Source organism: Natronobiforma cellulositropha, from assembly GCF_025629245.1.
Classification (GTDB): domain Archaea; phylum Halobacteriota; class Halobacteria; order Halobacteriales; family Natrialbaceae; genus Natronobiforma; species Natronobiforma cellulositropha.
In genome coordinates this window covers 1-57,671 of record NZ_JANZXN010000027.1, presented here as the reverse complement: position 1 = coordinate 57,671, position 57,671 = coordinate 1, and the positions used below count along the sequence as shown (strand labels likewise).

Sequence of the window (57,671 nt, the reverse complement as noted above, 5' to 3'; positions counted from 1 at the left end):
TCTACCGGTGGAGTCTCATGACCACGTTCTTCGGTGACTTCGCAGCGTACACCGTTCGGACCGGGTTCAACACCGACCAGTACTGGAAGCTCAACGTCGCGTGTAAGCGTCAGCTCCTCGCTGCACTCGACCGCCACCTCGAGGACGCGACGATGCTCGACATCCACACGGTCATGTACGTGTACGACAGGAAGTATGCCGACGAGTAGACGCAGAAGGTCTGGTTGATTCGTTCTCTTGCCCGTCTGCCCCCTAATGGCCAAAGCTAGTCGACGATAACGAGCGATATTACTCTGTCGACGTCGCTGGCGTGCTTACAGTAACCACCATGGCTGATCGACCGCCGACGAGCGTCCTCTTGCCGACGAGCTCCGATCGGTCGTAATTTGCAGCCCGCAGAATGCGCTCGTCGGCCACACGCTCCGTACGGAGCGTCGCGGGGCTCAACCCCACTCCGTTTTCAATGCCACCAAGAGTGACGTGTGATCTCTATTTTACCGGTCACTCACGCTCCAGCGTCAGTTGGATGAAGACGCTTTGTGGGGCGCTGGTTCCGCCCTTCCAGTGGCCCACCCCGCAGACACTTGCATATATTTGAGTGGTCCGAAGATATATTGATACTGACCGCCTAGAGCCAGGTATGACCGAGTTCGATCCGACCCCCACGTCCGACGAGACTCAGCGACGGTGGCAGACGGGAACGGACACGTTTGGTCGTGTCTACGACGTCATCCTCGGAGTTACGTCTCCGACGGCGTACGCCGAGATCGCGGAGCTTGCAGACTGCTCTCCAAACGCTGCGAAGAAGCATCTCGACCGCTTGACGGAGATGGGCATCGTCCGAGCCGAGAGAGACAGCCGCCCGGCAACGTACGAACGAAACGAGGGGTATCTCGAGTGGCAGGACGCCAGCCGAATCGCAACCGACCTCGCCGTCGAAGAGATCATCAACCGTGTGGAAGCGCTCGAATCGCAACGGACGGAATACGAAGCACAGTTCGGGACGACAGATCCGACGGCTGTCAACGTGTTCGACCACGGTGACCACGAAACGATCCACGAGCGGATGACCGCAGTCGGCGAGTGGCAGGGTGTGATTCGGGACATCCGTCTGTACGAACTTGCGCGCCAGCTCTCTCAGAACGACGGCCATCTGCTTCCGGCGTAAATGAGCCAGCCACCGGAGGATTCAGCACCTCACTCGACAGGCCCACCGGATCGACAGACGCTGCGCCTGCTGGAGCGACATCTCACGTCGGATTCACTCGTCGCGGAGACTGTGTTTGACCCAGATGCTTACGAACCCCGGCTGCTTCGTGTGCTGCTCGATGCTGGACAGTACCCGGATTCGGTGACAGCGGCCCGACTCGAGATCCGATGGTTCACGACTGGTGATTTCTCGGTCCACTACGTCGAAGAACATGATGGAGCGCACTGGGAGTGTCGCTGGGACCGACATCCGAACATGCACAATACCCGATTGCACTTCCACGAGCCACCATCTGCCACCGAAACCACTGACCTCGAGCTTCCGTCACTCCATCCACTCGACGTATACGCCACCGTCCTCACGGCGATCGAACAACGCATAGAGACGCTGTGGTCGTCACTGTAAGACGACGAGCGGTTCACGAGCACGTCCTCGAGTCGCAGCTCGAGGTGCAACCATCGAACTACCGGTCGCGCTGTCCGTCGACTGAGTCGCGTGCGAGGACCCACACTGCCAGGAACAGCAGCGCGAGCATCGAGATGGACATTCCCCCCATCCAGACCGTCGACGAGTCTGTGAGTGTCGTGAGGAGGACGTGCGCGAGCATCGTGCCGCCGAACAGAATCGCGACGAAGAGGAAGTTCTCCCTGGGCGAACTGTTCTCGAGCAGTTCCTCGAGCCTGACTTCGGTCGTCGGTCGGTCCTCGTAGACGAGGCGGTCGAACGCCTCCTGTGCGTCACTCACGGCGGTGGCGTCACGCAGTACGCTCGAGACACCTCGTTCGTAGGCCGTGCGAACGTCGGCTCCGCCGCGTTCTAGCTCGGTGTCGGCCGTCTCGATGAACGCTCGGAACGACTGGACCAGCGTGAGGTGGGTCTCGATGACCTGCTGGTGTGCGGCGTTCACCGCCGTGCGCCCCTCGAACACGTCACCACGGAGGTCGTGAGACTGCGCCTCGACGTCGTCGAGCGCGGCCTGCAACTCGGCTTTCAGGTGCTGGTACTCGGCACTCGGCTGGTCCCGGTTGAGTGCCCCGAGAAACTGCGGGAACGTATCGACCAGTTCGACTTTCGCGTCTTCGAGATCGTCGAGTCTCGAGAAGAGGTCCTCGTTGTTGTGAATGAGTGGATTCGAGGACCTGCGGGCCGACCCGGTCACGTAGTGGAAGGGAGGCTGGCCAGACTGGCCCGGCTGGCGTCGGTCCGTTCTCGGTGCGACGGCGTTCGTGTGGATCGCCGCGTGGCACTCGGCACACATGGTCGAGAGGTTCGTGAGCGCGTGTGACCCGCCGCTCGAGATCGGGACGATGTGGTGGGCGTGGAGCTCTGCACTACCGTACTGACCACCCCGGATGCCGCAGTTTCGACAGGTGTAGTCGTCCCGGTCGTAGACCTGTCTGCGTATCGTATCCCAGTTCGGCGGGTACCGTCCCATTGGCGTATCTCCCAGCGAACGCGTATAAAGGTAGACGAGGAAACGGTCATCGGAGAGACGGACTCCGGTACAGTCGCCGGAACCGTGGCCAGCAGCCAGGAACCCGAGAGTGGTGAACGAGGCTCGCCCCGAACTGGACGACGGGTTGTCCGGTGGCCGAGCCGTCGTCACTCGGTGACGGCAGTGTCACCGCTGGTATCGGCTGGCTCGCTCCCCCTCTCCCTCGGCGACCAGATCTGGGGCGGCTCAGTTCTCTTCGAACGGGGCGACATCAACGAGGCCGCGTTTCTCGACGAGCTTCGGCGGCCCGTCAGCGACGATGGACTCCTCATGGAGTACCTTCAGGTGAAGAACGTCGGCCGGACGCACATCGTTCCCATCGGAGGGTCCATCCACGAGGCGGTCGAACGCCCGGTCCGGTGGGCGCAAATTCTCCGGTGGCATTTTCCCGGGACCATCGCCGGGACGTGGCTCGTCTCGCTGCTCGTCCTTGCAGGGGCGATCCTGGCTCCGCTCCCCGCGGCGGTAGCCTTGACCGTGCTGCATCTCGCCGTCAACGAGGTTCTGGGCGTCCGCCGGTGGACGGCCATATTGGCGTATCCGGCGCTGTTCGTGTTCGTTCCTCTACTGTTGTATGCGCTCGCCCGTCGGACGTTCGTCTGGGGCGGCCGGCGCTACCGCTGGCGCGGGAAGTTCGACGTAGCGGTCGTCGAATAGCGTCCCCTGGGGAAAGTGAACGAGACTGATCGGGGATACTTGACCCACTCACGTCGAGGAAGCACATTCTTCGTTCGACAGCCTACGTGGTCGACGTTCCACCACTCGTTCTCCGGGGGGGACTACCCGATGTTGGCTACGATACTGGCAACCTGTGGATCTCAGCCCCACCGGATCAGGAAACTATTCCCCGAAGTAAGAACTATATCCTCTGTCCTGTAATTCCTGGTATGTCCGAGACAGATGCCGCCGATGGGCCACCCCCCTTCGAGGAGGCGTTCGCTAGCGACGACGTCGAACAACGAATTTACGGTACCATTCTGCAGACCCGCGAGCCGACGACGGCGAGCGCGATCGCCGACAGCGTCGACTGTGACCCCAAGACCGCCCGGAAGTACCTCGGCTGGTTCGACGATTTGGGGATCGTCACTCGACACGACGGCCATCCGACCACCTACGAACGGAATGACGCGTATTTTGAGTGGCGACGCATCAACCAGCTCGCAGCCGATCATCCCGTGGAGGACCTGCAGGATCGCGTTCGTGAGCTGACGACGCGCATCACCGAATACGTGGCGACGTACGACGCCGCGTCACCGGCCGCAGTCGACGCCGTCGCCGCTGGGGAGGGTAGCGACGAGCGGACCATCGACGACGTGTACAGCGACCTCGCCGACTGGGCGACCGCCCGCAAGGAGCGTGATCGCTACGAGCGCGCGCGCCAGCAACGCACGAGTGGCGAGCGCGAACAGGCGTCCGGGTAACCCGCTCGATGGTACCACCGACAGGCGATGGCGGGAGCCCTGCCCCCATCGATCGTCCAATCCTCGAGTTCATCCAGACGCGGCTCCAAGCGACGAGGCAGGTCTCCCGAGCGACCGTCACAGACGCCAGCGGCCATCTGGAACTCCACGTCGTCTTTGCCCCGTCGTACTACCCAGCAGCCGTCGACGAGGCGCAGTTGACGGTCCGTTGGTACACAAACGACGACTTCAGACTTCACTATCGAGAAAAGCACTCGGGCCACGCCTGGGAGTGCCGGTGGGACCGGCACCCGAATCCGCACAATACACGAGACCACTTTCATCTTCCACCCACTGCCCCGACGCCCGGCCAAGACGCATCGTGGCCAGACGACCATCGTGACGTCGTTGCGCTCGTCCTCGGCGAGATCGAAGACAGGATCACGGCCCTCTGGAGCGAGTAGGGGCTACGATCTCGCATCGAGGTGTTTATCGGCGTCCCCAGAACGCTTTGCGTTCTGGTGTGCGAACGAGACGCGAGCGTCTCGTTAACGTCAGAGGGGGTGCAGCGCGATAACGCGCGCGGCGTAACTCATAAATCCACCGGCTCGATGAACGGTCGTGTTTAGTTAAAGCTGAAGGATGAGGCGGTGTGATTTTCAGCAGACTTATACACGCGATGACGAGCAACCGATGCCACCCGATGGCACCGGTTCGATCGGTACGCGACGGTAGATGCATGCACCGTCTTCCCCCGGTCTCTGTGATTGATACATCTATTACCTAAATTTTGGATTTGGCTCACAGCGTACGTAACATTCGAGTGAATCCGTCGCGTTTTTCTCCTTGCCCCGAACGGGACGACGAGTTGTTCGGTGGTCGTGCCGTCGTCACCCGGTGACAGCGGTGTTACCGCTGGTATATTCGGTCCCGAATCCAAGTGAGGGGTGACGAGCCGACGACGGCCAGGAACGTATCCACGGCAACCGTCGTCACCTTGCAACAATGACTCGGTATCCACCGCCAGACGGCCTTCCACAGGGAACACGCATCGGACGGACTGCACTCCGTGTCGACGATCTCGAGGAGGTGAGGGGCTTCTACCAGGACGTCGTCGGACTCGACGTCCTCCACCACGCGGACGACAGTTGTACCCTCGGCGTCGAAGAGACGCCGCTGCTCGTGCTCGAGCGAAATGAAACCGGACGCAAGCGCCAGCGCTCGAGTGCGGGACTCTTTCACAACGCGTTCAGAGTGCCCTCACGCGAGGCGCTGGGTGATGCGTTGGTCCGGATACGCGAGCGCTGGCGGCTGAGCGGTGCGTCCGACCACTGGGTGAGTGAGGCGCTCTACCTCCGCGATCCCGAGGAAAACGGCGTCGAACTCTACCGCGACTTCCCGCGCAGTGAGTGGCCCCTCGACGACGACGGCACGGTTCGGATCGGGACCGAACCGCTCGGCCTCGAACACCTCGAAGCCGCTGCGAGCGACCGCGAGCGGCTACCGCCGGGGACGGACGTCGGGCACGTCCACCTCGAGGTCAGGTCGCTGGACGCGTTCAGCGAGTGCTACGTGGAGGCGTCCGGCTTCGAGGTACAGGAGACGGTGGCGGGAGCGCAGTTCGTCTCCGCGGGCGGGTATCACCACCACCTCGGGGCGAACACGTGGGGGCGTCGGACGGAGCCCGCCGGTGGCCGTGGGCTGGCCTGGTTCGAAGTCGTCCTCCCCGAGACGGCGGGACTCGAGGGCCTGCGTGAGCGACTCGCCGCAACGTCGTATACCGTCGTCGAGACGGCCGACGGCCTGTCGGTTACGGATCCCGATGGGATGGAGGTTCGATTCCGGGTCGAAGCCTGACGGAGACCGTCTTCTCGGTGATCGAGCGCACGCTCAGCGACGCCGTGTGTGCGCGATCCTGGTATCGAGAGTTCCGCAAACTCGTCCTGATGTGTGTCGTCTACAGCATTAAACGTGGCATCAACCAGTGAAATCAACCGCAGTATGGCGATTTACCACAGCCGTAAATTTCGAGGTCCTTGGGTTCGTCGCGATTGGGTTCGTCGTGATCGTTCTCGTACGTCGTGTTGGTCGAGCTTTCCGGTCACCCGGATCGATAGTAACAACTGAAACGGGTTACACACTGACCGCCGATACATCTGGCGACCGGGTGTACACTGGCTCACAGTGGCTCCGATCGGTCGGCGAGGGATCTCGGCCGGTGTCCAGACCGACGGCACCACCGACTGCTGGAAAGGCGAAGCCGGTCCACGGGGCCACCATTCCGTGTATCGCCCCTCGAGCGGTCTCACTCTCCCGCTCGTCTCCGGTAGTGTCTGCTCACGCGAATGTGTTTTTCTAAAATAACAAAAGTTTAAACTATGTCCGTTTCTCTGTTTACGAGAGTCACCCCCCTATGAGTAGTGGAAGTCACCACACTGGATGGCGTCGGTGGAGCGACGTCGGTCGAATGTTGAGTACACGCCGTCGACGAAGCCCCATCGACGAGTTCGAGAGGGAGCGTCGAACGACGTCGAGCGAGACAGAGGCCCGTCGATGACGGGAACCGAGCGCCCGTCTCGGCCCGTCGAGTCGTATCGGACGATCACACAGTCTCTCCCTCGAGTGCGGACGCGGATCGGAGGGCGTCGATGAGGAGACGCGAAGGCGACGATGGTCTCGACCTCGAGGACGAGGTCGCGATGCGGATCACCTCACCGGTGAAATCCCTCCTCGTGCGGGCAGAGCGGGGCGACCTCGACGGGAGCGACGAGATCAGCGTGAAGGTCGATATCGAGCGAGACCGCCTCGAAGAGGGTATCGAGCACCTCTCGAGTGTGGGCGGCTCGGTCGAGTCCACGCTGGGGCAGTTCGTCTTCGCGACCGTGCGGATCGAGGACGTCCTGGCGGTGGCCGACTCGAGTGCGGTCGTGTTGATCCACCTCGATGACGGGATGGATCTCGACGATTCACCGCTCGAGACGCGAGAGGTCATCGAACTCTTCGAGGACGAGGAGGAGCCCGAGCCGTCCGACGGGACGGCCGAGACGGGGGCAGTAGATGCCCATCTCGTCGGTGTGACGGGCGAGGGAGTCACGGTCGCCGTGATCGACTCCGAGTTCGACCTCGAAAACGAGGTGTACGCCGACCAGGTCGTCGAGACGATCGGTGAAGAGGGGATGCACGGGCCCGACGCCGAGGAGGGGTTACACGGGACGAACTCCGCAGAGGTCGTCGCGAGGATGGCCCCAGGTGCGGATCTGGTACTCGCCTCGACAGTCGGCGATCTGCGGACACAGGACATCCTCGAGCAACTGGAACACCCCGACGATCATGGACTCGCGTTCGACCACGTCGACGTCGTTACCCACTCTCAGCGAGTGTTTCCCACGGCTGGCTTGCCGATCGATGGGGAGGACTCACTCAGCGAAGCGATCGGTGAGTTCACCGAAGACGGCCGACTGTTCGTCACCTCCGCGTCGAACAAGGCCAACGGTCACCACTGGGACGGACAGTTTCCAGCGCGTGAAGAAGAGGAGATACCGGTGGACGAGACCGATCCCGACCGCCTCGAGTTCGACGACGAGGGGACGGAGCGCCTCGAGATTTTGCGCCCGCTTCGTGGGCAAGACTTCTGTGCGATCGTCGGGGCCCTCGCCGAGGAGTTCGACCTCCTGGAGGACGCCGATGACGACCGGGACGACTGGGAGGGCTTCGACTGCTTCGAGAGCGACGACGAGGGAATCGAGGAGGTCATCGAGGTCTTCAGGATCGCCGTCCACGACGACGACCGCTCGCGCCCCCTGCTCGAGGACGTCGAGCCGGCCGTCGACCTGCTGGCACTCCGTCACGACACCGACGCCGACGTCGATGCCATCGTCACGGAGGTGACCCAGGGCGTTCGAGGGTCCGATGGCCGTGTCTGGGTCTACTGGGACGAAGGCTGGGAAGACGGTGGAGGCAACTACATCGTCCGCCTCTTCGACGCACCCGAAGGGGGGACGCTCCTGGACGACTCCTGGACGGGCCGACCGTACGAGACGGTCAACGTCGAGGAGTACTACGCCGAGCGCGTCTACCTCGAGATCGAACGCACCGGTGGCCCGGGCGGCCACCACTTCGACGTATTCGTCAACCGACGGCTGGCTCTCTCGACCTGGACGTCGGAACGGAGCCTCACGATCCCTGCCACCAGCAGGGACCCGAACACGCTGGCGGTCGCTGCCGTCGACGTACACGAGGATCTGCTCGCGCACTACTCCTCGCGAGGACCGACGCAGTACGGGGCGGACGGGGTCGACCTCGCGGGCCCGACCCACGTCGAACTCTCCCAGGACGAGTACGGTGGGACCTCGGCTGCAACGCCGTTCGTCGCCGGAGCGGCGGCGCTGCTCCTGAGTACGGACGCAAACCCGACCGTCGAAGAGGTCCGCGACGCGCTGTTCGAGAACGCCCGCGGGATCTCGAACCTGTTCCTCCCGGAGCGACCGAATCCGTACGTTGGCCACGGCTTCATCAGCGTCACCGACGCAGTCGAGACGTTCGAGACGGTCGAACTGGCGATCGGTGGGACCGTTCGCGCGATCAACACCCACAGCACGCGAGTGAACCAGGGGCTTCGCTATCCGAAAGGGTCGGAGGGGTTACTGGACACCGTTCCGGTCCCGGCCCGGGCGTTCTACCACGGTGAGCGCACCGCCGACCTCGGCCGACTCGGAACCGACACGGTCGTCGACGGCGGTGACGACCTCGAGCCAGACGACGGCCGCACGCTCCGCGTCGACCTCGACCTCACCCTGCTCGCAGACGACGCCTACGCCCACGTCGACGTCGATCCCGTCGACATCGAGACCTTCCGCTGGCGGCTCGTCCACGGCTGGTACGGGAGCGCCGCTGGCGCCGGCGAAGCCGACCTGCCCGGAGCCGACGACGACGAGGGCGAGAACGGAGACGACGCGAGCGGAACCGACTCGAGCGCCACAGACCGCGACAGCGGATCGTTCGAAGTGGGATTCGTCGCCGCCGAACTCGAGCAGTCCCGGACGGACCACGAATCGGACGGGCTCGTCGTCCGCGACGTCGTCCCCGGCCCGTGGCGACTCGAGGTGGACGTCCTCGACGACGGCGACGACCTCCTAGACACATGGAAGATTCCGCTCTCGGTCCCGCGACACGTGCCAGTTCACTGCGACACCGACCTCGTCGCCGACGTTCTGGACGCGGTCGGCGATGGCGGAGCACCCGCGGACCTGTGGCGAAGCAACGACGGGACCGGTATTCTCGACGTCACGAGACGTGTCGCGTCCCACGTCCTCCGGCCGCTGAACGTCCGCCTCGAGTTCGATCCCGAGACGGACGACGGCGACGCCGACGAGAACGTCCTGAGTACGGCGACGGACGACGCCGTCCGGGTCGCTCTCGAGTGGGTCTACCCGTCGACGGCGGTGGCGATCGGCCCGCCGGGAGACCCGGTCGAGACGCTGTTCGACGACGTCGACGACGGCGAGAGCCACGAGCGAAGCGTCGAGGGCGAGGAGGCGTGGTACGGCCGCCGGTACTGGACCTACCCCGATGGCGTACCGCGTGACACGTGGGCCGTCAGTGCCGGCCTCGGCGCGTTCGACGCGAGCGGCGACGCAGTCGGTGATCCGACCGCCGTCGACGAGCCAACAGTCGACGAGGTGCTGGCGTACGCGGGCGACGCGGCGGACGAGGCGGACTTCGATCCGGACGCCGACGAGACGAGCCTGTGGATCGAACTGTGCGGACGCGCACTCGGCGTCTCGCTGGCGCGTGCGGTGGCACTGTCCGTCGTCGACCCCGCCCCCGAAGCCGAACGCGACGGGCGGCCGGGTGTCGACGTTACGGACCCGGCTCCCGAGGAGCCACTCCGGCAGTTGCTGGGGCTCCACCGTCCCGACGGCACGGACGTCACGGCCATCGTCGACGACATCTCCGACGGCCAGCTAGAAGCGCCGGCGGACCACGGCCTGCGCGAGTCCTGGACCGACCTCGTGGCGTACTACGAGCGTATCTGGTGTCTCGACGAACCCACCACCGCGGCGTACCTCGAGCACCCGGTCGGACGACGCTACGCCGGGTACGATGTCCTCGCCGGAGTCGTCCTCGAGTCGACGCTCGAGGACGCTCGTGACCGGCTTCCCCTCGGCCCACCCTACGGCGGTGGGCTCACCTACGGCGACCGCGACGGGGACTGGCAGCTCGACGGCCAGCCCCGCTACGGCGGCGAGACACGGGCAGTCACGGCCGTCGACGACGGCCGCCGGGTCGGGAACTTACAGTACGACCTGGACCGGACCGGGTTCTCCCTCGGATTCGAACCCGCAAACGCCGAAGGGGAGCCGGGAATCGGCCGGTTCGGCTACCGACGCGTCACGACGGACGACGGCATGTGGGACGGTGAAACCGCCACCGACGGCCCGGCGACGCTCACTGACGACGAGGAGCGCCACCGGCTCGTGGCGGGCCACACCGCGATGTCGGTCAGGGAGTTTCGCATCGCCGACGCCTACCCCAACCGCGTCTACGAACCGCTCGACGGCCAGCCCGACGGCGACCGGGTCGCAGACGGCGTCGTCCACCGGAACCCCGGTGAGACCGACCCCGGCGACGGGACCGGAGTCGTCGACGAACACCGCCACCGGTACGGCGACGGGTTCACCGTTCTGGAGGGGGCGGGACCACCCGAGCCGGCCGTCTCCGCGACCTCGAGTACGCCGACGTTCGACGGATCGATGGTCGGCGAGCTGGACCTCGAGACAGCCCTCGAACTCCGCCGGTGGCGCTTCGCCGGACGACGGAACCCCGTCGTCGTCCAGGTCTGTGACGACCACGACGAGCCGGAGACCGTCCACGCAGAACGGGTGCAGGCGAGCCGTGGGTGGACCTCGGAGGCGGAGTCGGCCGTCGTCCGCGACCACTCCGGCTACTTCGACCCCGACGCCGAACAGGCGGAGTGGGAGCCGCTCGGACGCTACTACCACTACGGCACGCTCGAGAGCGGCGAGTGGGGCGGCCCGGGCCGGCCACAGGCACGGACGACGGAGCGAATCGACCGCGAGGTGGACCGAGACCACCTCCTGGGCGACGTACTCGAGGGTGACGGGAGCGACGCACACGAGCGCGTCTACCGCGTCGTCGCCGACGCCGTCACACCAGAGCGCACCCGGTTCGACGCGGCCACGAGCTACGACGAGTTCGTCTCGTCGGTCTCGCTGAGCGGTCTCGAGGTCGCGAGGGCGGACGACGACGCCCCGGCGGCGGCCGAGGGACAGCTCGCCGCGTTCGTCCGCTTCCTGGCGGCCGTCGACGCCGGTGTCGACGACGTGCTCCTGGAAGGCATCGACGACGAGAGCGTCGAAGCCCTCCGCGAGATCCACGAGTTCGCCTTCGGCTTCTTCGGCACGACCGCGAGCGACCTCGAACTCGCAGACGGCGAGCGAACCGGTTTCCTCCGGGTGGCTGGCGTCGACGGGCTCGAGTCGCTGGCAGCGGGCGACGGCGAGCGGGCCGAACAGCGCGCCAGGTACCAGGCGTACGCACAGTGGTTCCGAACCTGGCCCTGGCTGCACCGGTTCGTCGCGAGTGTCCGCCACAGCCCACGGCTGCAGGTGGCGCTGTACCTCTTCGAGGTCCACCGGCTCAACACGCTGCTGACCGAACGCCCGCTCGAGGTCGACGGCACCGACGCGTGGTTCTACTTCGACAGCGAGCGTGACCTGGCCTTCGCACTGAGTGCACAGATCGAGGGTCCCGACCGCCTCGAGGCGTTCGTCGCAGGGTTCGACGCCCTCGAGTCGGCCCGCTCGGCCTGGCGTGCGTTGCTGGCGGACACCCTCGACGAGACCACCGGAGACGAGGTCGATGCGCTCGTCGACGGACTCGAGGGCGTCGGGACGAGCGACGAGCTCGAGGCGTTCCTCGACGACTTCGGCCTGGTGAGCGCCGACCGCCGGGCCATCCTCACCGGCGACGTTGGCGGTCTCCCGCTCGTCGACCTCCCGGAGGTCGACCTCGGAGCCGACGCCTCGGCCGATCTCGTGGACGCAGCCGACGACCTGAACGATCACCGAAGCGACGTCGCCGACGCCGCCGCCGGACTCCACGCCGACTTCGGCGACCGCGTCGGGGTGATCGAGGCCGACCCACAGACCGGTCACGGGGACGCACCCACTACCTTCGACCTCGAAATCGTCTACGAGGAGCTGATGGCGGCACTGCCGGATCGCGAGCTTCGGGCGGCGAACGGAGGGGGTGCGTGACCATGCGAACGGCAGCCATCCGCGCCCTTCGAAACCACGGTACCGACGACGGACTGCTCGACGAACTGTTCGCTGGCGACCGCTTTCGCGTCTCGACGGTCTACGAGCTGTGGGACTTCGACGCCAACACCGTCTCCATCGCGGGGACGGTCGTCGCCGACACCGACTCGCCGTTCGAACTGGCGGGCCTGTCGGTGGCGCTCGGAGACGACCCGCGGGTGCCACTCGAGGTCCCGTTCGCGATCGAGAACCTGCCAGCGATGCCGGTCTCGCTGGCGCTCGCCGCGCTGTTCGTCAAAGACGACCTGGGAACGCCAGCCGAGTTCGGTCTCGACCTAAGCGCCGTCGAGGACGTCGACCAGGTCGCCGACCTCGGCCGCTTCCTGGTCGGAGACGACCCGGCCCGCGCGACGGTCGGTCCGGTACCCGTCAGACTCGAGTTCGACGAGCGGTGGTTCGAGCGCGCCGAGGTCGAGACGAACGACGACGGGACGGTCGCGGACGTCTCTCCCATCGAGGGAGCGCCGCCGGTCTCGGTGACCCTCGGTGAGTTCTCACTCGCCGTCGGCCGAGACGGCGTCGAGTTCGCCGCCGAGCCCGCAGAGTCGTTCTCGATGCCGCCCGTACTCGTCGCCGAGACGAACATCGCCCTCGAGTTCGAACACCTCAGATACGCCGACGCAACGGACGCGGCCGTCGCCGACCTCGACGTCGGGGACGACTGGCGCGGGCTAGTCGTCGACCACGGCACGGTCTGGGGACTCGACGAGGAACTCCCGTTCTTAGACGACGGGCAGGTCGAGACCCTCTCGATCGAGCACTGGATCGTCGACTCGAGCGGCATCACCGGGAGTCTCGAGGCAACGTTCGGCGAGGACGATGACGAGGATGCGGACGAGTCCCGGGTCACGACCGAGAGCGTCACACTCCAGTTCGACCGAACGTGGTGGCCCGTCGGACTCGAGGTCGTCGCGCGGACCGATCCGCGTGCGTTCTTCGCCGACGACGAGGACGCGGACGACCTCGGCTCCGACCACGAGATCCGTATCACCTCGAGTCTCCACATCGCGTCGAATCCAGCCGGCGACGACGACCTGTGGCGCTTCGACGTCGATCTCGAGCGGACCGGCGACGACGACGCGCTCGTCTCACTTCAGGACGAGGCGCTCACCGGATTCGGCGCGACCGCCGGCGCGTACGCGGGCTACACCGCTTTCGACGACGGTGAGCCGGAAGCCGGACCCATGATGCTCGCCGCGCTGGCGGCTCTCGATCAGTCGGAGCTCGCATCCTGGAACGAACTCGTGGTGACCGGGGCGAGCGCCTCGGTCTATCGCGAGCCGGTCGGTGACGGCCGCAGAGTCGCCTTTCTCGAACTCGGCGCCGACATCCGGATCGACGCGGCGCTCTCGATGGATGGTGACGACGATGACGACGAAGACGTACCGATCGAACTCGGTGCCGAAGGCATCACGGCGACGGTCGCCCTCGGCGACGTGAGCGACCTCGACGTTCCGCATCTCGCGATCGACTGGGACGTCGACGACGGGCTGGCCGTCACGAAGCCGGCCGACGTCGACCTCGGTGGGCTGGTGACGATCACCGACGTGACCGTCGGCCTCACGACCGAGGCGCTCACGATCGAACTCGGCATCGACACCTCCGGCAGCGGCGAAACGACTGTTGCAGGCCTCCCGGACCTCGCGGTCATCACCTACGAACCCGACACGATCGGGGAGATCGAGGCGGAAGATGTCTCTCTCCGGTTCGACCGGGGCAACCAGCCGCTCGAGCTGCTCATCCCGGGCGTCCTCTACGCGACGGGCTCGCTCGAGCACGTCGACGGCGCGGCGGTTGGCCTGCCGGAAGGCGACGGCGAGGACGACTGGGGCGACATTTTGCGCGGGGAACTCCGGGCGTTCCTCGTCGCCCAGGAGCCGGATCTCTCGCCGACGAAGCTCCTCGAGAAGGACTCGTACCTCTTCGACCTCGAGCTCGGGATTCTCAGCGCGACGAATCAGGACGGCGTCCAGGCGTTCGTGCTCACCGTCGACGCGGGCTTCGAGCCGGGACTTCCGATCGGCAACTCCGGCACCGCCCTGTACGGGCTGGGGCTGACCTACGCACAGAACGGCCAGCCAGCCGCGCCGCTCGATCCGGCCACCGACAGCCCCGACTACGGCGAGTGGTACCTCGAGGAGTCGCCGGCGTACTCGACGATCGCCACGAAGTGGCGGCCACAGGTCGACCACTGGGGCTTCGGCGCGTCGGCCAGGATCGGCTCCCAGCCCGACGGCGGCGACGCCTGGAACGTCCAGGCCGGGCTGTTCCTCCTGTTGCCGGGCCCGACCATCCTCATCACCGGGGAAGGGGACGTCTTCTCCGACATGGCCGACCTCCCCGGCGAGGACAGCGAGGCCGAGGGTGCGTTCGCGGCGATCATCGCCCTCGACTTCCTCGAGAACCAGTTCAGTCTGGACCTCGACGTCACGCTCGACATCGGCCCGGACGACGACGACGCACCCAACTTGCTCGAGATGGACATCCCGGCCAGGGTCCGCGCGGACCTCGAGAACCCGCGGGACTTCACCGTCGCGCTCGGCTTCCCCGAGCCGGAGACGGAGCGAGTCCAGGCGAACGTCCTCGATCTCTACTCGATCTCGGCGTACCTCGTCGTCGACGGGACGGAGTTTACCCTCCCGGAACCCTCGGGCGTTTCCCTCCCCGGCGTGGCGCTCGCACTCGGCGGGGCCGGCGGCTGGGACGCGGAGTTCGAAGCCGGTCCCGCCCGGGTCGCACTCTGGGCGCAGGCTGGCTTCGACGTCGGCGTCTCGCTCACCGTCCCGCTGTTCGCCGGCCAGCTGTGGGTCGACGGCGGGATCGAGGTGAGTGCGTTCGGTCTCGGCGTCTCGCTGTCGGTGTTTCTCGCGCTCCAGGGGCTCGCACCGGAGCCGTTCTACCTCGCCGGCACCGTCGTCGTCACGCTGTCGGTCCCCTGGCCGATCGGCGACGTGGAGGTCGACGCGGAGTTCGTCCTCGGGGACGACGACGACACTTGGCTCGCCAACGGTCCCGCCCCGGAGGTCCCACTCGAGTCGCTCACGCTCTGGGGACGTGGCTCCGGCGAGCCGGTGCTCGTTGAGCCCGACGCGGACGGGACGCCGGAGGAGACCGTCCCGCTCGACGTGATTCCCCAGCTGGTCTTCACCGCACCCGTCGGCAACGAAGACGACGGGTCCGACGACGAGATCGAACTGGGCGACCTCACCGTCAACGGCCACGACGAGGCGGCCGCGGTGTGGGAGGTGGCGACGACCGGCGAGGACGAGGACGGTGCCGTGGTGAAACAGGGCTACCGCCACGTCCTCGAGTCGTGTTCGTTGCGTCGGATCGTCGGGAACAGCCACGAGGTCGTCCCCGACCTCCACGCGGTCTGGCCCGAGCACACCGAAATCGGCAACGAACCCGACCTCACCGGCACTGAAGACGCGACGGTTCCGCGAACGACCGACGGCCAGGTCACCCGGACGAACCTGACGTTCGATCCGTTCGCCGACCCTGTCGAGGCTCGCATCGGTGGCGGTGGCGAGCGGATGCGCGAGCGCCTCTCGACGTGGGACCCGTGCCGACAACTCGACGAACGCGAGTTACTGGACCGCCGCGAGTACACGTTCCGGTCGCTCGGTGACCGACTCGAGCGCGACCGTTTCTGCCCGCCAGTGATCGACTTCCAGTTCCCAGAACGCGGAGACGGGACGGACGACGACCGCGAGCGAGAGGAGGAGAAAAGACGAGAGGAAGAAGAAGAGGAGCGGCGGAAACAGGAGGAAGAAGAACAGCGAGAACGGGAAGAAGAGGAGCGACGAGAAGAAGAGGAACGGCTCGAGCGGGAACGAGAGGAAGAGAAACGGCGAGCGGAGAAAGAACGGCTCGAGCGGGAACGAGAGGAAGAGAAACGGCGGGCGGAGAAAGAACGGCTCGAGCGAGAGCGGAAGGAAGAGAAACGGCGAGAAGAAGAGGAACGACGGGAGCGAGAACGGTCCCGGCTCCAGCGGCGCGAGCACGAATCGGTCTCGACGACCGAAGCGACGGTCGAATCCTCGAGCGCACGCGAGGAGTCCTCGTTATCGGCGCGGATCCGTACACTGTGGACGAGCCTCCTGCGCACCCTGTCAGCGGCCGTCCAGCGCTGGCGCGAGACCGAGACGGACCGAGAGACCGAGGAGGGCGACGAAGCCCAGTCTCGTGAGACTGAGGCCGACCGAGACGGATCACCTCGCGCGGCGCAGGCCGACGAGACCGAAGCCGACCGTGAGCGCAGCGTCGTGGACTCTCGAGTCCAGGAACGGTCGATGACGCCGCGCGATCCGGTCATCGAGCCGGTCATCGATCCGGGTATCGACCCAGTCATCGACCCGGACCGGATTCGCTTCCCGCTTTCCGACCCCTGCTCGCAGTCCTCTCTCGAGCGGATCGAGGTCCCGGGGTCGCTCCCCCGTCTCTGGAGCGACGACGTGGGCGCAGTCCGCATCCACGCGGGCGAGACCCTGACACTCCCCGACGAGTTCCAGGAGCCCGGGACGCCGGCGCGCGTCTCGCTCGAGGAGCCACCGGTCGACTACGACCTCCTCCAGCGGCTGACCTCCATTCGCGTCGAACCCGCGCGGCTGGGTACCAACCCGATGGATCGGACCGGTGGCATGCTCGGCATCGATCCAGACGACCCGGTTCTCGGGCTGCCCCGGCTCGTCGTCCCCCAGGCACCCGATGTTAGCACCGAAGCGGCCGCCGATCTCGTCTCTGGCGTCGTCGGCCGCGTGGCGGTCGATCTCCCCTCGAGCGACAACGTAGAGGTGCGGCTGCTGGTCGCACCGGGAGTCACCCCCGTCGTCTGGGCCGTCCGGCCGGACGGAACCGAGGAGGTGCTCGAGCCCGCCGGCGAGTCCGCCGTGGAACTCGAGGAGGGACCCGGAAGCCCGAGGTGGCGACGCGTGGTCGTCCGGTCGTTCCGGCCGACGATCGGTCTCCGACTCGCCGCCGTCCACGGCGACCTCGAGCCGGAACCCCGCCCGAGCAGGCGGCCGGTCGTCGCTGGTCTCGCGTGGATCCGCTCACAGGAGGAGAACACCGCGTTCTTCGACGCCGACCAGCGCCGACAGACGGCGACCGCCTCGATCGTCGCGTCCGAACTCGAGCAGCGTGAGGCGTGGTCCGACGGCGAGGCAGCGGGCGTCCTCGAGCCCGACTCGACCTACGAACTGGTCGTCGAGGGGCGCTCGTACCGGGCGGAGCAGCCGGAGGGACGCGACCTCGAGTTCGGCAACCCCACCGACTGGTCGGAGACGTTCCGCTTCGAGACGGACGCCTCGCCGCCCGAGTCGGTGCGTGCCCATCCCGAGAACGCCGCCAGGGTGGTGGGCGAACGGCTCTCCGACGCCGGGGGCATCGACGACCAGTGGGAGGTCGCGACCGCCCCGGCCGACGGCGCACGCGCGCATTATCTCGCCGACGACCTCGAGGTCCACCTCCGTGATGCGCGCCTCCTCGCCGTCTTCGAGGCGTTCGATCGCGATCTCGTCGTGCAGTTCGAAGACGAGTACGGGACGGTGCTCGAGGCCGACGCCGACACCGACCTGCGAGCGGCGAGCGACCTCGTCCCGACGGCGGCCGTACTCCGGGACCGACTCACGGACCTGGCGTGTCTGTTCCCCGACGGCGCGGCGGCGGCCGACCTCTGGCAGGAGACCATCGTCGACGTGGGTCTCGACCTCGAACCCGACCGGCGGTACACGGGAACGCTCTACGCGCTGGAGGACGGCGATTCGACCGACGATGGGGAGCCACTCCACGAGTGGCGGTTCCGGTCCTCGCGGTGGGAGACCTTCGAAGAGCACGTCGACGCCCACGACAGCGGTATCGTCCACGAGGTCGTCGTCGACCCGATCGATCTCCTCTCGGACGAGACGCCCGAGGCGCTCTCCGGCGAGGACGTCGCCACGGTTGCGGTCGACGACGAACTGCTCGACGAGTGGCTCACGGACACCCTCGGGCTCGTTCCGCGGGAAGCGCCAGCCGAGCCGGAACTGATCGTCGTCTGGTCGTGGGACCACGAGCACGCGACGGGCGGGGACGCCGACCCCGACCCCGACGCCGTGCAGCCGGTGGCCGTCGTCTTCGACGGGCCGGAGCCGCTCCTTCGCGGATCGGAGCCGACGGTCGCACTCGAGCGCGAGGACGGATCGGCCGTCCCGACGCGTGCCTATGCCGGAAACGCCCGGGCTCGTGCCCTGGTCGTCCCCGAAGCCGGCGAACTGCCGTCGGGTTCACCCGGCGAGGAAGAGGCGCTCACGATCACCCTCTCTTCGAGAGACGGGAGTGACGTCGCGGCGGTCACACTCGACGTGCCTGCTATGCCGGCGGTCTTCGACGGAGGTGGCGCATGAACACCATCATCTCGCCGGACCTGCTCCAGCTCGTCGCGCTGGGGACGGACGGTGCCGCCAAACGGTACCTCGAGCCGGGACGCTACCTCCGGTGGTTCCCCAACTCGACGCTCGGATTCCCCCGCCGCGGGTTCGTCCTCTCCCGCCGGCGCTCGCCGGAGTGGCCGTGGGTGAAACGCGGCGATATGTCCGGCGTCCACCTCGAAGCGGCCGAGGAAATCGACGGCGAAGGGGCACTCTGGCTCCCCGCCCAGGACTTCTCGGACGACGCGGCGACGGCCGACCGAGGGCTGCGCCTCTCGAGTCCGAACCGAGCGCTCGACGCAGCGGCCGGCGAGGTCGAGATCGGTGGGTCGGGGCTCCTGCTCGAGTTCCGTCGCGACGGACAGACGCGGCCGGACCCCGCGGCGTGGGTTGCCATCCGCCTCGCCGGAGCGGACGACGTGCGGGTGAACGCCTCCGCCGTGGCCTCGAGCGTCACCGAGGAGACGGTCGAGTTCTCCGCCGTCGACGCGCGTCTCGGCGAGCTCGATCTGTGGGATCCCACCGGACGCCTCGGCGGTGGCTCTGACCGACTCGTCCTCCTCCACGGGAGCCTCGTCGACGCCGTCGAACTCCACGCCGACGGCGACGCGGTCGTCCGCGAGGTACAGTGGCTGATCGCCGACCAGTACGCCACCGACGCGAGCGCCCCCCAGCAGGGTGACGAGGCGACGGTGTGGCAAGAGGTGAGCCGGTTCATCCTCCCGATCGACGTCACCGGGAGCGACTACCAGCCGCACCCGCCCGGTACCGATGTCGACGACCTCGCGGCCACCCGTCTGCACCGCGGGGCGACCATCTCGCTCCCGCCGTGGGACCAGCCGTGGCCGCCGTCACCGGTCGGGCCCGACACCGTCGCGGACACCACCATCCGACGGTACCTCGATGGACCCGAGACGAACCCCGGCAGCCGGGCGCGACTCCGGGAGATCCAGCGGCTACTGACCACGTTGCTCGAGGCCGAACTCGATGTGGAGCAGCCACAGGGGACGTTCTCGCTCGAGGACCTGGACTCGAGTGGGGCGGCCGACGGCGAGGGATTCGAGAACATCTCGGCGCTCGACCTGCTGTTGGCTGCGAGCCTCGATTCACCCGTCGCCCACCTCCTCGGGCTGGCGACCGTCGACGAGGAGCCGCCGGCGGACGTCCGCTACGATTACATGGTAACCGCCGTCTACCCCTCGGCCTGGATGCTCCACGTCTCGGGGCTCGTACAACCCCGGAGGGGCGGCCGGTCCGGCGGCCGGTCCGATGGCCCCCGCCACAGGCTCCTCGAGGCCGCGGAACTCGAGCGTACCCGGGAGGACGACCGGCCGGCCGGACTGATTCACAGGCTTCTGGCGGAGTCGGAACCGTACACCGACGCGTTCGAAGCCTGGGCGAGCACTCCGACCCCGATCGTTCCTCCGACGACGTACATCGGACCGCCACCCGAAGACACCTTCTTCCGGGTCGCCTCGCTCGCGACGGCGGTCACGGAGGGGTCCGCCTCTGAGCCGGCCCGCCCGAGCGATCTATCGGTCGAGACCGTCTCCGCGCCCGAATCACCGGGTGTCTCGGCCGAGGCCCACCTCGAGTGGACCGTTCCGGAGCGACGGGCGTTCGAGACGGCACCGATCGTCGGCTCGACGGTCACACGGATGACCGAGGAGGGTTCGGTATCGCTCGCCCGCACCGACCCCGAGTACGGACTCGCAGTGCCCCACCTCACCGGGAGCGGGACGAACACCTTCCGAGACGCGTCCCTCGAGCGCTACGGTGAGCACGCCTGGATGGTCCAGACCGTCGACATCTGGGGACGCTGGAGCGAACCGGCGCGGACGGGCAAACTGGTCGAGAACGAGGTCCCGCCGATGGCACCACAGGGCGTAACCGTGACCGCCAGCGGGGACGTCCGTGCCGACGACGAGATACTCTCGTTCGCCCTCGTCGAGTTCGGGTGGGACGACGCGTTCGCTCCGCCGGGAATCGGGATCGACCGCTTCGAACTCGAGATCGAACCCGGCTACCACGACCTCGAACCCGGCGAGACGCTGAGCAGTCCCTCGCTGTCGGTGTCGGTCGGTGCGTCTTCGCTCCTCGTCGACGGCGAGGCGATCGTCGATCCAGGGAGTGCGACCCTCGGTGGCGACGTCGACCACCTCGAGGTGATCGAAACCGCCGGCGATGGCGACGAGTACGAGATCGGGCTGACGGTCGCCGGTGTGCCTATCGATCGGAACGCCGCCGACGAGTACCGGTGGGAGTTCACCGCGACGGTGACGGCCGTCGACGAGAACGGCCTCTCCTCACCCGTCGGCGTCACCCAGGAGATCACCTACGAGTCGGTCCCACCGTCAGAGCCGGGTCCACAGCCCGGGGGCGTCGCGGAGACGACCTGGCCCGACGCCGACGAACAGTGCTGGTGGACCTGCCGGTGGGACGCCGACGAGGGCGAACGCGTGCAGGTACTGACCGCGACGGAGTCACGCTTACTCGACATCCTGACGGACGACGCCGTCGACGACCTCGCCGATGACGAGGACGGCGTCGACGAACGTGCGGACGTCCGCAATCTCGAGGACGAGGCACGCGCTGACATCCTCCGTAACGTCGCCAGTGGCACCTACGAGACGTCGGTCGAGCCCACGACTGCGTTCTCGCCGGACCACCCGAAGACGTACGGACACGACGAGGAACACGCGGTGGCCATCGACGCCGGGAGCCACGACTTCACGGTGGTCGTCCCGATCACGACCGGGCCGACCGGCGAGCGGGCAGCCTGGCCCACCCAGCCCGAGCAGTTCGCCGTCGTGAAGACGCGACGGCTCGAGCGGATTCCGGAACCGAGAGTCAGACTCCGAGCGCTTGCCGACGACGAGACCGACGGCGAACCCGTCGATCACTCGAGGGTCGAACTCGAGGTCGAGACGTCACCGACGGCGACTCGAGCGCTGGTCTGGCGCACCGACGACGCCGACGCGGCCGACGACCTCCGGACGATGCAGCCACGGCTTCCGGCCTCGCTCGCCGACGGTGAACTCGAAGAGGGGTACGTCGACGCCGTCGCCGAGGACACCTGGTACGCCTACCGGGTAGCGGTCGAGGCGCCGTCGGGTCGGCGATCGAGGGCGACGGAGCCGATCTGGGTCAAGAGCAAGTGAGCGCCCACCACAACCGGGCCCCACCCACCGAAACCGCCGCGGCCGTACCGACGGATCCGATCTCGAGGGTGCCCGTTACGGCGACCGGTCGTCGCCCGAGGGGGCGCTCGCGTTCGGTGCCGATCGCCCGCGAGCGAGTGCGAGAAGCGCCGCGGTGGCCAGGAGGATGAGAGCTGTCCCGGCCGCCCCGATACCTGGCGTCCCGTCCGCCGCCTGGTCGCGCTCGTCGTCACCGGCCGTCTCGGAGGCGCTGTCGTCGTCCCTGTCGGCCTCGTCGTCGCCAGCGCTCCCGTTCTCGAGGCTCGAGCCGGTTCCCTCGTCGAGGCCGATCGCGAACGCGGAGAACCCGTCGGACGTCGCCTCGAACACGTACTCGTCCGGGCGAGTGTCGACGAGATCCGTCTCGAGCGCCGTCCACCCCCCGTCGTAGTGGTAGACGGTAACGCCGGTTGGGCCCTCGTGTTCGCCGATGGCATCGGTCGGGACCGTCACTTCGAACGTCGCGGAGTCGAGCGCGTCGCCAAAGGTCGTTTCGACGGAGAGGTACGCGAGCGCGCGGCTCGACGTCGTCGCGTCGAGACCGGCCGTGTTGCTCGAGAGGCCCTCGAGAGTCGGCTGTTGTGAGATCGTTATCGAGCCGTCGAGCTCGTCGACGGGTTCCATCGTGATGCGCTCGAGGGTGGCCCCGGATCCGTCACCCCGGTCGGCGTTCGTCGTCAGTCCGCCATCGAACCGGAGTTCGATCGTCGAATTCGCCCCTGCGGTCACGTAGAGCGTGGCCGTCGAAGCGCCAGTTTCTGCGTGTCGTCTGGGGGTAACCAGGGCGCTGATGTCACTGCCGATAATCCGAACGCTCCGGACATCCCCGTCGACGCTTCCCCGGCTGGATCCATCGCTCGTGCTCGATTCCTGCTCGGGGTCTACGACCTCGACGGTCTCGCTGGCGGTGTCGCTCGCACTCGAGACGGTCACGATTCCGGTCCCGACGTCAGCGCCGGTGCTCTCCCACACGAGCGTAACGTCGGTGGAGTCGCCGCTGCCGAGTGTGACCGCTTCGGTATCCCGAACCTCGTCGTCGAAGTCGGTGTCGCGCAGCTCGATGGTCCGGTCGACTCCGGCTGCCGCCCAGTTGGTGACGGTGACGGTGACCTCGAGTGACTCGCCTGCTTCGATCGGCGAATTCGTCTCGGTGATGGCCACGCTGTAGACGGGACCGGTGTCTTCCCAGGCGAGTGCGGGGTAGGCGTCGGTGGCGTGCCAGGTGTCCGTGAACGCGAATCCAGCCACGTACTCGGTGGCGTTCACGCGGGTCATCTGGGCGGTCTCGAGACCGGTTCCGCCACTCGAGTCGGGCTGGCCGGTGGTCTGGGTGTCCCAGTAGGAGTCCGTCACCTCGCCGTTGTTGGTGCCGACGAGTCCGCCGACGCTCCCGGCGGTGTCGCCCTCGTTCACCTCGCCGGTCGCGTACGACCGTTCGATCGTCCCGTCGGGTTCGGACCCGGTCGAGGCGATGTTGTCTCCAACCAGCCCGCCGACAGACCCGTCACCACGGACGTCGGCGAGCGCGTACGAGTCGGAGACGAGTGCTCCGTACCCGTTCGTCCCGACCAGCCCGCCGACCTGCTGACCCCCGCGGACGTCGCCGGTCACGTACGACCGTACGACGGTACCGTAGTTCGAGCCGACGATCCCGCCGGTGCCCGCTCCGCCCACGATAGCCGCGTTTACCAGACCGACGTCGCGCACCTCGCCCTCCTGGTCGGGACCGCCGATGCCGGAGAACAGGCCGACGAAGCTCTCTCCCGGTCGGTCGATCGTCAGGGTCTCGATGACGTGGCCGTCGCCGTCGAACACGCCCGCGAACTCGGTCGATGCGGCGTTGCCCGCACCGATCGGATCGAAGCCCTTCTCGCCGTTCGCGTTCTCGCCAGCGACCGCGTCGTAGCCCGGCGTGTCCTCGTCCAGGTCGGTCGCGAGCACGAAGTTCGCATCCAGATTCTCGCGCACGTTCTCGAGGTGGTACCAGGTCTCGATCCGGTAGGGCGCTCCCTCACCGTCGCCGTCGGCGTACAGGCTCGCACTCGGGCCAGGCATCTGCTGGTTGGCCTGCAACACCGGGTAGAAGATGGTGTATCCGTCGTCGGGATCGTCAGCGGCGACCGTCCACGTGTCGGCGAAGTCGAATCCGTCCATGGCGTCCGTGGCGCGGTCGCCGGTCATCTCGTAGGTGGTGAAACCGGTGCCACCGTCGGAATCGGACTGACCGGTCGTCTGCGTGTCCCAGTACGAATCGGAGACGGTGCCGCCGTCGTTCGATCCGACGAGACCGCCGCCATCGTTCGATCCATCGACGCTCCCCGTCGCGTAGGAGTTCTCGACCGTTCCCTCGTTGACGCCGACGACTCCACCCAGGTCAGTGCCACCGTCGAGGTCGACGTGGCTGACGGACTCAGTTATCGTCCCGGCGCTACTCCCGACGATCCCACCGTGTGTGTGGAAGCTCGCGGACGAATCACCCGAGACCGTCGTTTTCGCCACCGTCCCAGAGTGAATCTCACCGACCGCCCCTCCGACCACTGACCTCCCACTCACGCCGATTTCGAGGGTGGCGTTGGTGATCGAGACCCCCATCCCGTACCCAACTACTCCCCCAACCGCCGTGTGACCGGAGACCGATCCCTGAACCGAGACGTCCGAGACGTCCGTAAAGACGGCGTACCCGACGAGCCCACCCGTGTCGAAGATGCCACCAGAAATGTCGGCCGATTCGAGGTGAACGTTCGTGATCTCCGCGCGGTCGGTGCCGCCGAACAGGCCGACCTGATCCTCGTCGCTGTCGACGACCAGATTCGAAATCGTGTAGCCGTTCCCGTCGAACGTCCCCTCGAACGGACTGTCCTGGCACTCTCCACCCTGGTTATCTTGGCACTCACCGATCGGCTCGAAGCCACCGTCCAGGTCGGCCACGACCGCGTCGTAGCCCAGCGTGTTCTCGCCGAGGTCGTTCACGAGCACGTAGTGGGCCTCGAGATCGTCGCGCACCCCGTCGAGGTCGTACCAGTCTCGCACCGACTCGAACTCGTCGACCCCGAACGCCTCGAGTTGGGTCTGTCGCTCGAGCGCGCCCAGAATCGGGTAGCTGTCCGCGCTCGCGTCCGCGTCGTCCTCGCTGACGGTCTCCCAGGTGTCGTCACCGTTGTCGAGTCCGAAGTCCGCTGCGAAGGACTCCTCGAGATCGTCACCGGTCATCTCGGCGGTCGAGAGCGGCGTGCCAGCACCGCTCTCGTCTTCGGCTTCGTCCAGTCCGGCTTCCGAATCCCAGTAGGAGTCAGTGACGGTGCCGTCCCAATGATCTCCGACGAGGCCGCCCACCCTGTCAGAGCCGTTTACGTCGCCGGTCGCGTACGACGTCTCGATAGTGCCGCCCAAGTGATGCCCGACGAGACCACCCACCCTGTCAGGGCCGTTTACGTCGCCGGTCGCGTACGACGTCTCGATAGAGCCGAGTGAGAATTGTCCGACGAGACCACCCACACGGCCACTGGAACCGTCGACGGTACCGGTAGCATACGACTCCTCGATGACTCCCCCATGGAAGGTCCCGGCGAAGCCGCCCACATACCCGTCGGCGGTGACGTCACTAGTTGCGTACGACGCCGAAATTGTCCCGCCATTGCCGTGAGCTCCAACGAAGCCGCCCACGTACTGGTCGGCGGTGACGTTGCCGGTCGTGTACGACGCCGAGATTGTCCCGCTGTTGTGAGATCCAACGAGGCTGCCCACGTACACGTACCCAGTGACATCCACGTCGACCAGTCCAACGTTCTCGATAGTCGCGCCATCGGTCCTTCCGAATAGGCCGACGCGGTGCTCGTCATCGCGGTCGATAACGAGGTTCGAAATCACGAATCCGTCGCCGTCGAACGTCCCCGTAAACTCGTCGGGGAACTCGCCGATCGGCTCGAAGCCGTCGCCGCCGTTCCACCCCTCGGTCGCACTCGCATCGATGTCGCTCACGAGCAGGTAGTCCGCGTCGAGCCCCGGTCCGTGGTCGTCGTCGCCGATACACTGTAACTGATCCAGGTTCGCAACTTCGTAGACACCGTCGCCGTTCTGCGCGAAGCCGACCTCGGTACAGTCGGGGGCTGACGCAGCCACGGGTGTTCCAGAGACGAGCACAGCCACCATCCCGAAGACGAGGACCAACACCCCGACACCGAGCACCCGTCTCATCGACCCTCCCAACCGTCCCACCGTCGTCCACCGTCTCCCCACCAAATCATTAGGTTCGTTAGAAAACTCACTCGAGAATATACTTTGCTATTAGAATCTGATCGGTTACACGGACTACGGTGGCCAGTAGTGGGAAACCGTGTCACTCGAGTCAGTTCCCTCGGATGAGCCTCGACTGTCGAAACGGACGGTCCATTTGCTGTCGGTGGAGTTGTCGTACCGGACGGGCTGGGCAGGGAAGATTTCGAACGCTCGAGGGAATGCCGATCACTCGAGCGAGGTCGATCGGCCGGTCATCGTCTCGATCTCGAGTTCGACGATCGTAAGTTCGATATCTTCGATCGCCTCGTCGAAGACACGGGCAGGTGTGAAATCACGGTTGATGGTAGCGGTATCGAATCGGTCGTGCGCCGATTTGGGAACCTCGTTGAGCCGCCCGGTGACGAGAATGCTCCACGACTCGAGTTCGTCTGGACTCGTCGTCGGCTCGGTGTCGTACAGGACGAAGCTCGCCGTCTCGGTCGTCTCCAGAAACTCCCGTTTCTTGCTTTCTCCCGTACTTCCGAGGCGAAAGTAGAGGTTCTCCCCATCGTAGAAGTACGCCAGTGGAATCGCGTACGTGTCGCTGTCCTTCGAGAGGGAGAGTACACCGGTCTGGGACGTACGCAACCGTTCGTCGACCGTGGCATCGTCCATACCATAGGTGTACGCGTATTCGACGTGGTCCATAGTGCTTCTAAACGGATGCGAGGCATAAGGGTGTCTGACCGGGTATAACTCGAAACAAACGATGTGAAGGCGTTTCCGGACGCGAGTGGTTCGTCTCTCCAGTGACTGTCAGAAACTGCGTGCCAATAGAGAGTATGCAGCATTCGACCACTGTCGGGTTCGGCTCGCCGCTGGTGAACCACTCGTCCGGACGCCCCCCTGCTACACCTCGATTGTGTCGACGTTCGAAACTTCGAGACTGCCCGATAGTTCCGTATTGTTGTATGGCATGTCGAGTCCCTCGGCATCGAAGCGTTCCTTGACTGCCTCGATGAACTCCGCGCGAACCGCCCCGTAGCTGCTCTCGTTCGGGTCGATCCAGATGCGTCCCGAGAGGACGACCGCCGAGTCCCCCAGTTCCGTGACGGGAGCGGAGGGCTCAGGGTCGTCCAGGACGCCATCGATGTTTGCCCCCTCCGAGATGATGGCCTCACGCGCCTGTTTGATGTCATCATCGTATCCGATACCGAAGCCGATCGACATCCGCCGTGTCTCGTTTGCCACGTGGTTTACCACCGCGGCGTTTGCGAGATCGTCATTTGGGACTGTGACCAGTTCGTTGTCGAACGTTTCCAGCTTCGTTACCCGTAACTGAACCTCGCGAACGACACCACTGTTGCCGTCCCACTCGATCCAGTCACCGATCGTGAAGGGTTTGTCCTGAATAATGAACACACCGGCAACGAAGTTGGCGATCAGCCCCTGAGCAGCGAAGCCGATCGCGAGCGCGAGCGCCCCCGCCAGGATTGCAAACGCCGAGAGAATAACACCGAATCCGGCCACCGTCGCGGCGAGGGCAACGGAAACGATGGCGGTGAACACGACAGTGATACTCACGGTGAGGCTCACGAGCGCCTCGTCGAAGTTGCGCTGTCTGAGTCCTGCCTCGACCGTCCGGGTCAAGAAATATTTCCCGAGCAGATAGATCAGGATGAATGAGACGACGAACAGGACAATTGTCACAGCCGCGTCGACGATAGCCGGCACGAAGTCCTGGAGGTCTATCGAGAGACCCTGCTGAAGTAGATTCATATCAAACATTATTGTACATTCTCATGCAATATTTATAAAACCAGCGTGAATCGCCGTCGCTCGAGTTACTCGTGAATACCCATCGCGGCGATCTGCTCCTGGTAGCGGTTTCGAATCGTGACCTCTGTGACCTGCGCGACTTCAGCGACTTCACGCTGGGTCTTCTTCTTGTTACAGAGGAGGGCTGCGGCATAGATGGCAGCGGCGGCGTAGCCTGTTGGCGATTTCCCCGACAACATTCCTTTCTCGGCCGTCGTATCGATGATCTCGTTGGCCTTCGACTGCACCTCTTCGGGAAGCTCGAGTTCGGAACAGAAGCGAGGGACGTACTTCTTGGGATCGACAGGTTCCATCCCGAGGGTCAGTTCCTGTGAGATGTAGCGGTAGGTTCGTCCGATCTCCATCCGGTCGACTCGTGAGACGGCTGCAATTTCGTCGAGAGAGCGTGGGATCCCTTCCAGCCGACAGGCTGCGTACAGCGTACTGGTAGCCACGCCTTCGATCGAGCGTCCCCGGATGAGGTCCTCATCGAGTGCGCGTCGGTAGAGGACGCTCGCAACCTCTCGGACGGAGCGGGGAACGCCGAGGGCAGACGCCATCCGATCTGTCTCGGAGAGCGCAAACTGGAGGTTTCGTTCACCAGCATCCTTCGTCCGGATCCGTTCCTGCCACTTCCGCAGGCGGTTCATCTGGCTGCGCTTCTCCGAGGAGAGAGAGCGCCCGTAGGCGTCTTTGTTCTTCCAGTCGATCGAGGTCGTCAGTCCTTTGTCGTGCATCGTCTGGGTCGTCGGCGCCCCGACGCGTGATTTGCTGTCGCGCTCGGCTGCGTTGAACGCCCGCCATTCCGGCCCTCGGTCGATCGTCTCCTCTTCTAAAATCAGTCCACAGTCCTCACAACTGACTTCGCTCCCATCCGCACTTCTCGTGAGCGACGTCGAATCACACTCGGGACAGGTTCGAACACCCTCTTGTTCTGTGGTTTCGTGCGCTGTTTCAGTATCACGCTCTTTCTGCCGGGGAAGGCGTTCCATTACCTATAGCAAAACGTTCTACAGGGTTAAACACTGGGTACGATCGTACACTGCTCGTTGTCCCAGTTCTTCGCCGTTCCCTGAACCGTATCCGCTCGCCTTCCTGCACCATCGTCTGCTGACTCGCCGTCGATACGGTCGACGCTGACGGTCGATCGTTCTTGGGGAGGCTGTAAATCGCCTTTCAGCGTTGGGTGACTGTCAAGAATTAACTTCGAATCATCTCTTGGTGGAATCTCATACGTTGGGTTTTACGCAGCAAGTGAGTGAACGTTATGTCGTGAGTGTTAATATGAGAAGACTGAAGGGATGACAACCGATTTCCCGGATATGAATCAGTCAGATCGATTTTTATCGGGCCAGGTGGCTCGGTGGGTACTCATCTGTGTGGTGAGTCTGGGAGGTGTGTTGCTGGTGGCGATGGGGGGTTTCGCTGCCGAAGCCGGCCCACCCGACTGTAGTGGGGTCGACTTCGAACAGGACAGCGACGGGTATTACGAGGTCGAGACCCTGAGCCAGTTACAGTGTATCGAGGACGAGGGGCTCGATCACGACTACGTGCTCGTCGAGGACATCGACGCGAGCGAGACTGAAGACTGGAACGAGGGAGATGGCTTTGAGCCGATTGGTGACAGTGCTGATAACTCGTGGACAGAAGGGAACGAGACAGTCAACGGCACGTTCGACGGCAACGGCCGGACGATTGCCAATCTGACCATCGACCGCGATGAAGCTGACTTCGTGGGGCTGTTCGGCGTCATCGGGTCCGAGGGCACGGTTTCGGACCTTACACTCGAGTCTGCGACGGTTACAGGGAACGATCGTGTTGGCGGCCTCAGCGGTCAGAACTGGGGAACGGTTTCGAATCTCACACTCGAGTCTGCGACAGTTACGGGGAACGACGATGTAGGCGGTCTCATCGGTGAGAATCGAGGAACGGTTTCGGACGTTTCCACGAGCACCGATGTAGCGGGTTCAGGGACGATCGGTGGTGTTATAGGAAATAATTTCGAGGGAACCATTACTGGGGCAACCGTCAAGGGAGCAGTCTTTTCTAAGCAAGATGTGGGGAACCCTCGTGTTGGCGGGATCGTTGGCTATCACCATAGTAGCTCCAGTATCGATTCGAGTTCGTTTACGAACGGAACGGTTGATGGGGAGAACGAAAATATCGGCGGTATCGCTGGCTATGCCGACGGCAGTCCGATCACGAACTCGAGTGCGAACGGCACGATTGGAAACGAGGATGCAGATTCGGTCGGTGGGTTAGCCGGTAGACATTTCGGCGACCTCTCTGATTCGTACTCCACGGCCACCGTCCGCGGGAACGACACGGTAGGTGGTGTCATCGGTGACGCTGTGAGTAGTGACATCGAGCGAACGTACGCAGTCGGGGAAGTCGACGGGGATGGAGACGATGTCGGCGGTCTCGTCGGGGTTGGTGCGACCGGTCTCGGATCCCATTTCAACATCCAGAACTCCTACTGGGACACCGAAACGACCGGGGTGAGCAAATCCTTCGACAGCGATGAGGGTGAACCTGTCACCGACGACGAGTACGGACTCACCACGGACGAGATGACCGGCGCGAACGCCCCGAAGAACATGGACGGCTTCGGATTCCCGGACGGTGACGATCGCTGGCACGCCGTCGAAGACGACTATCCCGTCCTCTCGTACGAGGACACCGACCCCGTCTACGGCGTGGAGATTACCAGCACGAACTCGGCAATCGACGAGGGTGAGACACTCGAGGTGGACGCCACCGTCACAAACTTGGGCTCAGACGGGGGCGAACAATCCATCGAACTGCGGGACTTCGACGGCGACGAGGTGGACACCGATGAGGTGACCCTCGAGAGCGGCGAGGACATCGAGCTCAGACTCGAGTGGGGCACCGAGGAGGACGAGGGTGGTCTCGACGACGTGACGGTTGCGAGTGAGAACGACACTGACACCCGGGCAGTGTCCGTCGGCGCTGGTGATGTGATTCCACAGTGCCAGACCATCGATACTGCGGGGGCGTACGAACTGACCGACGGCATCGAAACGAGCGATGAATGCATCGAAATCGAGGCTGATGACGTCTCCCTCGACGGCAACGATCACACGATCTCGGGCAGTGGCACGGGTATCGTCGTGAACGGCCACTCCAACGTCACCATCACGAACGTCACCCTCAGCGGATTGGACGTCGGCATCGAGATGACTGACATTGAGGGCGCGACCGTCGAGCACACCACCGTCGAGGAGAGCGACGAGTCCGGACTCGTATTCGAGAGCGTTCGAGACACCACGATCGCCAACAATACCGTCGAGAAGAGTGCTACCAGTGGTATACACCTCGCGGACGCTACAGACACAGCCATCGAGAACAACACGCTCAGGGAAAACGACGAAAACGGGATGTACGTCGTGGACTCCGAGGAGCTAGTCGTTTCGGGGAACGAGGTCGTGGACAACGGTGAGGATGACGAGGACGAACTGTCGCATCACGTCGAAGATGCGGGTATCTACCTCTCGGGAACCGCAGACAGCCAGATCGAGGCAAACAATCTCACAGCCAACGCCCAGGCTGCACTGTTCCTCGAAGAGTCAAGTACTGATAATCATATTCTGGGCAACGTCGTTAACGTATCAGTCAGTGGTGGGAGCGAGCGTTGGAGAGGGATTACAATTGAGGAGTCTTCAGGGAACGTAATTTCCGATTCGGTGATTACGAGTAGTGAGCAAGTTTATTTGGGTGAACATGGCGAGGATCTCATCTACGTTGACAGCGCAGAGACAGTTGTCACGGATAACAAAATCTACGGGCATGCACGTGTTGGCATCGATATTCGTGGTGAGTCGAATACTGTCGACAATAATTCCATCGCTGGTTCGTTTCATCACAGCGACACTCAAAATGGCCACGCAATACGAGTTTCCGGTACTGGTGAGGACTGGTCGGTGACGAACAACTCGCTCACCAACGCGGAAATTTTAAACCCCGAACGCGCAGGAATAGCCATCATCGGCGATCAAACCGTCGAGATTCAAAATAACACCGGGACAAAAGTAGATAGTGACCTGAGTACTGACCCGGGTACTGACCTGGAACTCACCCACGTCGAGCAGTTCGTCGAAAACCAACAGGTCACGACACCGGCAGGCGATACGACGGTGACGTTCACTGGGGCGGACCTGCGTCTCGATGGGATGGATGAGCAACCGGCCACCGAGAGCCCCGATGATGTCGAATCAACCGGCTACTACTTCAGGGTCGACGAGAGTGGCAGCCAGTTCGGATACATGGATCTCGAACTTGCCTACAACGAGAGTGACCTGCAGATCGACGAGACCGTTATTCCCGAGACGTTCTCGCTCTGGCGACTCGATGGCGGCGAGTGGGAACAGATCGAGGACTCCGATGTGGATGCCGACGAACAAGTCGTCACCGGCAACGTCACGGAGGAGGGGACAATCGGCGTCTTCGGCGAGCAGGCCTTCGCCGACGGTAACGGCAGTGCCGACGATCCGTTCATCATCGAAGACTGGGAGCACCTCGACAACGTTCGGCTCACCCCCGACTCGAGCTTCACGCTCGCGAACGACCTCGACTCGGGGACCGATGGATACGACGACGTGGCTGCAGCGAGCGCAAACGATGGCGATGGGTTCGAGCCAGTTGGTGACGATGCTGACCAGTTCGAGGGCACGTTCGACGGGGATGGACACGTCATCGAGAACCTCACTGTCAGGGGAACTGATGATGCGGGACTCTTCGGAACAGTGGGTGGTTCCGACGGAACTGGCCAGGTTCGAAACGTCAGCGTCGTGAACGTCTCGGTATCGGGCGATGATCGCGTCGGTGGAATCGTCGGCTTTAACGCTAACGGCGTCGTTGAGAATGCGAACGTCCACGGGGACGTCTCAGGAGGACAAGGAGTCGGTGGCCTAGTCGGCATAAACGATGGAGAGCTCACGCATTCGTACGCCACCGGCGACGTCGACGGCGATGAGTCTGTGGGCGGGCTCGTCGGCCAGAACTACCAAACTGTGAGTGAATCGTACGCCACTGGCAGTGTTAACGGCTCTACTGCTGTCGGAGGTCTCGTCGGCTACAACGACGGCGAGGTGAATGAATCGTACGCCACCGGAAGTGTCGAGTGCTCTCAGACGTGTCTCGGGCTCATCGCCTTCAACGACGGCGATGTAGCGGATTCGTACTGGGACAGTGAAACGACCGGCCAGGACGAATCCGCCGGGAGCGACGATGAGTACGGCCTGAGGACCGACGAGATGACCGGAACGAACCCCACCGAGTACATGGACGGCTTCTCGTTCCCCGACGGTGACGGCACCTGGCACGCAACGGACTCCTACCCCATTCTCGCGTGGGAGGACACCGACCCCTTCTTCGGGGTGAATATTACCGAGACGAACTCGCCCGTCGACGAGGGGGACGTCTTAGCGGTGACGGTCGACGCCACCAACTGGGGAGCAGACGGCGAGGGCCCCATCGAACTACTGGACGTCGAGGGTGGCGAAGTGGACTCGGAAGACGTCGCACTCGAGAGCGGCGACTCAGACGAATTAAGTCTCGAGTGGGAAACCGAAGTCACCGACGCTGGCTCCGGGGACGTGACCGTTGCGAGCCAGAACGAGACGGTCACCCAGGCGGTTACCATCGAAATCCACCCGATACTCGAGGACTGTCGGGTCATCGACCAGTCGGGCGAGTACGAACTGGGAGCGGATATCGACGCTAGCGGGACGTGCATCGAAATAACCGCTGACGACGTCACCCTCGACGGGAACGATCACGCGATCAATGGTGGCGAGACGGGTATCCTCGTCAGTGGAGCCAGTATCGTCACCATCACGAACGTCACGGTCACCGACAGTGCGACCGACGGCATCGTCCTCGATGGTGTCGACGGGGCGACCGTCGAGAACAATACCGTCACGGATAGCGGTCGGTACGGAATCTATCTCGAGGACTCGACAGACGTAGTCGTCTCGGGGAACGACCTCGTCGACAACGGTGATGGCGAGTACCGAGAATTGTACCCGAGAGAGGACGAGGTCGATGGACCAGCGGATTCGGGAATCGCACTCTGGGGGACCACACACAGCCTCGTCGAGGCGAACACTATGACCGGCAACGACCGGTTCGGAATCAGCGCCGTGCAGTCAAGTCACAACGAGTATCTCGACAACGTCGTCGAGGTCGAGGGCGCCAACAGCGGTGGTGGAATCCATCTGGGAGCGGGCTCCTCCGATAACACGATTTCTGGGTCGACGATTACGGTGACGTCGGGCACGGTATCCGTCGATTGGGACTCGAATCTCATCTACGTGGTGACGGGTGAGAACAATGTCGTTACGGACAACGAACTCGACGGCGAGCGGACTCGGGGCATCTTTATCCAACTCTCGTCGAATGCCGTCGTCGAGAATAACACCATCGCGGGTTCGTATGGGCACGGGATTCAAATTGATCAGAGAGATGCGTTAGCTCATCCTATACTTGGATTCTATGCGGCTACTCCGGGCCCGGCGACGGTGGCGAACAACTCGATCGAGGACGTCGCAGTGGAAACAAGAGACTTTTCGAGCAATGAGGTTGGCGCTTCTGGACTCTATCTTTACAGCGACCACGCCGTCGAGACACGGAACAACACCGGCACAGAATCAGGGCCCGACATACAAATTGGGCTATCTGAGCAGTCCGTCGAGAATCAGTCGATTTCGACCAGTGCTGGCGAGACGACGATATCGTTCGAGGGTGAGAATCTGGTACTGGACGGCCTCGAGGAGCCACCGAACCCCGAGCGCCCCGACGGTCTCGCATCAACCGGCTACTACGTCGAGATCGAGGATTTCGTATTTGAAAACGACAGGTTCGATGAATTCACCGGTACGTACGACGCGAGCTTCGAGAATCTCGAACTCGCCTACAACGAGACGCTGCTCACGACTGGAGACACCATTGATCCCGAGACGCTCTCGCTTTGGCAACTCGACGGCGAGGAGTGGGAAGAGATCGATGACTCCGGTGTCGACACTGACGAACAGGTCGTCACCGGGAACGTCATGGGGTCCGGGACGATCGGTGTCTTCGGTGAGGAGCCACCGCTCGTCGATCTCGACGTCGACGACGTGACCATCGAGCAAGGCGAGCCACTCGAGGTCGACCTCGAAAACGCGAAAGATTCGATCGGGGACCCGTATGATGACGAGAACGAAGTTACGTTCGAGGCTGACGCCTTCGACGAGCCACTCTCGATGAACGTCACGTTCGATGACGGGGAGGCGAGCGACGTCGAACTCCTCGATGCAGATGAGACGGCGGCCCTCTCAGCAGCGACCACGACCGTCGAAGTCGATACCGCGGGACAGGACCAGGCAGCGGAGTTCAACTTCACTGTCGAACCCGTCTTTGTTGACTTCGATGTCGCCGACGTGGCAATCGACCAGGGCGAACCACTCGAGGTCGACCTCGAGAACGCTACAGACGAGGCTGGTGATCCCTTCACCGGCATGGTTGACCTGGCGGGTGACGACATCGACGGACAGGCGCTTTCGGTCGACGACGTCGAGTTCGACGACTCCGGTGCGGTGGGCGGGATCGAATTACTCGATGCCCAGACGACGTGGGGAGTGTCTGCGGGCGAGTATCATGACCTCACCGTCGAGGCCGTCGATACCGATGTGGAGACCACGTTCGACGTCACCGTCGAGGAAGTCTTTGCTGACGGCGACGGCAGTGCTGACGATCCCTTCGTCATCGAAAACTGGGAGCACCTCGACAACGTCCGGAACGAACTGGATGCGAACTTCACACTCGGGGCTGACCTCGACGAGCAGACTGACGGCTACGACGACGTGGCGAGTGAGACGGCCAACGACGGCGATGGCTTCGACCCGATCGCTGACTTCGACGGCGAGTTCAACGGCGCGAACAACACCATCGAGGATCTCTACATCAACCGGTCGGACGAAGACCGCGTCGGCTTGTTCGCCTCGACGGAGGAGAACGCCGAGATTCGGGACCTCCAGCTGGAGAACGTGGACGTGACCGGAGAGGGTGGTGGCCCTGACGACGGTGTTGGGAGTCTCGTCGGGTTCAATGAGGGAGACATCACGAACGTGTCTACCACCGGCGATGTCTATGGCGACGAAGCCGTGGGCGGCCTCGTCGGCTGGAACCACTATGGAGGCGATATGAGCGAGTCGTACGCGACGGGCAACGTCTCCGGCGACAACAGAGTGGGCGGCCTCGTCGGGCGGACCTATGGCGAGGTGAGCGAGTCGTACGCGACGGGCAACGTGGAGGGCGAAGAAAGAGTGGGCGGCCTCGTCGGGGAGAACCGTGGCGAGGTGAGCGAGTCGTACTCGACAGGCGTCGTGGAGGCCGACGGAGACGGCTATAGTCACGTGGGCGGCCTCGTCGGGCAGAACGCATGGGGCGATGTGAGCGACTCCTACTGGGACGTCGAAACGACCACCCAGTCTACCTCCGCCGGCTCCGATGACGAGTACGGCCTGACGACCGCCGAGATGACCGCCATCAACGCCACCGAGAACATGGAGGGCTTCGCGTTCCCCGACGGTGACGGCACCTGGCACGCGACGGACTCGTACCCCGCACTCGCCTGGGAAGACACCGACCCCTTCCACGAGGTGACCATCACCGACACCACCGCACCCGTCGAAGGGGGTGACTCCCTCGAGGTCACCGTGAGCGTCACTAACTGGGGCGCAGACGGTGAACAGCCGCTCACGCTGACGAGTGAGTCGGCCGCCGGTAACCTGGCCGAGACCGATCTTCGCCTCGACAGTGGCGATAGCGACGAGGAGGTCGAGATGATCTGGGACACAGCGCGCAGCGATGCCGGAGCACACACCCTCACCGTCTCGAGTCCGACCGACGCCGATACCCAGTCGGTAACGGTCGACGATCCACCACCATTGCCATCGCCGCCTGCACCCGCGGACATCTCCGTTACCGAGGCGACACTCGAGGAGATCGAACTCGAGGAGGGGGAGTCGGTGACGGTCAACGCGACGCTCGAGAACGACGGCGGGCGAGAAGGGGAGCAGACGATCTCCTTCTACGCTGCTGGCGACGAATTCGCGACTGAAACCGTTACCCTCGATAGTGGGTCGACGACGACGGTGACGGCGAACGAAACGTTCGATGAGTCAGGCGAGTACGAGATTAGCGTCGGCGACGTTACCGCGGGGACGGTGAGCGTCGAAGCCGAACGATCCGAGTTCACAATCATCGACGTAGATCGAGCGTTCGCCACACTCGACCCCGGTGAGGAGGAACGCGTGGTCGTCACCGTCGCCAACGACGGTGAGGGCGTAAGCGACGCAGACGTCACGCTCGACCTCGAAGGTGAAGCGCAGTCACAAACCCTCGAGGTAGACGCTGGAAGCGCCGACGGCGTCGAGTTCTCGCTGACCGCACCCGACGAAGAGGGCGAGTACGAGTACACCATTAGCGTCGGTGGCGAGGAAACAACCGAGACGGTAGTCGTCGAATCACCAGAACCATCTGACTCTGACGCCTCCAACTCAACGTTCACCCCGCAAGAGGCTGATGACGATGGCGACGGGCAACCCGGCTTTGGAATCCTCGTTACCCTCGCCTCCCTGGCGCTCTTATTGCTCATCGCGACACGGTTCAGACGACCGTAGACTTTCGAGAATTGAATCGAAAATAGTATCACCGCGTTCCAGTTCATCGAACGCGGCCACTCCACTTCCCCTATTTCGTCAGTTTCAACTCCTCGAGAAAGGCGCCGAACTCCCGCGGGCGATCGAAGCCCCGCCTCGTCGATCGGGCGCTCGAGTTCGTCCCGGACTGCCGGGACCGTCACGGGTCGCGCCAGGGTACAGATCGACTCGACCCGATCGATATGGGCGAAGTTGGAGAGCACGGAGGTGTCGAGAACCGTTGCGCCGTGGGGCGGCTCCATCACTCCAGGTTGCGAGCGGCGTCGATCTCCTCTCTCGCGGCGGCCATGGCCGTCGGGACCGGTTCGCAGTTCGACATCCTCCTCTCGGAGAATGTCGCGCATCTCGAATCGGTTCTTGCCGGCCAACCGGGCAGCAGTTCCCAGGGTGATATCTCCGTCGTCGTACAGCGACACCGCGGCGGCGATTCGATCCTCCTGGTTCCCGTCGAAGTACTCCCTGAGGACGTGGCGAATCGCGTCGCTCTCGTTTTCGAAAATGCCCGTCCAGATAGCGTTCCGGTACGGCAACCGTCCACCGCACAACGGACGCTGTCACCTCGAGTCCCGAGTCGTCCCATCACACGAGTGGGAGGAGGGATGCACCGTCGTAGCGGAAGAAGAACAAGTAGAGCTGGTAGGCGCCGGCGAGAGCGAGGAGGACGCCGGTGAGCCGAAGCAGCCGGGTGGGGTCGTTCGAGAGGGTGGATAGGAGGGTGAGCCGGCCGACGCTCGCCAGCAGTGTGACGAGAAGCAAGAGGGCGCTCATGCCGAGTGCGTAGCTGCCGAGGCCGACGACGATGCCTTCGGGTCCCTGGTTGAGCGAGAGGGTGGCGATGCTGAGGAACACCGGGGCGGTACAGCCGACGGCCGCCGCAGCGTAGACGACGCCGAAGCTGACGTACGAGGCGTACGACCGGCGGCGGCGAGGGAGCGGGACGGTGATCCACGAGCGGCTGGATGGGGAGATGGCGAGGGAGAGGCCGAGCCCGACGAGCAACGAGCCGACGACGAACTCGAGCAGCAGGAGGTTCCAGAGGAGGCGGCTCCCGAGCGTGAACAGGACGGCGATGACGGCGGCGTAGACGAGGGCGAAGCCGAGACAGACGCAGACGCTGACGACGAGCGCCTGTCGGAGCTGTGTGCCTGCGGTCCGCGAGTCGGATCCGGCGCCGATGAAGTAGGCGACGTAGCCGGGGAGCAAGGGGTACGAACAAGGTGAGAAGAACGTCAGGACGCCGGCACTGAGCGCGAGCGTCGCGAGCGAGGCGGTCTCGACCGACATTCGTCAGTCCTCGCCGCGGCCGAGGACGTCTTCGACCGACGCTCGAAGCGTGTCTTCGCCGACCAGGCCGGTGTGGCGGTGGCGTTCGTCGCCGCTCGAGTCGAGGACGAGGATCGTCGGGATCGTGGTGACGCGGTAGGTGTAGCTCGCCCGAGCACCGGGGTCGAGGAGGACTGGCCAGGCACCGTCGTGTGTCTCCCAGAAGGCGGTGATCGCGTCGGTATCCCCCTCCTGGGTGATGGAGGCGATGAAGACCTCGTCCTCGCTGTAGGTGTCTCGCAGTGGCCGAATGTTGTCCATCTCGGGGATACAGGGCGGACACCAGGTCGCGAAGAAGTTCAGGACGACGACGTCCGCCGGCGGCGTGAGCGAGACGAGACCCCCGGAGGAGCCGGGTGCGTCGACGCCCGGGAGCCGGATCGATTGTTCGGTAGCTGCGCCCTCCGTACTCGAGGCCGCCTCCGGGTCCGTCTCGGTCGGTTCGTCCGACGCCGGTGTCCGGTCTGTCGTCCCGTCGTTGGCCGTGTCACCGTCGGGCGTGACGCCCCCGGACGTTCCACCGTCCGGTGTCTCGCCGGTCGACGGCTCCCCGTCCGAAGCGTCCTCCGGCGAGCCAGCAGCGGTCGTCCCGCCAGTTGGCCGCTCAGCGCCCCCGTCGTCGCTCGAGGCGTCCCCCGGCGAGAGACAGCCGGCGATGGTGGCGAGGAGACACAGACTGCTACCACGGGCGAGTAGCCGTCGGCGGGAGGGCCGGAAACTCATGCTCGAGTGAGTCTCGGTGGCGTACGAGATAACTATTTCCATCCCGATATGAGTGTTACATTATCTGTTGCGCGAGTGCCGGCGAGTGCCCATGCGTGAGCGACAAACCGACATCCGTCACGAGATTACTTCGATGTAACCTCGGGCTTACTCCGGGCCCACCGAACGACTATGGTGAGGCTGCGGAACAGTCACGTATAGCGTTCAGTTCGACTCGTGTGAGGGGACTTCGGGAGAGAGCGTACATCACGAGCACAACTGAAACCGAGAGAAATATCATAATATGGGGAGAAAACGACGGAAGTACCATCGGATGCGGCCGAGGTGGAACGAACTTGTTACAGTATGTGTCACACTTATGATGATCTCGTCGGTCGTCGCGATGCCCGCCCTCGGTGCCGGCGGTGGGGTCGTCGACGACTCGTCACCCGAAGGTTTCGGTGGCGACGACGGCCTCACCGGCGATGACGGACTCACACAGTCGGGCCCAGCAGTAGCCGACTCGAGCGACCCCCCGACCGACTTCGAGATGCGGGGAACGACCGGGTTTCAGCCCTGGTACTACTACTTCGACGACGTGAACCTCGCGAACGGGAACCTCTACCGGAGCGCGACGGACGTCACACTGGCCGTCGGCACCGGCGCGGTCGGCTACGACGGAGAGAGGGTACGGACGGACACCGAGTCGATCGAGTTCGTCCGGTCGTACAACAGCCACGCCAGCGGCGACCACGGTCCACTCGGGTTCGGGTGGACGCACAACTTCGCGATGGAACTCGTCGACGGCGAGGACGACGCGATCGTCTTCGTCGACGAGACCGGCTCGAGACACACCTTCGAGCGGACCGACGACGGCTTCGACGCACCCGCTGGCGTCCACGCTCGCCTCGAGTCGAACGGCATCGGCTACGCGCTCGAGCGGACGGACGGGTCGACGCTGTCGTTCGACGAGGACGGACGGCTGCTCTCGGTCGAGGACCACAACGGCGTGGGCGTCACCCTCGAGTACACGGACGGTCGGCTGACGGCGATCGACCACACGATGGGCGGGACGCTCGAGTTGACCTACTCGAGCGCCGGGCGGCTCACCGAGGTCGTCGACTCGGCCGGCCGGGTGACCGAGTACGAGTACGGCCTCGGCGACCTCGTCTCGGTGACGACCTGGAACGGCGACACCACCGAGTACGAGTACTACGAGAACCACAAACTCGAGCGAGCGGTCGAGCCGTCGGGGTTCATGACGATGTACGGCTACGAGCGAGGAACCGACCGGGTCGCCTTCGCCGGAAGCGGGTTCACTGAGGCACAGTGTACCGAGGCAGGGAACTCGTTGAGCTACGACGACGAGACGAACACGGTGACCGTCCACAGCCACCTCACGGGAGAGCAGGCGACGATCGAGATGAACGACGCCGGTAACCCGACGTCGGTCTCCTCGCCGACGGAGTCGCTCGAGATCGAGTGGGACGAGGCGATGAACCGGATCGCGGTGACCGACGACGGCGAGACCACCGAGTACGAGTACGACGAGTACGGCAACCTCCTCTCCGAGACCGACTCGGACGGGAACACGGCCGAAACGGAGTGGGAGACGGTCGTGACCGACGCGGCGTATCACTCCCGGCTGGTTCGACACACCACCGCGGGTGGAGGGACGACGACGTTCGAACACGACAGCGCGGGGAACGTGATCCGGGAGACGACGCCGGGTGGGGCGACGACCGAACGGACCTACGGCGAGGCCGGGCAGATTGTCGACCAGACCGCGCCGACCGGCGAGGTCACGACGTTCGCGTTCGACGAGCGCGGCTACCTCGAGTCGGTGACCGACTCGGCGGGTGGCCAGACGCTGCTGGCGCACGACGACTTCGGCCGGCTGGCGAACGAGACCGACGCCAACGGACACACCTACGAGTACGAGTACGACGAGCGTGGGGCGCTCGTCACGGTGATCGACCCCCGTGGCGAATCGATCGAGTATCTCTACGACGCGAACGGCAACCTCGAGTCGATCGAGCGGCCGGTCGGACCCGACGGTGACCGCTCGACGGTGCCGGTCCGGGCGGAGCCACGGACGGTCGACTACGAGTTCGAGTCGGACGACGGCGTCGAGACGATCACCGGAGACGGCGTCTCGGTAACTAGGACGTTCGACCCACGCGGAATGCTCGAGTCGGAGACCGTCGAACACGGCTCGTTCGAGCGAACGGTCGAGTACACCTACGACGGGGACGGGAACCTGCTCGAGCTGGCGACCGACGACGGAACCCACACCTACGAGTACGACGACGCGGGCCGAATCGATCGTGTCGAGGCGGGTGACGGCGTCTGGGCGAGCTACGAGTACGACGAGTTCGACAGGCTCACGGGTATCAGCTACGCCAACGGTGTGGAGACGACCTACGAGTACGGCGCCCGCGACCGACTCGCCTCTCTCGAGGTGACGAACCCGAGTGGGGCGACGGTCCTCGCGGAGGAGTACACCTACGACAGCGTGGGGAACCTGCTCTCGGTGACCGACGGTGAGGGGGCGGAGACCACCTACACCTACGACGAACTGAACCGCCTGAGCACGGTGTCCGCGCCCGACGGCACCGAGACCGAGTTCGCCTACGATGCGATCGGCAACCGGCTGTCGACGACGGTCAACGGCAGCGTCGACACCACCTACGAGTACGACGACGAGGGACGGCTCGTCGCACGCGACGACGTCGAGTACCGCTACGACGAGCACGGCAACCTCGAGCGGCGTGGTCTCGAGTTCGGCGAGGGAAGCGGCGAACTGTGGGCGGACTACGAGTACGACGCGAGCGGACGGCTCGTCGACGTCAGATACAGCTCGTGGGGATCGGTCCCCGACGACCACGAGTTCTTCGTCGGCGAGGACGTCTCCTACGCGTACCTGCCGGACGGCCAGCGAGTGAGCGAGACGGTCGACGGCGAGACGACGTACTACCTCTACGCCAGAGACGAACTGTTCGGTGCCTACGGCGAAGACGGCGACCTCGAGTCGGCCTACCTCCACGGGCCCGGTATCGACGACCCGATCGCGATGCTCGAGGGCACAGAGCACTACTTTTACCACATCGACGAGCCCCACAACGTCCGGGCAGTGACCGACGAGGCGGGGCAGGTCGCGAACGAGTACGAGTACGATCCGTTCGGGTCTGTCGTCACCGAGACGGAGACGGTCGAGAATCCGTTCAAGTTCGCCGGGCGGTTCTTCGACGAGGAGACCGACCAGTACTACAACCGCGAGCGCTACTACGACCCGACGACCGCCCGGTTTACGGGCCCGGACCCGCTGGGTGTGAGCGCGAGTACGAACTACTACGCCTACGCCGAGAACAACCCGTTGCGATACACCGACCCGTTCGGTCTCGACATCTGGGACGGCGGAACCCACGGCGGCGGCATCGACGGCCCGAGTATCTCGGCCGGCTTCGTCAAGCACGAGACGGAACGGGCAACGCTCAGGAACCCGACGTCGTTCCAGAGCTGTGACGTCGAGATTCAGTGGTCCGAGATCGGGGTTCACTTCGAGGTCAACCTGGTCGGTGGCGGCGTCTCGACCTCGTCACTGGCGATCAGCGGGCCGCCCTGCGGGGAGGACCTGCCCGGACAGACGTTCTACTGCGCCGGCGTCGAGGGAGAGGTACAGGCCCTCGGCGGCGCCGAGGTCGGCGGCTTCGCCTGCGGCGGCGATGGGGGAGGCGCAGGTGGCTCCGTCGGCGTCAGCGCTGGCGCCTCCGCCGGGGGGAGCGTGTCGGTGGCAAAGCGCGGCATCATCGTCGACGCCGACTGCAACTGTGCGCTCTCGGACGACGACCCGGCCTACGCAGACTGTGTCTGTGACGAGGACGAGCGCCCACCGGGTGGCGACCACCCGGACGACAACTACGACGTCTCCGTCCTGACCTACGACCCCCAGCAGCCGAGTTACGGCTACGGCTTCCCCGAGTACGGCTACGAGAACTCGACGGTCGGCGTCCTCAACCGTGGCTTCGCCGCTGAACTCGGAGACTACCTCGCAGACGAGGGACTTCACCACCAGTCGGTCGACATCCACACCCCCGCCGAAGACCTCGAGCGCTTCGGCGTGGTGGTCGTCCCGAGCGGCGCGCTGATGGGTGTCTCGACGCTTGGCTCGTTCGAAGAGACACTCGAGGAGTACGTCGACGCGGGCGGGACGCTCTTCGTGCTGACCCAGCCACGGGGCTATCACTTCGACGTCGTCCCCGGCGGGCTGACCGGCTACGGCTGGCTCGAAGACCAGAGCTGTCAGTTCAACGCCGTCGGCATGGCCGAGTACTGTCCGGCGCTGGCCTCCCAGGACGACGAAATCGCGTCGATGAACGTCGACGGCTACTTCCTCGAGTACCCCGAGAACGCGACGATCCTCCTCGAGCGGACGCGGAACAACCAGCCGTCGATGCTCACCTACGACTACGGCGAGGGGTCGGTCGTCGCGACGACCGCCTACACCGACTGGGCCTACGGCCACCAGGCCTCGAACGCGGAGGAAGAACAGATCCTGCGGGATACGATCCTCTGGGCGCAGCACGGCGACCTCGAGACGTACGCCCCGGGTGAGACGATCTCAGTTGATGCCGACGTCCGAAGCTACGTCGACGTCGCCGTCGATTCGATCGAGGTCGACCTCCACGGACCGGACGGGGAGACGACGACCATCGACGCCGAAAGCGCCTTCGGCGGAGAGACCTCGCTCGAGCCGTTCGAGACGCGCACCGAGACGGTCACGGTGGATGCGCCCTCGAGCGGACAGCACGGGATCTGGGAACTCGAGTACGTCCTGCAAAACGAGACGCTCGGGGAGATACAGCGCACGCGCGGGGCGCACTTCGCGGTCTCGCAGTTCCAGGACGGCGACGGCGGCTGGGAGCGAGCGGACTCGGACGTCTCCGTCTCGGTCCAGTCGGACGCCCAGGAGTACCGCCCCGGCTCGAACGCGACGACGACCGTGCAGGTGTTCAATGGCGGCGACGATCTCGAGGAGGTGAGAGTCGAGTTGTTCCCCCACGGAACGACGCACAACGTCACCGTTCCGGCCGGCGGAACGGTCGATATCGCCGAGCAGTTCGTCGTGACCACGGACGAGCGGGTGCTCGCGAACGTCTACGACGACGACGACGAGATCGTCGCGAGCGGCTTCCGACAGCTCTTCACCAGCGGAACCGAACTGCTCCCGCTCGAGGTCAGCCTCGACGAGTCGACCTACGCACGCGGTGACGAGGTCGTCGCCGACGTCGGTCTCCGGGAGACGTGGTGGACGGTCCACGAGGTCGAGGAGGCGACCGTCATCACCCGGGCGGTCGCGCCAAACGGCTCGGTCGTCGCAGAACAGACGACGACCGAAGACGTCGACACCGACTTCGAGGCCGCCTACGAATTCACGCTCCCGGAGGGAGTGCAGTCCGGCCACTACGTCGTTTCGACGGAGATCCGCGACGGCGGCTCCGTCGTGGGCCACGCCAGCGCCCCCTTCGAGGTGCCCCAGCAGTTCGCGGTGACGCCCTCGATTCCGACGACGATCGGTGACGCAGCGGCGCTCGAGTTCGACGTCGAGAACCGCCTCGACCGGGACGCCGCCGCGGTCGGCCTCGACGTCTCGCTGGTCGGCCCGGACGGAACGACCGTCTGGAGCGACACCGACAGCGCGGCGATCGCGGGGAACGCGACCGAGCGCTTCGCGTACGAACTGGACCTCGAGGCGCCGGCGTCGGGCGAGTACACGCTACTCTACGGGCTGGAGTCGGGAGCCGAGAGCGTCGGTGATGCCACGACCCTGACCAGCAGCGTCGCGGCGTCGGCCGACTTCGATCAGCCCCGCTACGGACAGGGCGACGACCTCGAGATGGACCTCACCGTGGCGAACGACGGGGTGTTCGACGTCGAACCGACGGTGACGGTTTCGATACCGGCGTTCGGCACGTCCGAGACGCGGACGGTCGAGACGCTCTCGGCGGACGAGTACGCCGTCGACACCTACACGGCGTCGGTTCCGGACGATATCGGCGTCGGCACCTACGACGTCGAGGTCGACCTCGAGATACAGGATACCGTCTCGGAGTCGTTCTCGATCGTCGTCCCCGAGTCGTCGCTGCGGCCGTCGGTCGACGCGGAGGCGGCCGACGCGGGCGAGGACGTTCCCGTTACGGTCTCGAACGTCGGCGGTGTCGAGACCACCGCAGCCTGTACGGTCGAGCTGATCGGGCCGCGTGGACTCGTCCACGAGACGATCGAGCTCGAGGAGTCCATCAGCGCCAGCGGGGAGGAGACGGTGGCACTCACCGTCCCCTCGGGTGCATTGAGCGGGCAGTACTGGATCGTCAGTTCGTGTACCGACGATCGGACCGGGGAGACGACTGACCGGACCGAGACGGTCGACGTCGACGGCATCTCCACGGAAGTCGACGTCACAACCGACGAGGAGGTCTCCACGAGCGGCGAGACGGTCAACGCGATAGTCGACCTCGAGAACGAGGGCGACGCCATCGACGAGGGCCGCGTCCACCTCGAACTCGAGCGACCCGGCGAGACCGGAGCGGAGCCGTCGGAACAGTCGGCGGCCACCGATGCTGACGCCGAGACGAGTGACGCGGACGCTGAGACGAACGATGCTGATGACGAGACGAACGATGGAGGGTCACTCGAGTCGACGGACGACGGGACCCCGGCTGGAGAAGCGGCGAGTGCCAAACGCTCACCCGTCGCGCTGGCGAGCCACGCGACCGGCGAGACGGCGCAGGAGGCGCCACAGGGAACATCGACGGCGACGCTTCGCACCGACGGCGGGGTGGCGAGTACCGGTGTCGCCCAGCCCTCGAGCGCAGAATCGACGGCCGTCGACGACGAACGGACCTGGACGGACGACCACCGAACCGACGACGAACCGATCGTCGTCGAAGACGGCGGCGACCTCACGCTCGAGAACACGACACTCGAACCCACCCACGGCGGGACGGCCATCACGGTCGAGTCGGGCGGATCGCTCACGCTCACTGGAGGCACCGTGATCGACTCGAGCAGCCCCGACCGGCACATCCACGCCCTCCCCGGCTCGTCACTGGTGGTCCAGAACGCGACGGTGGGTGCGTGGTCGACGGGACTCCTGCTCGAGACGGACGACGCCACGCTCGAGGAGCTGACGATGCCCGACGGTGAGTTGACAGTCGAAGGGGCGAGCGGACTCACGGTCCGCGACAGTACGTTCGGAGACGACGTGCGCTTCGAGGGCGCCACCGACCTCACGGTGACCGAGAGCACGTTCGAAGACGACGTCGACCTCGTCGACTCGAGCGACGTCGAGTTCCTCGACAACGAGTTCGACGCCGTATCGTGGACCGAGCGGACGCTCACGCTCGAGAACACGACCGGCGCCGAACTCCGCGGCTCCGACGCACTCGACGTGGTCTCCATCGAGGACGGATCGAGCGGCGTCACGCTCGAGGCGAACGTGATCCAGCGCTCGGTACGCGTCGACGAGTCGTCGTCAGAGGTCGTCGTCCACGACAACGACTTCCTCCGGACGGACGACCGCGAGGTCGAGAGCGCGATCAGCCTCGCCGGTTCCGGCGCGACAGTCACGGCGAACACGATCGAAGATGCCGACTCCTACGGCGTCCACGTCACCGGCGTCGACGCGGTGCTCGAGGACAACGTGATCGCGGGCAGCGGAGTCCACGACGTCTACCTACAGGGAGCGGTGAACGCGACCCTTCGGGAGAACGACCTCTCGGTCGGCTCCCTGCACGTCGAGGGCCACGACGCCTCGGACTGGACGAACGCGCCGTCTGCGACGCCCGCGCTGGTGTACTACGACCACGACATCGACGCGAGTACCACCGTCGACGGCGTCCCGATCCAGTATCTCGTCGGCGAAACGGGGTCGACGATCGAGAGCGACGATGCCGCGGTGTGGCTCGTCGACGCGACCGACGTCGAGGTGACCGGGACGGGAACCGTCGCCGTCGCCCACTCGACGGCCGTCGAGGTCCGCGACCTGAACGCCTCCGTCGGCGCGTCCTACGGGGTGTTCGCGGCCTACTCCGAGTCGGTCACGCTCGAGAACGTCACCTCGCAGGGCAACGAGTACGGTCTCGTCGCTCTCGGCGCCGACGCGACGCCGCTCGAGGGTCTCACGGTCACCGAGAGTGACGTCCGCGACAGCGCGACCGGCGGCATCCACGCCGAGGCGCTCGCGAACGGAGCGGTCACCGACTCCGTGAGCGGGTTCAACGGCCACGGAATGGACTGGCGACTCGTCGGCGACGGGCTGACGGTCATCGGTAACGAGCTCACCGACACGGACAACGACGCGCTCTTCGTCAGGGGATCGGACAACTGGATCGAAGACAACGAGGTCCACCGGCCCGGCGGGTCGGGAATCCTCGCCTATCCCGCCTTCGGTGCGACGGGGCCGGCAGAGAACACCGTCCACGGGAACAACGTCACCGAGGTCTCCGGCTTCGGCGACCGCGGCATCGAACTCGAGTCAGCAGGGTCGACCGCGTCGAACAACACCGTCTCGAACGTCGACAACGCGGCGATCCACGTCGTCGGCGAGGACGGACTCGTCGTCGGCAACCATCTCGAGGACAACGGTATCGGTGTCGACGCCAGATCGGCCGGAATCGAGGTCCGCGAGAACGAACTCGTCGGCGTACACGAGGAGGGAATCGTCGTCCGCGACGACTCGATCGTCGTCGACGGAAACGATATCGCGGGTGCGACGCAGGGAATCCAGCTCAACAGCGGCAGTGACGTACTCGTCGTCGACAACGACGTCTCGGCGACGCGAGCCGACGTCGAGTTCGACACCAACGAGCCGGTCACGCTCGAGAACAACGCACTCGCTGGCAGCGGACTCGCTGTCAGTCCGTCCAACGTCGGCGACGCCGACTACTACCGTCACGACGTCGACGAGACGAACACCTATCGCGGGGAGCCGGTCCACTTCGTCGTCGACGAGACCGACGTCGCCGTCCCCGACGACGCGGGACTCGTCTGGTTCGTCAACGCCACCGACGCCAGTTCGAGTGGCAGTCACGCCGTCCGGGCGATCGACTCGAGCGGTCTCACGGTCACAGACGTCGACGCGACGGGCACCGACATCACGCTCGTGCGAACGAGCGAGAGTACGTTCGACGGTGTCTCGATCGCCGAGAGTCCGACCGTCGGCCTGACGCTCGAGGAGGCGAGCGACCTCGAGCTCACGGGACTGACAGTGACCGACAGCGCGGAGACGGCGCTCCGACTCGAGGACGCACCGGAGACGACTCTCGAGGACGTCACACTCGAGACGAGCGGTGAAGATGGCCTCGTACTCGAGGACTCCTCGGGCGTCGAACTCACGGATGTCCTGGTCGAGGCGAGCGCTGACGACGGGATCGTCGTCGACGACTCGTCGGGCGCCCTGGCGGCGACGAACGTGTCGGTGGAGGGCAGCGGTGGCACGGGCCTCGACCTCCGGGGAGACGGCCACGTGCTGACGACCGTCTCGACGGAACGAGGCGGCGCCACGGGTCTCGACCTCCACGGAGACGACCACGTGCTGACGAACGTCTCGGCGCTCGACAACGACGGCGTTGGCATCGACGTCGGCGGCGACACCTCCGTGTTCGAGATGCTCACCGTGAGCGACAACGACGACCACGGGCTCGTCCTCGAGGGGTCCGACCACCACCTCTCGAACGTGACCGCGACCGGCAACGCCGGATACGGCCTCGTGGTCAACGCCGAGGATAGCATCTTCGAGACGGTCAATGCGGGCGGGAACGACGACGCCTGGGAGGGGTCCGGTGGAATCCTCCTCGAGTCGACCTGGTCCTCGTCCGCCAGTGGGAACGAGTTCACGAACGTGACCGCCGACGACAACGATGGGACCGGCATCACACTCGACGACGCCGACTCGAATACGTTCACGAACGTCTCCACGAACGGCAACGAGGCGTACGGGATCGAGCTCACCGGACCCACTGGTGTCGGCTCGGACGCGAACACGTTCACTGGCGTCACGGCGAACGAAAACGGCGACCACGGGATCAGGGTGCACGGCTCGACCGAGACCGCGCTCGAGAACGTGATCGTCGAGGGCAACGACGCCAGCGGTCTCTCGCTGAGCTCGGCGGACGGAAACGCGTTCGTAAACGTGAGCGCTACGGACAACGTCGGCCACGGGGTCGACCTGGTCGGGTCCGCTCACAACACGGTCGACGACGTCGTCGCGACCGGCAACGACGCCGGGGTCAGAGCCGGCAGCACGAGTCAGTTCAGCACATCCGAGAACAACACCGTCACCGGCGGGACGCTCGCCGAGAACGAGGTGGGCATCCTGCTCGACCGTGGCGGTGAGAACACCCTCACCGGTCTCGTCGTCGAGGACAACGCCGCCTACGGCGTCGAGATCACGAACAGCGAACCGGACCTCCTCTACGACAACGCCTTCGACAACCCGGCCGCGACGGCCGACGCCGTCGAGAGCTCGGAGAACGTCTGGAACGTCTCCCCCACTCCCGGGCCCAACATCGTCGGCGGCCCACTCGTCGGCGGGAACTACTGGGCGGGCTACGGGGGCAGCGACCTCACCGAGGACGGCTTCGGCGACACCGACCTGCCGTACACGGTCGAGGACAACCTCGAGCTCGGCGATGAGTTACCGCTCGTCGCCGACGGGGACTCCGCCCCGGATACCGACTGGGAGACCAACGTCACAGTCACCGTCGACCCCGACGCCACCGAGACGGTCACCGTCGAGATTCCGGCCACAGCACTCACGGACGTCGGAAAGTACGACCTGTACGCGACGCTCTACACGACGGCGAACCAGACGGTCGACGTCGACACGACGTCGTTCTACGTCTTCGAAGACGAGACGTCGCTCACACTCGAGACCGACCAGCGAGCGTACGCGCCCGGAGACACCGTGACTATCACGGGTGACCTCCACAACGGTGGCGAGAGCGAACGGACGTACGACCTCGTCGTCACGGACGGCGAGACCATCCTTGACGAACAGCACACCCTCGAGTCCGGCGAGTCGTACAGCTACGAGGTGACGACGACGGCCGAGGAGTCACTCGAGGTATCGGCGAGCGCCGACGGCGTCACCGTCACGGAATCCGTCACTGTCGCGAGTCCCGAGGTCGACACACGGCTCGTCACCCCCGAGTACGGCGGTCTCGAGCCGTTCGACGTCGGCGTCGAACTCGAGAACACCGGCACCGTCGACGTCTCGCTCGTCGTCTCGCTGGACGACGAGGAGCGGACGCTGACGCTCGAACCCGGCGAGAGTCACCGGCTCACGACGGAGACGACCGCGACGGACGACCTCCCGGTGACGGCGACGGTCGACCGGCAGACGGCGGCGGGTCCCGTCCACCTCGAGACGCTCGAGGAGACGGTACTCTTCGGCGAGACCGCGACGCTCTCGGTCGAGCCGGCGACGGTGTCCTCGCCCGGGTCCGTTTCGATCCCGTACACGGTCGAGAGCACCGGTCCCCGCGACGTGTCGTTCACCATCGACTCGGAAATCGACGGCTCGAGCGACGAGACGGCGGTGTACGTCCCCGCAGGCGAGCAGCGGACGGGTGAACTCGTCGCCGATCTCGAACCGGGAGAGCACACGCTCACGTACACCACCCCGTACGGCTCGGGGAGCGAGACCGTTCTGGTAGCTGAGCGAAACCAGCTCGAACTTGAGGCGGACGTCCCCGACCGGTCAGAATCGGGCGTCCTCGAGACGACGGTGACGCTCACCAACACGGGAGCGAACGACCTCTCCGGGACGGTCGAGGCGACGGCACCGATCGCGAACAACGCGACGGCGTTCGACGTCACCGCCGGCGAGTCGGCCGACGTCACGGTGTCCGTTCCCATCCCCGATGGGACCGCTCCCGACACGTACGACCTCGCACTGACGGTCTCGGCCGGCGGCTCGACGCTCGCCGAGACGGACGCGGCGTTCGTCGTGCCGGGAGCCGCCTTCGAGATCGTCACCGACCCACCCGTAGAAACCTACGGGCTGGGCGAGGAGGCGACGGTCGAGACGACCGTCGAGAACGTCGGAACGACGACGGACCAGGCGCGACTGAACCTGACCGTCCCCGGAATCGCGGAGGCGACCGCCACCTCGGTGCTCGCCCCCGGCGAGACCGATATCCTCGCCGCCGCGTTCGACGTGCCGGACGATCTCGAGGCAGGGACCTACGAGATCCACTACGAGGTCGACGGCGACGAGCGCGAGACCTCGTTCTACCTCGAGGGAGCGTCGCTCGACGTCGACGGCCAGCTCGACCAGGCTGCCTACGAACTCGGCGAGAACGCGACGCTCACGATCGACGTGACGAACGAACGCGCCGCCGACCTCGAGCTGTTCAGCCGGGTCGCGTTCAACGAGTACGAACACGTCGAGTACTACACTGTCAACGGGACCGAGACCGAAACCGTACAGTTCGACGTCCCGGTCACCGACGGGATCGACGACAAAATCTTCTTCAGCGTCTACCACGAGGGCGGCCGATCGCTGTACATCGACGGTGCGTACCCGCACCTGCGCGGCGAGAACGTGACACTCTCGACCGACCAGCAGCAGTACCAGCCGGGAGACACCGTCACCATCACGGCCGACCCCGATCACGCCGGCGACCTCGACGTTGCCGCACCCGGCTTCGACTGGACGGGCACGGTCGACGAACCCACCGACCTCGAGTTCGAGGTACCACCGCTCCAGTCCGGCCCGCACTACATCCACTACGTCTTCGACGGCGAGACGCACTCACACCCGTTCGACGTCGATGGCTACAACGTGCGCGTCCTCGACGCCGCGTTCGACCAGTCGGCGTACGCCGCCGGCGAAACCGTCGAACTCGAGCTCGACCTCGAGCCAACCCGGAACGCATCGGCGACGGTGACCGGCTGGTTCTACGACGCGGACGGAGACGTCCTCCTCGAGACCCAGACGACCGACGCACTCTCTCCGGAGGGGACGACGGTGACACTGGCCGGTGACCTCCCCGAGGATACCGAGGGCGTCCACTCGCTCCGGTACGACATCGAGGGGGCACCGGCGGCCGACGGAAACGCGTTCCAGACGCAGTCGACGCAGACGGTCTTCCAGACCAGCGGCGTGAACTACTTCGACGTCGTCGACACCTCGACTCCCGAACCGGAACCGCCGGTCGCTGCCTTCGAGTACGACCCGACCGAACCGGCCGTCGACGAGCCGGTGACGTTCGACGCCAGCGCCTCGAGCGCCTCGAGTGGGAGTCTCACCGCCTACGACTGGAGCTTCGAGGACGGAACCACCCGGACCGGAGCCACCACGACCTACACCTTCGAGGAGGCCGGGATCCAGACGGTTACACTCGACGTGACCGACGGAGACGGGCTGACCAACACGACGACGCGCACCGTCGACGTTCAGCCAGCGGCGGACGACGGTGACGATGACGGCGGCAGCGGTGGTGGCGGACTGCCGCCACTGCCGCCAACCGACCCCGAACCGGAGCCCACCGAGCCGAACATCACCGTGAACCGGGTCGCACCGGACGCCCTGGCCGTCGGCGTGGCGGACGCCCCGGCGGGTGAGGCGCTCACGATCGACCTCCCGTCGATGGACGCCGTGGGTATCGGTCTCTCACTCGACGAGGTCATCGTGACGGTGGCCGACGGCGGCGACTACGAGATCGACCTCTCGCAGGACGCCCGCGACGACGCGGCGACCGACCGGCCGCTGCCGGGAGACCGCCACGCCCTCGGCTACATCGGTCTCGACGGAACGCCGTCGACGGACGAGACGACGGCAGTGACCCACCGCATCACCGTGGCCGCCTCACTCCTCGAGAGCGAGGGCGCGAGCGCGTCCGCCGTCAGGGTCTACCAGTACAGAGACGGCGACTGGCAAGCACTCGACCGCGACGGACTCGAGGAGACGCCGGACGGATACCGATTCGAGCTCACCTCAGAGTCGATCGCTCCGCTGGCCGTCACCCTCGCCACCACCTCGCCGGTCGAGATCCGAGACGGGACGGTCGACCCCACCTCGGTCGAACCCGGCGAACCCGTCACGGTCACCGCGACCGTCTCGAACGACGGCGGGCACACCGAGGCGTTCACCGGCGAGTTGCTGGTCGACGGCACAGTCGTCTCGAGCGAGTCGCTCACGCTCTCACCGGGGGAACACCGGACGCTCACGTTCGAGCCCGTGTTCGACGAGCCCGGAAGCTACGAGCTGGCGCTCAACGACGTTACACTCGGATCGGTGACCGTCGACTCCACCGACACACCCGACGGAGACGACGCCGAGACCGTCGACGACGACCGAACGGACGACGACGGACTCCCCGGATTCGGCATCCTCCTCGCGCTCGCCGCCCTGTTCGCCTGTGCGCTCTTCCGACGGCGCTCGAGCGCAGCGACCGTCCGCTAGCGGGCGAACGGTCGCGCCGAACTCGCTGAAACGGCCGAGCAGGCACGAGACACGAGAAATTACCCGCGGATCAACGGTTGCATCTGCACCGCCCTCGAGCAATGGGCTTCCGAATGGACAAGTACTACGGCCGAGATGCTCCGGCTGATGGAACCGATTTTCGAGCCAGCGTTGACCACGTTGGCGGCCTCGAGCCAGCGGGTGTTCGGTCCAGTTTCGTTCCGGGATTACGTCTCCGAACACGGTCTCGAGGCAGGTCCCAGGACACCACGATACATCTCGGTTGATACGGTCGATGACCTCGCACCTGAGCTACGCGAACACGGGAGCATGGTGCTCAGAATGGGGGCCGCTCCCGACGGAACAGGGACGGCGTTCGTGCTCGTCGACGCACCCGGCGGCGTCAGCGACTACTTCCTGTTGGACGACGACCTCTTCGACGAGCAGCCGACCGAAGCGGTCGCCAGCCCCGTCGGCCAGGATCGGCTGCTGAGTTTCACCGTCCTCCCGACGCTCTCTGAAACCTCGCTCGTGAACCTCGGACTGGCCTCCGGTGTGCTCGCACACGCACTCGAGCTCGACACGACGGGTGCACTGGCCCCACCGGCCACCGGCCGCTCGACGTTCACGTTCGACGTTCGGCCACACGGCAGCCTCGAGACGACCGTCACCCACCGGAGCGGCCAGGTCGAAATCGACACGCTGTTCGCCGAGCGGCGAAACGGCGAGATGACCCTGTTCGTCATCGAAGCCAAAACCGGGTCTCGAGCGTCGCTGGCGAAGCACAAACTCGTCTACCCGATACTCGCCATCGCCGAACACATCCCGGCAGAGATCACGATCACTCCCGTCTACCTGCGCTGTCGACAGGCAGACGCCACCGTCACGTTCGAGGTCGCCGAGTGTCAGTTCCCGGACCCGCGCGGTAGCCATCCAGCGATCGACGAGCTAGCCGTGGTACAGCGTCGAGTGATCGAGTTGCGCCTCGACGAGGTGTGACGGAGCGATTCTCGAGGGACACACGCCTGTCGATGGGTGACAGCGCGTACCAGACCACCGGTACGTATTTGTGGAATCCATCAGTTCCTCTACCTGAAACGTTTTCTCGCAGTCACGGGACTGCCCCGTGTCGCCGCTCGTCGAGGACTGACGAGAAGCGTCGTTCGAACGGTGTTGTCGGTCGCTCCCGCAGGCTGTGGGAGGGCGTGACACCAGAACCCATGAAAACCGATGGCATTCCACCGATGAAGCCGCTTGCACCGCTCGTCGATCAGCTTCGCGAGATCGCTCGAGATGAACTACCGGCACCACGTTCGTGCCGAATCACCATGTGGGACGACGGAACCTTCGACGTCATCATCTACCACACGATGGGACAACGGGAGGGACAGTGGATCAGGTACGAACGGACCACGAGCGAGATCATCTGGCGACACGTCACAGGCGCCCACCGGGAGATGGAGTCGGTCACCGGAAACGAGACGCTCATCACTTCCGCTTTCGAGGAGAGCGACGTTCGAGTGATCGCGACCGTCGAACCCCCTTACGAGTAGGTTCGGGGACTCAGGTCCCAGCCTGCTCTCTCCCGACGGGTTTTTCACCCCCAAAAGGTGCAGGGCACTCGATTGAGTGCCACTGTCGAACCAGTAGCACGAAGAGGTTGCCTCGAGTTCGAACGCGAGAATTCGTTCGAGGTAGGAGTCGGTGGCGAGTTTCTCGAGTGCCTTCCTTGCCACCTCATTTGCTTCGCGCCCGAGTTCGAGATCGGGGTCGATCACCAGCGAGTTCCCCTCCTGCGGAAGCATACTGATGGCACCGCCAGTCTGCTGTCGCACGTGAGTTCACTCGTGCGCGAGCAGATATTTCCCTTCGGGACTCTGCGGATCGTACTCGCCGCAGTTGAACACCACGTGATTGCCCGTCGTGAAGGCGTGGGTGTTGAGTACGTTGCACGCCTATACGACCACTGGCATTACCGGCCGAACAGCGCACGGACGATGCGCCGCAGTAGCGGGCCGGGCTGGCCTGGTCCAGCGAATTCACCGCTCACCAGCGCACCGTGGTCGATACCCGGCGGCCGGTAGCCTTCAATCTCGGCGTCGGTGAGATGGTACGGCGGGTAGAGATCGGCGTGCTGGTAGTGCATCGTCTGTTCGGCGAAGCCCTGGCCGAGGACGCGAAACGCCTCCGGCGGCTCGAGTCCGAGCCGGAGATACGCATCGCGGACCTGACACTGGAGGTGGTGACAGAGTAAACCCTGGATAATCTCGGTCGTCAGTTCCGACTCGAGGGTGGCCTGTGGCGGCGTCATCTGGAGCTGTGCATCGGGCGGTCCTGCGCTGGTGTGGCTGCGCTCGCCGACGACCGGCTCCTCGACGCGGCCGTCGTTGGCGCGACGCTGGTACTGGAGATCGAGCGCAGAGACCTCCGAAATCGGGTCGGTATCCGACGGCAGGCGCGCCTCGAGTTCGGCCGCCAGTGCCTCGTAGAGGTCGTACGCGTCGGTGATTGTGGACACTGCGTCCATCGGTGACGCAGCATCCGGGTTCTCGAGATAGGCGTCGAACTCGAGGGCGAGAAACACGTCGGCGCGGTAGACGATACCGCCGATGGGGGCGGTCTCCTCGGGCATCTCCACGATGGGTGGGACGTCGGGGTGGAGCGCGCTGTGGTACTGCTGGGCGTAGGGACCGAACTGTCGCTCGAAACCCTCGAACTCGAGACCGAACACAGCGCCGAGGGTGTAGGGAATCCACTCCGGTGTCAGGCGTGGTGGGAGCGTCGGATAGCCGCGCTCGCGCTGGACGTAGTACTTGGCGTACTCCTGGGCCTGTCGCAAGTGGACAGACTCGGTTGGCGTCTGCTTCGTGGCAGAATTGGGATAGGTCTCTTGTTGATGCGCCGTAATCGTGCCATCTTCCTTTCTAACATCCAGTACGTGCTCTACACCAGTATTATCACGCAAATTCACTCCGATAAGATCGTCGGATTCGCCTGTCAGTACTGCATCCATTGTTAGACGTTGCCCCCTTTACCAACCTCTGGCTCTCTATCAGAGATACTGAGACCAATCTTCTCGAAGAACGCTATGACTCGTTCTTCTTCTCCGAGCACTCGAGCGACCTCGAGCGTGAGGTAGATGTCTTCGCGGTGGAGCCGATCTTTGCCGACGTGGATGGTCCCGCCAACGGCCAGCGTCACCGCTATCGCTTCGGGCTGAGTCAGTCCGTACTCCGAGACGAGCGGCTGGACCACGATGGTCAGCGACCTGGCTGCCACGACTCGATCGTCGCCGACTCGTCGTAGTAGGGTTCGTAGAGGTCGCTCGAGCGCTGGTAGAGCGCTGCCCGGTACGTTCCGTAGCCTGGCT

23 protein-coding genes and 4 pseudogenes (1 of these 27 running past the window's edge) are annotated in these 57,671 nt (G+C 65.0%); 16 read left to right on the top strand and 11 right to left on the bottom strand.

The features are described from left to right. From N0B15_RS12255 to N0B15_RS18365, 3 genes are all read left to right on the top strand, one after another. Nucleotides 1-209, top strand: the end of a protein-coding gene (locus tag N0B15_RS12255) for a hypothetical protein (RefSeq protein ID WP_263019997.1). Its footprint begins 397 nt before the window's first position; only the last 209 of its 606 coding nucleotides appear in the window; its start codon lies off the left edge, out of view; it ends in the stop codon at nucleotides 207-209. A 431-nt stretch (nucleotides 210-640) separates the two neighbouring features. Further along, nucleotides 641-1,168 (top strand): winged helix-turn-helix domain-containing protein, encoded by a 528-nt coding sequence (locus N0B15_RS12250; protein ID WP_263019996.1) that lies wholly within the window; start codon nucleotides 641-643, stop codon nucleotides 1,166-1,168. Then, nucleotides 1,169-1,615 (top strand): toxin-antitoxin system TumE family protein, encoded by a 447-nt coding sequence (locus N0B15_RS18365; RefSeq protein WP_425494237.1) that lies wholly within the window; start codon nucleotides 1,169-1,171, stop codon nucleotides 1,613-1,615. A 58-nt stretch (nucleotides 1,616-1,673) separates the two neighbouring features. Here N0B15_RS18365 and N0B15_RS12245 read toward each other — a convergent pair whose 3' ends face one another. Beyond that, nucleotides 1,674-2,645, bottom strand: a complete 972-nt coding sequence (locus N0B15_RS12245; RefSeq protein WP_263019995.1) for an HNH endonuclease — start codon at nucleotides 2,643-2,645, stop codon at nucleotides 1,674-1,676. Between the two features lie 183 nt (nucleotides 2,646-2,828). Between N0B15_RS12245 and N0B15_RS12240 the strand changes: the two genes are divergently transcribed. From N0B15_RS12240 to N0B15_RS12205, 8 genes and pseudogenes are all read left to right on the top strand, one after another. Beyond that, nucleotides 2,829-3,362: a hypothetical protein gene (locus tag N0B15_RS12240; RefSeq protein ID WP_263019994.1), complete on the top strand. Its 534-nt coding sequence runs from the start codon at nucleotides 2,829-2,831 to the stop codon at nucleotides 3,360-3,362. A 230-nt stretch (nucleotides 3,363-3,592) separates the two neighbouring features. Beyond that, nucleotides 3,593-4,126, top strand: coding sequence for a DUF7342 family protein (locus tag N0B15_RS12235; protein ID WP_263019993.1), 534 nt, complete (start codon nucleotides 3,593-3,595; stop codon nucleotides 4,124-4,126). Nucleotides 4,127-4,134: 8 nt separating this feature from the next. Continuing rightward, nucleotides 4,135-4,569: a toxin-antitoxin system TumE family protein gene (locus N0B15_RS12230; protein ID WP_263019992.1), complete on the top strand. Its 435-nt coding sequence runs from the start codon at nucleotides 4,135-4,137 to the stop codon at nucleotides 4,567-4,569. A gap of 541 nt (nucleotides 4,570-5,110) precedes the next feature. Beyond that, a complete protein-coding gene (locus tag N0B15_RS12225; protein WP_263019991.1) occupies nucleotides 5,111-5,962 on the top strand; it encodes a VOC family protein in 852 nt (283 codons plus the stop codon). Then, nucleotides 5,953-6,093, top strand: a pseudogene (locus tag N0B15_RS12220) (IS5/IS1182 family transposase); the annotation flags it as partial. The gene N0B15_RS12225 and the pseudogene N0B15_RS12220, both read left to right, overlap by 10 nt. A gap of 660 nt (nucleotides 6,094-6,753) precedes the next feature. Beyond that, nucleotides 6,754-12,384, top strand: a complete 5,631-nt coding sequence (locus N0B15_RS12215) for a S8 family serine peptidase (protein ID WP_263019990.1) — start codon at nucleotides 6,754-6,756, stop codon at nucleotides 12,382-12,384. After that, nucleotides 12,381-18,827, top strand: a complete 6,447-nt coding sequence (locus tag N0B15_RS12210) for a hypothetical protein (protein WP_263019989.1) — start codon at nucleotides 12,381-12,383, stop codon at nucleotides 18,825-18,827. The genes N0B15_RS12215 and N0B15_RS12210 overlap by 4 nt, the downstream gene beginning before the upstream one ends. Then, on the top strand, nucleotides 18,824-22,012 hold the full coding sequence (locus N0B15_RS12205) for a hypothetical protein (RefSeq protein WP_263019988.1): 3,189 nt from the start codon (nucleotides 18,824-18,826) through the stop codon (nucleotides 22,010-22,012). Before N0B15_RS12210 ends, N0B15_RS12205 begins: the two co-directional genes overlap by 4 nt. 75 nt (nucleotides 22,013-22,087) lie before the next feature. Here N0B15_RS12205 and N0B15_RS12200 read toward each other — a convergent pair whose 3' ends face one another. The 4 genes from N0B15_RS12200 to N0B15_RS12185 form a co-directional block, all read right to left on the bottom strand. Beyond that, nucleotides 22,088-26,245, bottom strand: a complete 4,158-nt coding sequence (locus tag N0B15_RS12200) for a GLUG motif-containing protein (protein ID WP_263019987.1) — start codon at nucleotides 26,243-26,245, stop codon at nucleotides 22,088-22,090. 267 nt (nucleotides 26,246-26,512) lie between these two features. Continuing rightward, entirely contained in the window at nucleotides 26,513-26,974 is a 462-nt protein-coding gene (locus N0B15_RS12195) for a pyridoxamine 5'-phosphate oxidase family protein (RefSeq protein WP_263019986.1), read from the bottom strand. 201 nt (nucleotides 26,975-27,175) lie between these two features. Further along, complete coding sequence (locus N0B15_RS12190) at nucleotides 27,176-28,045, bottom strand: mechanosensitive ion channel family protein (protein WP_263019985.1); 870 nt, start codon at nucleotides 28,043-28,045, stop codon at nucleotides 27,176-27,178. 65 nt (nucleotides 28,046-28,110) lie between these two features. Further along, the gene (locus N0B15_RS12185; RefSeq protein ID WP_263019984.1) at nucleotides 28,111-29,076 is read right to left on the bottom strand and encodes a transcription initiation factor IIB; all 966 of its coding nucleotides are present in this window, start codon (nucleotides 29,074-29,076) and stop codon (nucleotides 28,111-28,113) included. A gap of 309 nt (nucleotides 29,077-29,385) precedes the next feature. Between N0B15_RS12185 and N0B15_RS18360 the strand changes: the two are divergent. Both N0B15_RS18360 and N0B15_RS12180 read left to right on the top strand, forming a co-directional pair. Continuing rightward, nucleotides 29,386-30,303: pseudogene (locus tag N0B15_RS18360) on the top strand (GLUG motif-containing protein); the annotation flags it as partial. Nucleotides 30,304-30,435: 132 nt separating this feature from the next. Then, on the top strand, nucleotides 30,436-37,767 hold the full coding sequence (locus tag N0B15_RS12180; protein WP_263019983.1) for a right-handed parallel beta-helix repeat-containing protein: 7,332 nt from the start codon (nucleotides 30,436-30,438) through the stop codon (nucleotides 37,765-37,767). 407 nt (nucleotides 37,768-38,174) lie between these two features. Here the strand turns inward: N0B15_RS12180 and N0B15_RS12175 are convergent. The 3 genes and pseudogenes from N0B15_RS12175 to N0B15_RS12165 form a co-directional block, all read right to left on the bottom strand. After that, nucleotides 38,175-38,222: pseudogene (locus N0B15_RS12175) on the bottom strand (hypothetical protein); the annotation flags it as partial. Nucleotides 38,223-38,385: 163 nt separating this feature from the next. Then, nucleotides 38,386-39,090, bottom strand: a complete 705-nt coding sequence (locus N0B15_RS12170; RefSeq protein ID WP_263019982.1) for a cytochrome c biogenesis CcdA family protein — start codon at nucleotides 39,088-39,090, stop codon at nucleotides 38,386-38,388. Nucleotides 39,091-39,093: 3 nt separating this feature from the next. Beyond that, nucleotides 39,094-39,852, bottom strand: a complete 759-nt coding sequence (locus N0B15_RS12165; protein WP_263019981.1) for a TlpA family protein disulfide reductase — start codon at nucleotides 39,850-39,852, stop codon at nucleotides 39,094-39,096. 361 nt (nucleotides 39,853-40,213) lie between these two features. On the opposite strand from N0B15_RS12165, the gene N0B15_RS12160 reads away from it, so the two are divergent. The 3 genes from N0B15_RS12160 to N0B15_RS12150 all read left to right on the top strand — a co-directional run bounded on the left by N0B15_RS12160 (nucleotide 40,214) and on the right by N0B15_RS12150 (nucleotide 55,854). Beyond that, nucleotides 40,214-54,301, top strand: a complete 14,088-nt coding sequence (locus N0B15_RS12160) for a right-handed parallel beta-helix repeat-containing protein (protein ID WP_263019980.1) — start codon at nucleotides 40,214-40,216, stop codon at nucleotides 54,299-54,301. A gap of 147 nt (nucleotides 54,302-54,448) precedes the next feature. Next, nucleotides 54,449-55,300: a DUF6997 domain-containing protein gene (locus N0B15_RS12155; protein WP_263019979.1), complete on the top strand. Its 852-nt coding sequence runs from the start codon at nucleotides 54,449-54,451 to the stop codon at nucleotides 55,298-55,300. A 206-nt stretch (nucleotides 55,301-55,506) separates the two neighbouring features. Then, nucleotides 55,507-55,854 (top strand): hypothetical protein, encoded by a 348-nt coding sequence (locus tag N0B15_RS12150; protein ID WP_263019978.1) that lies wholly within the window; start codon nucleotides 55,507-55,509, stop codon nucleotides 55,852-55,854. A gap of 165 nt (nucleotides 55,855-56,019) precedes the next feature. Here N0B15_RS12150 and N0B15_RS18355 read toward each other — a convergent pair. From N0B15_RS18355 to N0B15_RS12135, 3 genes and pseudogenes are all read right to left on the bottom strand, one after another. Continuing rightward, nucleotides 56,020-56,241: pseudogene (locus N0B15_RS18355) on the bottom strand (eCIS core domain-containing protein); the annotation flags it as partial. 32 nt (nucleotides 56,242-56,273) lie between these two features. After that, nucleotides 56,274-57,314 (bottom strand): DUF7958 family protein, encoded by a 1,041-nt coding sequence (locus N0B15_RS12140; RefSeq protein WP_464502994.1) that lies wholly within the window; start codon nucleotides 57,312-57,314, stop codon nucleotides 56,274-56,276. Between the two features lie 2 nt (nucleotides 57,315-57,316). After that, on the bottom strand, nucleotides 57,317-57,556 hold the full coding sequence (locus N0B15_RS12135; RefSeq protein ID WP_263019976.1) for a hypothetical protein: 240 nt from the start codon (nucleotides 57,554-57,556) through the stop codon (nucleotides 57,317-57,319). Between the last annotated feature and the right edge of the window lie 115 nt (nucleotides 57,557-57,671).

Excerpts from the sequence above, each read along its gene's own strand:
- N0B15_RS12225 (WP_263019991.1), top strand. The coding sequence starts at position 5,111 with ATGACTCGGTATCCACCGCCAGACGGCCTTCCACAGGGAACACGCATC.
- N0B15_RS12165 (WP_263019981.1), bottom strand. The coding sequence starts at position 39,852 with ATGAGTTTCCGGCCCTCCCGCCGACGGCTACTCGCCCGTGGTAGCAGT.
- N0B15_RS12215 (WP_263019990.1), top strand. The coding sequence starts at position 6,754 with ATGAGGAGACGCGAAGGCGACGATGGTCTCGACCTCGAGGACGAGGTC.
- N0B15_RS12245 (WP_263019995.1), bottom strand. The coding sequence starts at position 2,645 with ATGGGACGGTACCCGCCGAACTGGGATACGATACGCAGACAGGTCTAC.
- N0B15_RS12250 (WP_263019996.1), top strand. The coding sequence starts at position 641 with ATGACCGAGTTCGATCCGACCCCCACGTCCGACGAGACTCAGCGACGG.
- N0B15_RS12200 (WP_263019987.1), bottom strand. The coding sequence starts at position 26,245 with ATGAGACGGGTGCTCGGTGTCGGGGTGTTGGTCCTCGTCTTCGGGATG.
- N0B15_RS12155 (WP_263019979.1), top strand. The coding sequence starts at position 54,449 with ATGGAACCGATTTTCGAGCCAGCGTTGACCACGTTGGCGGCCTCGAGC.
- N0B15_RS12190 (WP_263019985.1), bottom strand. The coding sequence starts at position 28,045 with ATGAATCTACTTCAGCAGGGTCTCTCGATAGACCTCCAGGACTTCGTG.
- N0B15_RS12230 (WP_263019992.1), top strand. The coding sequence starts at position 4,135 with ATGGTACCACCGACAGGCGATGGCGGGAGCCCTGCCCCCATCGATCGT.
- N0B15_RS12195 (WP_263019986.1), bottom strand. The coding sequence starts at position 26,974 with ATGGACCACGTCGAATACGCGTACACCTATGGTATGGACGATGCCACG.
- N0B15_RS12140 (WP_464502994.1), bottom strand. The coding sequence starts at position 57,314 with ATGGATGCAGTACTGACAGGCGAATCCGACGATCTTATCGGAGTGAAT.
- N0B15_RS12205 (WP_263019988.1), top strand. The coding sequence starts at position 18,824 with ATGAACACCATCATCTCGCCGGACCTGCTCCAGCTCGTCGCGCTGGGG.
- N0B15_RS18365 (WP_425494237.1), top strand. The coding sequence starts at position 1,169 with ATGAGCCAGCCACCGGAGGATTCAGCACCTCACTCGACAGGCCCACCG.
- N0B15_RS12235 (WP_263019993.1), top strand. The coding sequence starts at position 3,593 with ATGTCCGAGACAGATGCCGCCGATGGGCCACCCCCCTTCGAGGAGGCG.
- N0B15_RS12160 (WP_263019980.1), top strand. The coding sequence starts at position 40,214 with ATGATCTCGTCGGTCGTCGCGATGCCCGCCCTCGGTGCCGGCGGTGGG.
- N0B15_RS12185 (WP_263019984.1), bottom strand. The coding sequence starts at position 29,076 with ATGGAACGCCTTCCCCGGCAGAAAGAGCGTGATACTGAAACAGCGCAC.
- N0B15_RS12170 (WP_263019982.1), bottom strand. The coding sequence starts at position 39,090 with ATGTCGGTCGAGACCGCCTCGCTCGCGACGCTCGCGCTCAGTGCCGGC.